We start from the raw sequence: 57,671 nt of genomic DNA on the forward strand, positions 1-57,671 counted from the left end.
CCGGCCCCCAGGTGTCCAGGTCGGCGTCCGAGGGCAGATGCGACATGATGCTGGTGCGCCATTCCTGCATCGCGCGGGCGCGCTCGCGCAGCATCGCCGGGCTGGCCGGACCCGTCGCCCGCTACCGGCCCAGCACGCGGTACCTGGCCTCGGAGCGGTCCCGCAGCGGCTCCCACCACCAACGGTTGTCCCGGTACCAGTCGATGGCGGCCGCCAGGCCCGCCCGCAGATCCGAGTAGACCGGCCGCCAGCCCAGCTCGTCGCGCAGCTTCGACGAGTCGTTGGCGTAGCGCAGGTCGTGGCCGGGCCGGTCGGGCACCTGGTCGTAGCCGCCACTGTCACCCATCAGCTCCAGCACCAGCTCGACGATCTCCCGGTTGCTGCGCTCGTCGTGGGAGCCGATCAGGTACGTCTCACCGAGCCGGCCACCGGACAGGATCAGGTGCACCGCCGCGTTGTGGTCGTCGACGTGGGTCCACTCCCGCACGTTCTTCCCGGCGCCGTAGAGCTTCGGCCGGTCCCCGGACAGGAGAGCGGTGACCTGACGCGGGATGAACTTCTCGACATGCTGGTACGGGCCGTAGTTGTTCGCGCAGTTGGACAGGGTCGCCGCCACCCCGAAGGACCGCACCCAGGCCCGTACCAGCAGGTCCGAGCTGGCCTTGCTGGCCGCGTACGGGCTGGACGGCTGGTACGGCGTCTCCTCGGTGAACCGGTCCGGCGAGTCCAGCGGAAGGTCGCCGAACACCTCGTCGGTGGAGATGTGGTGCAGCCGCCGGTCGTGCCGCCGTACCGCCTCCAGCAGCGTGTACGTGCCGAGGATGTTCGTCCGCACGAAGGGCTCCGCGTCGTGCAGCGAATTGTCCACGTGCGACTCGGCGGCGAAGTGCACGACCACGTCGCAGTCGGCGACCAGCCGGTCGACCACGTCCGCGTCGCAGATGTCGCCCTTGACGAACTGGATCTGTCCGGCGACCGACCGCAGGTTGTCCTGATTGCCGGCGTACGTGAGCGCGTCGAGTACGCACACCTCGTGGGCGGGGTGGTTCCGGAGCGTGTAATGCACGAAGTTCGCGCCGATGAATCCGGCGCCGCCGGTGACGAGAATGCGGGTCATGGTGTCGAATCGTAGGCCGGTTGTCCGCCACCGGTATTCGAGGAATTGCGGAACCGTCGACAACCGGCCGTACGAAAAGAAAGCCCGAGCCGGTCGGCGTTTTTCGGCCGGGCGGGGGCGCCGGCCCCGGCGCCCCCGCTGCAGGTCACGGCTCGCCCGCACGCGACGTCAGGTCCTCGTGCAGGGCCGCGCCGATCCGGCGGGCCATCGCCAGGCTGGCCCAGGCCGTGACCGAGACCAGCGCGGCGTCGTCGATCCCGCCGGCGCGGCAGTCGGCGACGTCGGTGTCGGTGACCCGGTACGGGGCGAGCGCGGTCAGCAGCGCCAGCCGGGCCACGGGCCGTTCGGCCGGTGCCAGCTCGGCCACGGCGGCGTCGAACCACCGGCCGCCACCGGGCTCCGGGGGCGGCGGGTCGGCCAGGCAGGCGAGGACCCGCTGCCGGACGTGTTCGGGCAGGGCGGCCTCCCCGGCGCGGTGGATCGTGTGGCCGGCCCGGGCGAAGGCGGCGGCGATGTGCGGTCGCCCGACCGCCCAGGCCAGGTCCGGCTCCGGCGGTGCGGGCGGCAACAGGTCCAGGGAACGGCCGGGCGGGCGCCCGGCGCGGGCCAGCGCGCCCATGATGCGGGCGGCCGTGCGCCGGACCCCGGCGCGGACCCCGGCCGGCGTCGGCGGCAGCGGCGTGTCCTGGAGGAAGACGCTCACCATCCGGTTGAGGTAGTGGAAGGCCACCGCCACGCCGATCAGCTCCGGCCCGTGCACGGCGGGGAACGGCGCGGGCACCCGGCGCGCCCCCGGGCCGGCCCCGCCGTGCCGGGCCCATTCGGCCAGGTTCCGCATTCCGGGGTCGCCGATCCCGCCGGCTCCGGCGCGCAGCCACCCGGCGGTGTCGCCCAGCAGCCCGGCCGCCGTCGCGCCGTGCACCTCCACGCAGTACGGGCACCGGTTGCTCTCGGAGACGGCGGCGGCGACCACCTCCTTGGCGTCGCGGCCGACCAGCCCCTCGGCGAGCAGCGTCTCGCGCAGCATCAGCCAGCAGGCCCGCAGCACGTCGGGGGCGGGGGAGTGCAGCAGCACCGGGGGCGCCATGACCCCGAAGTCCTCGGCCATCTGTTGGTAGACCCGGCCGACGGACCCGTCGGCGGCCCACGGGGGGACCGGCGTCACGTGTCGGACGTGGGTCAGCATGGTGCGGCTCGTCACCCGAGCCAGTCGCCTGCCCATCGGTTTCCTTCCTGGTCGGGCAGACCGGAGGGGCCGGGGCGCGGGCTGCGCCCCGGCCCGCCAGGGTCCTAGCTGGGCACGACCTGGGGTACCGCCCGGTCCGTTCCCTCGGGCAGCGCACCGTGGTAGCGGACCGGCACACCGCGCTCCTGGGCGGCCCGGACGATGCCGGGCACGGCCCGCTCGGCGAGCGCGGCGATGGTGAGGGCGGGGTTGACGGTGAGTGCCCCTGGCACCGCCGAGCCGTCGGTGACGAAGATGCCGGGGTGCTGCCGCAGCTCGTGCCGGTCGTCGAGGGCCGACGTCGCCGGGTCGTCGCCGATCCGGCAGGAGGAGAGCGGGTGCACCGTGTACGCGCCGACCACCTCGTTGGTCCACGGCATCACCCGGGCCAGCCCGTCGCGCTCCAGGATGTCCCGGGCGTCCGCGTCGGCGGCGGCCCAACCGCGCAGCGTGTTGGCGGTGGGCCGGTAGCTCAGCGGACCCCGGCCGAGCATCTGCTGGGAGATGCGGTCCGCGTTGCCGGTCGCCGGCGGCGGCCCGAAGACCCCCTCGTTGTCGTCCTCCGACATCGTGAAGAGCGTCAGCCACGACTGCCAGCGGCGCAGCATGTCCTTCTTGGCCAGGCCGAACCAGCTCGGGCCCACCGCGTCGGGCACCTGGGCGAGGATCGTGCCCAGCCCCAGCGGGAAGAAGAGCTGCTCCAGCGAGTACCGCTCGTACTCGGGCAGGCTGCCGTCGAGCCGGTCCCAGGTCGCCACCGTCGGCCCGCGGCCGATCTGGTTGGCGTCGTAGCCCCTGCCGTTCGGCCGGCTGAGGCCGAGCACCTCCCGGACCCGGTCGTCGTCGAAGACGGCCGTGTTGAGCCGCTCCCCGTTGCCGGAGAAGTACCGGCCGACGGCGGTGGGCATCGTGCCCAGGGTGGGCTCCGAGCGCTGCAGGATCACCGGGGTCGCGCCGGCCCCGGCCGCGACGATCACGATCTTGGCGTCGATCGTCCCGCTGTCGTGCAGGATCCGGTAGTCCTCCGCGTCGACGATGCGGTAGTGCACCCGGTAGCCGCCGTCCTCGGTGCGGGAGAGGTGCTGCACCTCGTGCAGCGGCCGGATCTCGGCGCCGTGCGCCAGGGCCCCCGGCAGGTAGTTGAGCAGCAGGGAACGCTTCGCGTCGAAGCGGCACCCGGCCATCATCCAGTTGCAGTTGGTGCACTTGTCGACGTCCACGGCCGACGGCACCGGATTGGCCGTGCGCCCGGCGTGCTCGCAGGCCGCCGCGAACAGGCCGCCGGCGTACGGCACCTTCTCCCAGCTCTGCGACGTGATCGGGAGCGCCTCGCTGACCCGGTCGTACCAGGGGTCGAGGGTGTCGCGGGTGATGGCCGCCGGCCACATCCGCCGCCCGATGCTGCCCTGCCGCTCGAAGACGAACCGGGGCGCGCGCGGCATGGTGGCGAAGTAGACGACGCTGCCGCCGCCGACGCAGTTTCCGCCCAGCACGCTCATCCCGTCGCCGACGGTGAAGTCGAAGATCCGGGTGTACGACGAGCCGAGCTTGAAGTCGTGGTCGAACTCGTCGCTGGACAGCCAGGGGCCGCGTTCCAGGACCACGACGCGCGCCCCACCCGCGGCGAGGTGGTACGCGGGGATCGCGCCGCCGAAGCCGCTGCCGATCACCACGACGTCGGTGCTAGCGCTACTGGTCATGCCGGGCTCCCTGTGGGGGTGGTGTGTGGGTGCAGTCGCGACAACGGGCGTCCGTACGAGTAGTCGGGGAAGCGCCACAGCCCGTCGTCGTCGGGTCGGGTGATGCCGATCGCCAGCAGCCCGGGGTGCCCGGCGGCGAGCGCGTCACGGGTGTTCATGTGGGCGGCGCTGTCGTAGGCCATGTTGCTGAACAGGGCCAGCCCCACCCACATCTCCTTCTCGGGGCCCTCCATGGCGAGCAACTGGCTCAGCAGGGCGGTGCGGTGGTCGAACGCGAGCGCGACGAACGGTGGCACCGTCGGGTCGGGGGTCAGCCCGTTCGCCTCGGCGTACCCGGTCGCGTGCGCGTTGAGGGCCTCACTGAGCGTGCCCAGCAACAGCGCGAACCCACCGGCCGGGTCCTCCATCAGGGCCAGTGCCCCGGATTCGACGGCGCCGCCGTCGGTCGACACGCCGGCGATCGCCCGGTCGTCGGCCGACCGCTTGACGCCCGGGATGATGGTGTCGGCGAACGCTTCCAGCGTCAGCACACGGACCTGCTGCGCCTCGGGTGTTTCCGGTTGCACGGCGGCTACCTCCTTCTGGGGGCGGGCACGCCGGCGCCGGCCCCGGTGAGCGTCTTTCGGGCAGCCTTGACCGCCGCCGGGATGCGGCGACGGGAGCAAGGTGTGAAAATGGTGGTCGGGCGGGACCGATTTCGCGCGGCGGATGCTGCGCCAAGTCCCGCATCATCGTGTCGATGGATGCAGGTGGAACGCATCTTCTGTTTTGCTGAGGCGGCCTTTCCGGCCGGCGCGTCGATTGTCGGGAAATTGCGCACGGCGGAACGCGCACGATTTCTTGTGCGGCTACGGGTACGCGTCGACGGCGGGCGGCCGTGACGGTGGCGGCCCGCGCTCCCGGGGCGGGGATCAGACCGTTTCCGGCGCCTGCCGCGGCGTGACGTCGGCCGGCGACGCGGCGCGGCCGGCCTGCCGGCGGCTCAGCCGCCCGGTCCGGTGCAGCCACCGCACGGTGTCCGTCAACGTCTCGTCCAGCGGCCGCCCCGCCGACCCGAGCAGTTCCTCGGTGGGTGTGCCGTCCATCGGGCGCGCGGTGGCGCACAGGTAGATGGCGCCGTGCTCCGCGGGCAGGTGCACGGGCACCAGCCGCTGCACGGCGCTGACCAGGTGGCCCATCGGCAGCAGCGCCGGTGCCGGCAGCCGGAGGGTGGGCAGGGCCCGCCCGGTGACCCGGCGCAGCGCGTCGACGAACTCCCGGGTCGTGACGAAGCGGCCGAGGGCCGGGAAACGGCGGGGACCGTGCCCCGGTTCGAGCACCGCCGCGTGCAGCCGGGCCACGTCCCGCACGTCGCCGACCGGGAAGCCGCCGGTCGGCCACATGGGCATCAGCCCGCGCAGCACGTTGCGTACCCGGGTGGTCTGGTCGCCCAGGTGCGGATCGTCCGGGCCGAGCGAGGCCAGCGGGTAGGTGATGACCACCGGCGCCCCGTCGTCCTGGTGCCGGCGGGCGACGTGCTCGGCGGCGGCCTTGCCGTCCAGGTACGTCTCCCGGGGCGTGCCGACCGGTGAGTGGACGGTCAGCGGCGACCGGGCGGCCGGCAGCAGCGCGCCGAACGTGGAGACGTGCACGATCGGGTCGAGACCCGCCGCCCGCGCCGCCCCTAGCATCACCTCGGTGCCGCGCAGGTTGACCGCCCGCATCCGCGCCCGGTCCCGCGCGTCGAAGCTGTAGACGCCGGCGGCGTGCAGCGCGGCGGCGCAGCCGTCGGCGGCCCGGGCCGCGTCGGCGGGCTCGGTGACGTCGCCGGTGACCAGCTCGACGCGCCCGGTGTCGGCCCCCAGGGCGGTCAACACCCGTCGGGCACGGGCCGGATCGCGGACGAGCATCCGGACCCGGTGGCCGGCGGCCAGGATCGCCGCCGTCGAGTGGGAGCCGATGAATCCGGTGCCACCGGTTACCAGGACCAGCATCGCGACTCCCACGGAACGGAGGGACTGGGTCGTCGCCCATCATCGGCGCGCGCCGTCGGGCCCTCCTTCTCCCAGGGTGCTCAACCGGTGTCGATCGCGTTGCCTGCGCCCCCGGTTTCCCAATACTGACAGTGCCGCCGCCGTTACCGACCGGCGGGGCGGCGCAGAGCAGGAGGCAGATCATGATCGCTCGCCGGGTGGCCTCTTCGGTGGTCCAACGCCAGGTCAACTATGTCTCGCCGGTGCCGCCAGGCGCCGCGCGGGGCCTGGTGGACACCGTGTACAACCAGGTCGCGCAGGAGATGCAACTGGTGGTGCCGCCGGCCCAGCTGCACTCGCCGTCGCCGGAGGTGCTGGCCGCGTACTGGATGGTCATGCGCGAGCCGCTGCTGCCGACGGAGAACGTGGACCGGGCGACGAAGGAGGCGGTGGCCGCCGCCGTGTCGGTGGCGAACATCTGCCCGTACTGCGTGGACATGCACAGCGTCGGGCTCTACGAGCTCTCCACGGAGCACGACGCGGAGGCGATCGTGGCCGACCGGCTCGCCGACATCGACGACCGGCGGATCCGCGTGGCGGCGGAGTGGGGACGCACGGCGCACCAGCCCGGAACCGCGCGACCCGTGCTGCCGTTTCCGGAGCGGGACCGCCCGGAACTGGTCGGCGTGGCGGTCGGCTTCCACTACATCGCCCGCGTGGTCAACGTGTTCCTGTCCAACTTCCTGCTCCCGCCGGGGCTGTCGCCGCGCGCCCGGCGGCGCCTGAAGCGGGGCATCGGCTGGGTGCTGCAGGGGACGCTGCGCGACGCCCGGGAGCCCGGCCGCTCGGTGGACCTGCTGCCGCCGGCGCCGCTGCCGGCGGAGGCCGCCTGGGCGGCCGGCAGCCCGCACGTGGCCGGGGCGATGGCCCGGGCGTACGCGGCGTTCGAGGCGGCCGGCGGGCGGGCGGTCCCGCCGGCGGTCCGGGAGCTGGTCGGGGAGCGGCTCGAGGACTGGCGCGGGGAGGAGACCGGCCTCAGTCGACAGTGGTGCGAACGGCTCATCGCGCGGCTGCCCGAGGCGGAGCGGGCCGCCGGCCGGCTCGCGCTGCTGACCGTCTTCGCGTCCTACCAGGTCGACGAGGAGGTGGTGACCGAGTTCCGCCGCCACCAGCCGGGCGACGCCGCACTGGTCGACGCGGTCGCCTGGGCCAGCTTCGCGGCGGCGCGCCGGGTCGGCACCTGGTACGCCCCCACCGGCCCGAGCGGGCAGAACTGACGTATTCCCGACTCGGAGTGCGCAACATCGAAGACGTTTCGGCGTGTCCGGCTCGACACGCTGAGTGCGGGTGTGGTCGTCCACCGCGCCCGGAACCCCTTCCAAGGAGGCAACGTGACCAGCCACCAGGCGACCCTGCCCGGAGCGTCCGGGCGTTGGGCGACACTGAACGGCGCGTACCACCGCGCCGCCCTGAACGGCTTCATGGTGATCGTGCTGGCGCACTGGGCCGAGCACCTGGTGCAGGCGTTCCAGATCTGGGGCCTGGGCTGGGCGCGGCCGGAGGCCCGCGGGGTACTCGGCATGCCGTTCCCCTGGCTCGTCAGCTCGGAGTGGCTGCACTACGGCTACGCGATCGTGATGCTGGTCGGGCTGTGGATCCTGCGTACCGGTTTCGTCGGGCGCAGCCGGAGCTGGTGGACCGTCGCCCTGGCGATCCAGTTCTGGCACCACATCGAGCACCTGCTGCTGCTGTTGCAGGCGCAGACGGGGCGGTTTCTGTTCGACAGCCCCGTGCCCACCAGCCTGCTCCAGGTCGTGATCCCCCGGGTCGAGCTGCACCTGTTCTACAACACGGTCGTCTTCGTGCCGATGGTGATCGCGATGTACCTGCACCTGCGGCCGAGCCGGGCGGAGTCGCAGCTGATGTCGTGCAGCTGCCGGCAGTCCGAGGCCGCCCCGCAGCCGTCATGACCACCGTGGACGCCGACCGCCCGCCCGAGCCGCCGTCGGCGTCGCCAGAGTCGCCGGCGTCAGCCGGCGCGGTGCGGCGGGCACTGATCGCCGTGGCGGGCGGCGTCGTGCTGGCCGTCCTGGTGCTGCTGGCCTTCGGCACCCCGGCCGCGAACCGGGAGCTGGCGCTGACCCCCGGCGACGGGTCGGTGGTCGGCGCCGCGCCGCGTGAGGTGACGCTCACGCTCGGCGGTGCCGAGACGGCCGGGGACCTGCGGCTGGCCGTCACCGGGCCGGGCGGCGAGGTCGTCTCGACCCGGAAACCGATGCTGCGTGACGGCCGGATGGTCGTGCCGGTGCGCGACGCCGGGCCGGGCGCCTACCGCGTCGCCTACCACGCCCGGCTGCCCGACGGCCGGCAGGTCTCCGGAACGGCGGGCTTCACCGTGACGCTCGGGGGCCCGCCGGCCCAGGCCGCCGCCGTGCCGGTCAAGGACACGGCCGACGGGGGCGGCCACGACCACGTCCAGCTCGACGGCATCAACGGCGTGCTGCTCCTGCTGGACCTGGGCCTCGTCGCGGTGGCCCTGTTGCTGATGTTCCTGCGTACCCAGCGGCGGTAGAAGCCCTCCCGTCGCGTCCCTGGCGAACTGCCGCACGGCGGCGGATCAGCGCACAGCAGAAGAGGCGGCCCCGGCCGGCGCGAGGTGACGATGAGGTCACCCGCCGGCCGGGGCCGGCGTCGTACCCGACAGGGGGATCTGCCATGCCGACGGTTCTGGGTTCCATGCGTCGACTCCTGATGGCGCCGAAACTCGCCGACGTGACCTTCGCCCGCCGTGGCTTTCCGGGCCCCGCCACGGAGGTCACCCGCCACCTGGAGGCGGTCCCGCAGTCGGTGGTCTGCGGGTTCGAGTGGGGCATCGAGACCCGCGACCATTGGGAGCTGGAGCGCCGGCTCGCGCTCGTCGACCGGGAACTGCTCGGTTTCGCCTACGAGGGCGCCACGATGGCCTGCACCATTCTCGACGCGATGGGGCCGCGGCGCGGCACCCGCACCCGGGACCTGCTGCGCGGCCCGGGTGCCCCGCACCTCTTCCTCGCCTACATCGGCATCGGGTTCGCCATGGCCCGCCTGCCGCGCCCCCTCTGGCGGCACGTGGTTCCGGACCTGACGGGCTCGCCGTACCACCCGACGATGACCTGGCTCGCCGTGGACGGCTACGGCTTCGACCGCGCCTACTTCGACCTCGACCGGTGGGTGACCCGGCAGGAGCGCCTGGCGCCGTACCCGTGGCAGGGTCACGCGGACTACTTCCTCCGGGCCGCGGACCAGGGCCTGGGCCGGGCACTGTGGTTCATCCACGGCGCCCGTACCGTCGACGTGGCCGCCGCCGTCGGGGCCTTCGCCACCGAGCGGCACGGCGATCTGTGGAGCGGGGTCGGGCTCGCCGCCACCTTCGCCGGCGGCGCCGACGCCGACGCGCTGGTCGCGCTGCGCCGGGCCGCCGGCCCGTACGCGCCGGACCTGGCCCAGGGCGCGGCCTTCGCCGCGAAGGCCCGCAGCCACGCCGGGTACGTCCCGGCGCACAGCGAGGCCGCGATGGGCGCGCTGGGCGGGCGGTCCGTGGCCGCCGCCGCGGCCCTCGCCGACGACGTGGCGGTCCGCGCCGAACCGGCCGGAGCGTTCCCCGCGTACGAGAGCTGGCGGCGCAACGTCCGCGCGCACTTCGAGCCGGCCGACCTCGGCCAGCCCCGCTGACGCAGATCCCGCCGACCGCGCGCGGGCGGATGTTCTGCGCCGTCGAATTCCCATCGGACGACGTGGACGTTTCGAATGTCTGTCCTGAATGCGCAAGGTTGAAGAAAGCGATCGTCTTCTCCCTTGTCATCATCGAAATGGGATGTCCGTCCCGGTAATCCTGGAACACCTACCCTTTGGGGGGCGTGCGATGCAGAGCCTACGTGATCTGCGGCGCAGAATCCTGACGCCAAATATCTCCGAGACCAAACTGGATGTACGCGGTTTCCACGTGAAGGACGCCGAATCCAAGAAAATGCTCGAAACCGTCGGTGCCTCATTCCTCGCGGGCTACGGATACGCGGCCGAGGCGGCGACGGTCGAGGCGGCCGAGGACCGTCTGGAGACGGTGCCGACGCGTTTCCGTGGCTTCGCGTACGAGGGCGCCGGGATGGCCTTCGCCGTCCGGGACGCGCTGCGGCCGGGCCGCCCCCGGCACGTGGCGGCCATGCTGGCCGGCCGGGGCGACGCGCACATCTACATGGTGTACGTCGGCGTGGGCTGGGCGATGGCCCGGGTGCCCCGGATGCGCTGGGGTCAGCTGCACGCCCCGGACCCGCTGCTGCGCTGGCTCGTGCTCGACGGCTACGGCTTCCACCAGGCGTACTTCCACACCGACCGGTACGTGCACGGGCAGTACCAGCACCCGCGGTTCCCCTGGCCGGCGGAAGGGCCGCGCGACTACGTCGACCGGGTCATCGACCAGGGCATCGGGCGGGCCACCTGGTTCGTCGGCGGCACCGACGTGGACCGGGTCACGGAGATCTTCGCCCGGTTCCCGAAGCACCGGCGGGCCGACCTGTACGCCGGTGCCGGCCTCGCGGCCACGTACGCCGGCGGCACCAGCGAGGCGGAACTGCAACGGTTCCGCGACCGGGCCGGCGACTACCGCCTCGACCTCGCCCAGGGCAGCGCCTTCGCGGCCGGGGCCCGGGTGCGCGCGGGCCTGATCGTCCCGCACAACGAGGTGGCGACCCAGGTGTTCTGCGGCATGACCACCCGCGAGGCCGCGAAGGTCACCGACGTGGCGCTGCCCGACGACCTGGAGGGCCCGACGCCCGCCTACGAGCGGTGGCGGCAGGCCATCGCCGCCGAGTTCGAGAGGCAGAGCTGATCGTGACGCCCCACCCACCGGCCGGTGCCACACCCCGGCGGTCCACCCCCGTACGTGCCGAAGGAGAGACCTCGTGACCAGGATCGCTGTCGTGGGGATGGCGTGCCGCTACCCGGACGCCACGTCGCCCCGAGAACTGTGGGAGAACGCCCTCGCCGGGCGCCGGGCCTTCCGCCGGCTACCCGAGGTGCGGATGAGCCTGGACGACTACTGGGACCCGGATCCGGCCACCCCCGACCGGTTCTACGCCCGCAACGCCGCCGTGATCGAGGGGTACGAGTTCGACCGGATCGCCTACAAGATCGCCGGCAGCACCTACCGCTCCACCGACCTCACCCACTGGCTCGCCCTCGACATGGCGGCCATGGCGCTGGCCGACGCCGGCTTCCCGATGGCGGAGGGCCTGCCCCGCGAGCGGACCGGCGTGGTGGTCGGCAACACGCTGACCGGCGAGTTCTCCCGGGCCAACCAGCTGCGGCTGCGCTGGCCGTACGTGCGCCGCATGGTCGCCGCCGCGCTCAAGGAACAGGACTGGGACGACGACCAGCTCACCACGTTCCTCGACGACTTCGAGGCGACGTTCAAGGGCCCGTTCCCGGAGGTCGACGAGGACACCCTCGCGGGCGGCCTGTCGAACACCATCGCCGGGCGCATCTGCAACCACTTCGACTTCAAGGGCGGCGGCTACACGGTCGACGGCGCCTGCTCCTCGTCCCTGCTCTCCGTGGCCACCGCCTGCAAGACCCTCTCCGACGGCGAGGTCGACGTGGCGATCGCCGGCGGGGTGGACCTGTCCATCGACCCCTTCGAGATCATCGGCTTCGCCAAGACCGGCGCGCTGGCCCGGGGCGAGATGCGGGTCTACGACCGCGGCTCGAACGGGTTCTGGCCGGGCGAGGGCTGCGGCATGGTGGTGCTGATGCGCGAGGCGGAGGCCCGCCAGGCGGGACACCGCATCTACGCCACCATCGCCGGCTGGGGCATCTCCTCCGACGGCAAGGGCGGCATCACCCGGCCGGAGGTCGCCGGCTACCAGCTCGCCCTGCGCCGCGCGTACGACCGGGCCGGGTTCGGCATCGAGACCGTCGGGCTCTTCGAGGGACACGGCACCGGTACGGCGGTGGGTGACGCCACCGAGCTCCAGGCGCTGTCCCTGGCCCGGCGCACCGCCGACGAGAGCGCCGCCCAGGCCGCGATCAGCTCGATCAAGGGCATGATCGGGCACACCAAGGCGGCGGCCGGCATCGCCGGTCTGATCAAGGCGGCGATGGCGGTCCACCACGAGGTGCTGCCGCCCACCATCGGCTGCGTCGACCCGCACGAGATCCTCACCGCCGAGCAGTCCGCGCTGCGGGCCCTGCGCAAGGCCGAGGCGTGGCCCCGCGACGTGCCGGTGCGCGCCGGCATCACGGCGATGGGCTTCGGCGGCATCAACACGCACATCGTGCTGGAGAACGAGCAGCCCCGCCGGACGGCCCGACTGGACAGCCGGTTCCGCAACCTCGCCGCGTCCATGCAGGACGCGGAACTCCTCCTCGTCGACGGCGGCAGCCCGCAGGAACTGCGCGAGCGGCTGCAGCGCCTGGTCGAGTTCGCGCCGACCGTGTCGTACGCCCAGCTCGGCGACCTCGCCGCCACCCTGCACCGGGAGTTGCGCGACCTGCCCTACCGGGCGGGTGTGGTGATCTCCTCGCCGGAGGACGCCGAACGGCAGCTGCGCCGGATCTGCGACGCCCTCGACGCCGGCGAGGTGCGCCTGTTCTCCTCCGACGGCCACTGCTTCCTGGGCCACGTGAGCGGTCCGGGCCGCATCGGCTTCCTCTTCCCCGGGCAGGGCTCCGGCCGGGGCACCTCCGGCGGCGCGCTGCGCCGGCGCCTCGCCGACGTGGAGGAGGTGTACCAGCGGGCGGCGCTGCCGCGCACCGGCGACATGGTCGCCACCGCCGTGGCCCAGCCGCGCATCGTCACCGGCTCGCTGGCAGGCCTGCGGGCACTGTCGCTGCTCAACCTCGACGCGACCGTCGCGGTCGGGCACAGCCTCGGTGAGATCGCCGCCCTGCACTGGGCCGGTGCGCTCGACGAGGAGGCGCTGCTGCGGGTCGCCGGCGTGCGCGGCCGGACGATGGGGGAGCACAGCGCCTCCGGCACGATGGCCAACATCGGCGCCCCGCCCGAGCGGGTCGCCGGGCTGATCTCCGGCAGCTCCGTGGTGATCGCCGCGTACAACGGGCCGGAGCAGACCGTGATCGCCGGCTCGGAGGCCGCCGTGGAGGACGCCTGCGAGCGGGCCCGCTCCGCCGGCCTGCGGACCACCCGGCTGTCGGTGTCCCACGCCTTCCACTCCCCGCTGGTCGAGCCGGCCGCGGACGCCTTCCTCGAGGCGCTGGCCGGGGAGCGGTTCGGGCCGGTGTCCCGGCGGATCATCTCCACCGTCACCGGCGAGCCGCTCGCCCGGGACACCGACGTCCCGGCCCTGCTGCGCCGCCAGATCACCGATCCGGTGCTGTTCAGCCAGGCCGTCGCCCTGGCCGCCAAGGAGGTCGACCTGTTCGTCGAGGTCGGCCCGGGGCAGGTGCTCGCCGACCTGGCGTCGGCCGGCACCGACCTGCCGGCGGTGGCACTCAACACCGACGACGAGTCGCTGGCGGGCCTGCTGCGGGTCGCCGCCGCTGCGTACGTCGTCGGGGCCGGCGGCGTGGAGGGCACCCTCTTCCACGACCGGCTGGTCCGCCCGCTCGAGGTCGGTCAGAACTTCCGCTTCTTCGCCAGCCCCTGCGAGTCCGCCCCGGTCGTGAGCCTGCCCCCGGGCACCGGCGTCCGGGCGGCCGGTCCGCCCCGGGCGGACGGCGCCGCGCCGGCACCGGAGCAGGCGGCCGGCGAGTCCAGCCTGCAACTGCTGCGCCGGCTGGCCGCCGAGCGGGCCGAGCTGCCGCTGGAGATGGTGCACGACGGCAGCCAACTCCTCGACGACCTGCACCTCAGCTCGATCACCGTCGGTCAGCTGGTCAACCAGGCGGCGCAGCGGCTCGGCGTGCCGCCGGCGCAGACGCCGACCAACTTCGCGACGGCCACCGTCGGGCAGCTCGCCGAGGCACTGGAGCAGCTCGCGCAGACCGGCCGGGACAGCGACGCGGCCGGCCCGGCGCTCGTGCACGGCGTCGCCGACTGGTGCCGGGCCTGGGCGGTCGACCTCGACGAGGTGCCGATCCCGGCCGCCGCGCGCGCCGACGCCGACGCCCCGTGGGAGCTGTTCGCTCCCGCCGGTCACCCGCTGGCCGAGCCGCTCCGCGCGGCCCTGCAGACCGCCGGCGTCGGCGCGGGGGTGCTGGTGTGCCTGCCGGAGCCGTGCGCGGAGGCCGACCTCGAACTGGCCCTGCGCGGCGCACAGGCGGCGACCGCCGCCGCCCCCGGCACCCGGTTCGTGCTCGTCCAGCAGGGGCCCGGCGCGGCCGGGCTGGCCAAGACGCTGCGGCTGGAGGCGCCGCACCTGCGGACCACAATCGTGCACACCCCGCCGGTGCCGGAGGCCGTGGCCCGGGTGACCGCGGAGGTAGCGGCCACCGACGGGTTCGCCGAGGTCCGGTACGACGAAACCGGGCGGCGGCAGGTGCCCACCCTGCGGGGGCTGCCGGTGCGGCCGACCGAGACCCGGCAGCCGCTGGACGCCGAAGACCTGCTGCTGGTCACCGGAGGTGGCAAGGGAATCACCGCGGAGTGCGCCCTGGCGATGGCCGTGGACAGCGGTGCCAGCCTCGCCATCCTCGGCCGGTCGGACCCGGCCCAGGACGACGAGTTGGCCGCGAACCTCAAGCGGATGGCGGCCGCCGGCGTGCGGGTGCGCTACGCCCGGGCCGACGTGTCCGACGCGACGCAGGTGCGGCGGGCCGTCGACGGGCTCGTCACCGAGCTGGGACCGGTCACCGCGGTGCTGCACGGCGCGGGCCGCAACGAGCCGGCGGGCCTGACGGGTCTGACCATGGACGCCTTCCGCCGCACCTTCGCGCCGAAGGTCGACGGACTGCGTGCCGTGCTCGACGCGGTCGACCCCGACCAGCTGCGCCTGCTGGTGACGTTCGGCAGCATCATCGGGCGGGCCGGGCTGCGCGGCGAGGCACACTACGCGACGGCGAACGACTGGCTGGCCGAGCTGACCGTCGACTTCGGCCGCCGCCACCCGCACTGCCGCAGCCTCTGCCTCGAATGGTCGGTGTGGTCCGGCGTCGGCATGGGCGAGCGGCTCTCCGTGGTCGAGGCGCTGACCCGGGACGGCATCACGCCGGTCACCCCCGACCAGGGGGTGGCCATGCTCCGGCGCCTGCTCGCCGACCCGCACGCCCCGTCGGTGGTGGTGGTCAGCGGCCGTACCGAGGGCATCGACACCATCCGGACGGACCTCCCCGAGCTGCCGCTGCTGCGGTTCGTGGACCGCCCGCTGGTCCGCTACCACGGGGTCGAGCTGGTCACCGAGTCGGATCTCAAGCCGGCCACCGACCTCTACCTGGACCACCACCGGCTGGACGGCAACCTGCTGTTCCCGGCGGTGTTCGGAATGGAGGCGATGGCCCAGGTCGCCGCCGCCGTGACCGGCCGGACGCAGACGCCGGTGGTCGAGCGGGCGGAGTTCCTGCGCCCCATCGTGGTGCCGCCGGACGGCAGCACCACCATCCGGGTCGCCACCCTCGTGGTTGACGACGACGTCGTGGACGCGGTCATCTACAGCGCGGAGACGGACTTCAGCGCCGCCCACTTCCGGGCCCGGCTGCACTTCACCGGCGAACCGGCGCCGTCGGGGCCGCCCGAGCAGGTACCCGCCGGCCTGCCGGCCGTGCCGCTGGACCCGGCCGCCGACCTGTACGGCGAGATCCTGTTCCAGGGTGGACGCTTCCAGCGGTTGCGCCGCTACCACCGCTCGGCCGCCCGGCACGTCGACGTCGACGTCGTCACGGCACCGGAGACGAGGTGGTTCACCGACTTCCTGCCGGCCACCCTGCTCCTCGGAGACCCCGGCGTGCGGGACGCCCTCATGCACGGCAACCAGGTCTGCGTCCCCGACGCGACGCTGCTGCCGGCCGGGATCGAGCGGCTCCACCCGGCGGGCAGCCGCCTGACCGAGGCGGAGGAGCTGCGCTACTGCGCCGAGGAGCGCAGCCGGGACGGTGACACCTACGTCTACGACATCGCCCTGCGCTCCGGCGACGGCACCGTCGTGGAGCGGTGGGAGGGCCTGCGGCTGCGGGCGGTACGCAAGAACGACGGTCGTGGCCCGTGGGTGGCGCCGCTGCTCGGCTCGTACCTGGAGCGGGCCGTCGGCGACCTGGTCGGCGGCGGCGTGGCGGTCGCGGTCGAGCCGGCCCCGGCGGACCAGGGCGGGCAGGACGCATCGTCCGCGCAGGGCACGGCGGAGGAGATCCGCCGGCGGCGGGCCCGGACCGCCGTCGCCGCCGGTCGGGCCGCGGGCGGCCCGGTCGACGTCTCGTACCGGCCCGACGGCCGCCCCGAGCTGGCCGACGGCCGCTCCCTGTCCGCCGCGCACGCCGAGAACCTGACGCTGTGCGTGGTGGGGACCGGCCCGCTCGCCTGCGACGTGGAGACGGTACGCGGCCGCGAGGAGTCGGTCTGGAACGGGCTGCTCGGCGCGCACGCCGACCTCGCCCGGCTCTGCGCCGCCGACGGCGCGGAGTCCCTGGACGCGGCGGCGACGCGGGTGTGGGCGGCCACCGAGTGCCTGCGCAAGGCGGGGCTCTCGCACCGGGCGCCGCTGGTCGCGGTGCCCTCGGACCGGGCCGGCTGGCTGGTGTTCGCCTCCGGCGACCTGCGGATCGCGACGTTCGTGACGAGCGTGCGGGACCTGCCCCACCCGATGGTGTTCGCGATCCTCACGGAAGGACGTGCCTAGGCCATGGACAAGTACTTCGAGTACCTGCACACGGTCGGCTTCGAGGAGACCAACCTCGTCGGCAACGTGTACTACGTCAACTACCTGCGTTGGCAGGGGCGCTGCCGGGAGATGTTCCTCAAGGAACGGGCGCCGGACGTGCTGGCGGACGTGCGGGATGACCTGAAGCTGTTCACCCTCCGCGTCGACTGCGAGTTCTTCGCCGAGATCACCGCGTTCGACGAGTTGTCCATCCGGATGCGCCTGGAGGAACTGGCGCAGACCCAGGTGGAGTTCAGCTTCGACTACGTCAAGCTCGACCGGGACGGCGGCGAGACGCTGGTGGCCCGGGGTCGGCAGCGGATCGCCTGCATGCGCGGCCCGAACACCCGCACCGTGCCGGCGAGGGTGCCGGAGGCACTGGTGACGGCGCTCGCGCCGTACACCTCGGCGCGGCGCTCCTGAAGGCGCGAGGAGGAGACGTCGTGGACGTACAGCGAACACTCACCGTCGGGACGCCCGACGTGACGGCACTGCGGCGGGCGTTCGGCGCCTTCGCGACCGGCGTCACGGTGGTGACGGTCGGCGGTGCGACCCCGCACGGGATGACCGCCAACGCCTTCACCTCCGTGTCGCTGGACCCGCCGCTGCTGCTGGTGTGCGTCGACCGGAACGCGGTGATGCACGCCTGCCTCTCCGAGACCCGGGAGTTCGCGGTCTCGGTGCTGACCGAGGACCAGGAGAAGGTGGCCCGCTACTTCGCCGACGGGCGGCGACCGCTCGGCAGCGAGCAGTTCGACCAGGTGGACTGGCGGCCGGGCCGGGCGACGAAGGCACCCCTGATCGACGGTGCCCTCGCCCACTTCGAGTGCGAGGTGTGGCGCTCCTACGAGGGCGGCGACCACACCATCTTCCTCGGCCGGTTGCTCTCCCTGGAGCGCCGGGCGGACGGGGAGGCCCTGGTCTTCCTCTCCGGGCGGTTCCGTCAGGTCGAGCGGGAGCGGGGTGAGGTGGCATGACGACGACCGAGGAGCGGGGCCCGCGTACGCCGCAGGGCCCCCCGCGCTCCCACGCCCTGAGCATGCTGGTCCTGATGGGCCGGGACCGGCTGCGGATGATGACCCTGGCGGCGGACCGGTACGGCGACGCCGCCCGGCTGCCGGTCGGGCACAAGAAGCTCTACTTCTTCAACCACCCCGACCACGCCAAGCACGTCCTGGCCGACAACAGCGCCAACTACCAGAAGGGCATCGGCCTGGTGCACGCCCGCCGGGCGCTCGGCGACGGGCTGCTCACCAGCGAGGGCGAGCTGTGGCGCAAGCAGCGCAAGGTCATCCAGCCGGCGTTCCAGAACCGGCGGCTCGCCCAGTACGCGGGCGTGGTCGGCGAGGAGGCCGCCCTGCTGGTGGAGCGGCTGTCGGCCCGGATCGGCGGCCCTGCCGTGGACGTGCTGGAGGAGATGACGACGCTGACCCTCGGGGTGCTCGGGCGGACCCTGCTCGACGCCGAGCTGAACGGCTTCCACGGGGTCGGCGGGTCCTTCGCGGCCGTACAGGACCAGGCGATGTTCGAGCTGGAGACGCTGAGCGCGGTGCCACACTGGATCCCGCTGCCCCGGCAGCGCCGGTTCCGGCGTGCCCGCCGGCACCTCCAGCACGTCGTCGACGAGCTGGTCGCCGGCCGGGGCCGGGACGTGGAGGGGCGGGACGACGTCCTCTCCCGTCTGATCCTCTCGACCCGGCAGGAGAGCGACCCGCGGGTGGCCCGGGAACGACTGCGCGACGAACTGGTCACGCTGCTGCTGGCCGGGCACGAGACGACGGCGAGCACGCTGGGCTGGAGCCTGCACCTGCTGGACCAGCACCCCGAGATCAGGGAGCGGGTCCGGGACGAGGCCGTGACGGTGCTCGGCGACCGGCTGCCCGCGTACGAGGACCTGCACCAGCTGCGGTACACCGCGATGGTGGTGGAGGAGGCCATCCGGCTCTACCCACCGGTCTGGCTGCTGCCCCGCAAGGCGCAGGCCGCCGACGAGATCGGCGGGTACCACGTGCCGGCGGGGGCGGACATCCTCATCTCCCCGTACACCCTGCACCGCCATCCGCGGTTCTGGGACGCGCCCGAACGCTTCGACCCGGATCGCTTCGACCCGCAACGGAGCTCGGAACGCCCCCGGTACGCGTACATCCCCTTCGGCGCCGGCCCGCGGTTCTGCGTGGGCAACAACCTGGGGATGATGGAGGCCACCCTCGTCCTGGCCATGCTGCTCAGGGACGTGCGCCTGGTCGGGGTGCCCGGCCGGCCGGTGGTGCCCGAGCCGATGCTGTCGCTCCGGGTGCGTGGTGGCCTGCCGATGACGGTCCACAAGGTCAACTGATCAGCACCACCGGTCCCGCGGGCGCCACGGCGCCCGCGGGACCACCCCTGTCCCCCTGTTTCCCTGTCCCCCGTCCGCCACCCCCGCGCTCTGCCGCGCCGAGCGTGCGCGCCGAGCGTGCGCGTCGATCTTGCACTTATTGCCCCCGCGAAAGGTGCAAAGGTGGCGAACCGAGGGCCAGAAGTGCAAGATCGACGGGCCCGCCGGGGCCCGCCGGGGCGAGGCGCGAAGGGGGGTGGGGCGGGCGAGGCGCGCAGGGGAGGACGTGTGGAGGCCTTGGGTGAGGGAGCGGGCGCGCGTCGGGCCGCCGGCGCCCTGTGTGGCGCCGGCGGCCCGACGTGGGGAAGCTGCCCGAGGGGTGCGCGGCGCGCACCCCTCGGGGGAGGGCTAGGCCGCGTACACCTTGGCCTGTTCCTGTCGTTCGTACGCCGCCTTCCGGCTGTCGAGCAGCGCCAGGAGCACCGGCGGGTCGATCTTGGACACCTGCTTGAGGTGGGCGTCGGCGGTCAGGGTCAGTTGCCCGCGTACGGTCAGTGGCCCCACCGCGGCCACCATCACCCTGTCCTGCTGGAGCCGGAGCACGTCGCCGGAGACCGAGTGGCACAGCAGGTGCCAGGTGCCGTCGGGCACGTTCGCGAAGCGGTAGGCGCCCGGGGACTCCAGGATGGCGCACCGCGCGGGCGGGCCCTCGGGGATGCGGTGCGGGAACAGGCCCATGAAGATGAGCCCGGGCACCGGCCCGTGCAGGGGAGCGGTGATCCGTCCGGTAATGGTGCCCTGCGTTATGCCCGTCGGGCGCTGGGTGGGAATGCGTGGAGCGAAGCCGCCCATCCGTCGGTACGTGGTGGGTGGCAGGCCGACGCTCTTGGTGAAGCGGGTGCTGAACGTCCCGACGCTGTTGTATCCCACCCGGAGGCTGATGTCGGTGACGTTGAGCCTCGTCGTCGTGAGCAGCCGTTTGGCCTCCTGAAGGCGGATCGCGGACAGGAATCGGCCTGGCGAGATGCCGGTGACCCGCTGGAAGATGCGCGTGAAGTGAAACTTGCTGAACATGGCTGCCCGAGCCATGTCGTCCACCGTCAACTGCTCCGATAAATTGCTCCGCATGGTGTCGATTGCGCGTTCCACTGCCTGCTCTGCCGTGTCGTGCATTTGTCTCCCCCGGATTGCGGACAATCCCATTGTGTGGATGTGGCGAATTCGGCCGAGTCATTCTTGGGGCGTCGACTGCCACCATTCCCCGCTAACCGCAGTCGATGCTAGCCGAGGTCAGCTGTTCGGTCAACACGTTCTGCGTTCGGAGCGTAGCGCGGAGTGACGAACGCGGGCTTATCAATTCTTGCCCAGAATTGGCACGTGCCACTGTACGATCGGGGCTAAGATCGCTAAGATTGCACATCGTATTGTGGAACTCGCCAGTATCCGTGCTAGCGATTATCAATCCTTAGCATAATTTTTCGGACATCCGTCGTGTGCTCCGATCTGTGATGATCAAGTGGCCGGGCGTCCCGGCCCGCCTCGGCGTCTGCCGCCTCACGGCTTCCATCGATCAATGGCTATTGATCGATTCCTATGGCAAGATTGCCCAAACGTTCGCCAGGGCGGAGGACGCCGTGCGTATCTCGGAGCTCAGTCGGCAGAGTGGCGTGTCGGTCCCGACGATCAAGTTCTATCTGCGTGAGGGATTGCTTCCCGCTGGCCTGCCCACCGGCCGTAACCAGGCCGACTACAACGATCGGCACCTGCGGCGGATCCGTCTGATCCGGACCCTGACCGGGATAGGAGGCCTGGACCTGTCCTCTGTACGGGAGATCCTGGCCGCCATCGACGACGACGATGTCACATTGCGGGACGCGTACAAGGTTCTGGACCGCACCCTCTATCTGGACGGCTCGACCACGACGCTCGGCCCGGCCGCAGTGGACTCCGCGCGCTCGGAGGTGACCGAGCTCGTCGAGGCGCTCGACTGGTCCCACGATGCCAGTACGCCCGCCGGCGAGGTGCTGGCCCACGTCCTGGCGGGACTGCGCAGCCTCGGCTGCGAGGCCGAGGTGACCTTCTTCGTCTCCTACGCCCGCGCCGCCGAGCAACTCGTCGTGACGGAGTTCGACCTGGCCGCCGACGAGGGCGGGACGGAGAAGGGCCCGGCGCTCGTGCGCAGCGTCCTGTTCGGGGTCGCGCTGTCCGCCCTGCGCCGCATGGCGCACGAGCGCCACGTGGCGCGGCGATTCCCACTCAGCGCGGTTGAGTGAAGGTGTTCCAACGGCTGACGTTGCCGGATCCCGGCGGTCGCTCGCGCATGCGGCGGAGCCGGCCACTGAGCAACTTTTGAGAAGAATTCGGGCCGGGGTCCCGCGACTATAAGTGAGCCGGCGGCGACTTTCGCATCCGGTTCACCAGGCATCGTGAAGGGACCGCACGTCATGCCTCGATCGGCTGATAAATGGCAGCGCCGACCGCGTAAGTCGTAGCACCGCGCCTGGTGGATGTCCCGATCCTGCGGCAAACAACTGCTGACGGATGACGGTGAGAAAATTGCCGTCGGGACGATTGCTGCCTTTTTCAGCCGCCGACACCGCCCGTCGCCAGCCCCGGCCGCACGGCTCATTAGCCGCTGCGCGGCACGGTGGTGGCCGAATCTGGAGGGGAACCCTTGCCATCCCAACCCGTCGGCGCGATCCGCCGAATCATTCCCGCCGTCTTCGTGCTGGTCCTCGTGGCCGCGTTCTTCGTCGTCGCCCGGCTGCCCAACGCGTCGGCCGAGGAGCGTCGGACGCTGGCGTCGCGGTTCGGCTTCACCGAGCTGCCGATCGCGCTGCCGCCCGGCCTGCCGGAGCGCACGGTGCGGCCGGTCAACTCCGAGTACGAGCACATCCGGGCGTGGGTGTCGTCCGTCGGCGCCGCCGTGTCGGCGAACGACCTCGACGGCGACATGATCGCCAACGATCTCTGTCTGGTCGACACCCGCAGCGACAGCGTGATCGTCACACCGTCGCCCGACGGACCGGCCCGGTACGCGCCCTTCGTACTGGACCCGGCGCCGCTGCCCACCCACAAGTCGATGGCGCCGATGGGCTGCGTGCCCGGCGACTTCAACGTCGACGGGCTGACCGACCTGCTGGTCTACTACTGGGGTCGGACGCCGGTGATGTTCCTGCACCGCGCGTCCGCGCAGGCACCGCTGGCCAAGGCGACCTTCCTGCCCACCGAGTTGATCGGCAAGCCGTCCGCCTCCTCCAGCGGCGAGTACCAGGGCAAGTTCTGGAACACCAACGCGGTCGCGGTGGCGGACTTCGACGGCGACGGCCGTCCGGACATCGGCGTCTTCAACTACTTCCCGGACAGCCAGGTGCTCGATCCGGCCGGCCACCCGAACGTCGAGATGAACCACTCGCTGTCCCGCGCGCAGAACGCCGGTGGTGCGCACGTGCTGCGCTGGACCGCCGCCACCAGCGGCGACAACCCGAGCGTGACGTACGTCGAGCAGGTCGCGATCGCGCCGGAGTTCTCGACCGGCTGGACCCTCGGCGCCGGCTCCGCCGACATCGACGGCGACCTGCTGCCGGAGCTGTACCTCGCCAACGACTTCGGGCGGGACCGCTTCTTCCACAACGTCTCCCGCCCGGGTGAGATCAAGTTCAAGGTGGCGGAGGGGCGCCGGGGTCACCGTACGCCGAAGTCCATGGTGGTCGGCCACGACTCGTTCAAGGGCATGTCCATCGAGTTCGGCGACCTCGGCGGCACCGGCAAGTTCGACATGTTCGTCAGCAACATCACCAGCTCCTGGGGGCTGGAGGAGAGCAACTTCGTCTGGCGCAACAACTCGTCGAGCCTGGCCGACGCCCGCAACCGCCTGAGCCAGGGCAAGGCGGTGTTCGACAACAAGGCCGCCGAGCTCAACATGGCGTGGGTCGGCTGGGGCTGGGACGCCAAGATGGCGGACTTCGACAACAGCGGCGAGATGTCGGTGGTCCAGACCGCCGGGTTCGTGAAGGGCAAGATCAACCGCTGGTCGTGGCTGCAGGAGCTGGCCATGAGCAACGACCTGATGCTCCGCAACCCGGCCATGTGGCCCAAGGCGGAACCGGGTGACGACATCGCCGGCGCCGAGCCGTTCGCCTTCTGGGTCCGGGAGGACAACGGCCGCTACGCCAACATCGCCGCCGAACTCGGGATGACCGACAGCACCCCGAGCCGGGGCGTGGCCGTGGCGGACACCAACGGCGACGGCGGCCAGGACTTCGCGGTGGCCCGCCAGTGGGCCGCTCCGTCCTACTACCGCAACGACAAGCCCGGCACCGGCAACTTCCTCGGCCTGCGCCTGTGCCGGCCCGGGGAGGACGGCCGCGGCACGCCCGCGTACGGCGCCCAGGTGCGGGTGAAGACCGCGGACGGCCGCACCCGCATCGCCCAGCTCGACGGCGGCAGCGGGCACTCGGGCAAGCGCAGCTTCGACGTCTTCTTCGGCCTCGGCGACGCCGGCGACAAGCCGGTCTCGGCGGAGATCGCCTGGCGCGACCTCAACGGCGGCGTGCACAAGCAGACCCTCGACCTCGCCGCGGGCTGGCACACGATCATGCTCACGGACAAAGCTCAGGAGATGAACGCACAATGACCGACGTCCGAGACAACACGCGTGGCGCCGTCGGCGTACGGGAGGCGACGGACAGCACGGTCGCCGGCGCCGCACCCGCCGTCACCTTCGACCGGCACGCGCCGGCCGCGACCGACAAGCCGGGTACGCCACGGGTCGACCGGCGGGATCCCCGCTACCTGGCCCTGCGCAACTTCGCCATCTCCATGAGCATCTTCAACATCCTCGGCTACACGGTGCTCGGTTTCGAGCAGCCCTGGACCTGGCCGCTGCTCGCCCTCGCCGTCGGCTACGTCACCGAGATCGTGGTCGAGGTGGTCACCGCGCGGGCGAACCGGCGCCGGCCCGCGTTCGCCGGCAACGGCGCCTGGGGCATGTACACGTTCCTGCTGCCCACCCACATCACCGCGCTCGCCGCGAACATGCTGCTCTACGCCAACGACAACTTCTGGCCCATCGCGTTCGCGGTGGTCGTCGCCATCGGCCAGAAGGCGATCTTCCAGGCGCCGATCAAGGGCCGCATGCGGCACTTCATGAACCCGTCCAACTTCGGGATCACGGTGACCCTGGTCGCCTTCTCCTGGGTCAACATCGCGCCGCCGTACCACTTCACGGAGGAGGTCCCGGACATGGTCCGGATCCTCGTCCCGCTGGTCATCCTGACAGCCGGCACGGTGCTCAACGGGGTGCTGACCAAGAAGATCCCGCTCGTCGTCGGCTGGGTCGGCGGCTTCGTGATCCAGGCGTTGGTGCGGCACTTCATCTGGGACGTCGCGCTCTGGGCGGCCCTGCTGCCGATCACCGGTGTCGCGTTCGTGCTCTTCACCAACTACATGATCACCGACCCCGGCACGACCCCGACCTCGGGCCGGGCCCAGTTCATGTTCGGCGGCAGCGTCGCCGCCGTGTACGGCGTGCTGATCACCTTCAACGTCGTCTACACGCTCTTCTTCGCCGTGACGATCGTCTGCCTCGCCCGGGGCCTGCTCTGGTGGGGCATCTGGCTGCGGGACCGCTCCCGGCAGGCGAACGCGCCGGCGGCGCGGCACGCCGTCACCTGACCCCACCCCTCCAATCCGTCGCCGGCGGCCCCGCCTCGGGGTCGCCGGCGACGGCCGTGTCCGGCACCGGTGGGTCGTCGACCCGGGCGGCAAGGGCGGGAGCATCACTGACGGGGCCGACGAAAGTGAGCACGTTTGAAGACGTCCGCCTCCGTCGCGACCGGCACGCTGAGGGGCGCTGGCGGATTCGGGGCGCGGGACAGCCGTCGGCGCGGACCGAGACGAAGCGAGGCGATGCGTGTACCCCACCCCGGAAGCCCCTGCGCGACGCGTACCGGAGCAGTCCGCCCCACTCCCGGCGGCACGCCCCAGACGGACGGCGCTGATCAGCGCGGCGGCGGGCGTCCTGCTCGCCGTGCTCTGGTCGTTCGAGTTCGTCGACTCGGTCATCGGCGACACGGTCGCCGACGCCCTCCTCGGCCATGACGCGAAGGGCACCGCGATCAGCGGTACGGCGGCGGGGCTGCTGTTCGCCTTCGTGTCCGGCTTCGCCGGGACCTTCACCGCCTGCAACATCGCGATGGCGGCCTCGGTCGGCCCGATGAGCCAGGCCGGCGCGACGGGTCACCGCCACGGCGTACGCTCGCTGCTGCGACCCGTGGCCTGGCTGACGGCCGGCATGCTGGCGGTGGCGGTCACCTACGGCGCCCTCGGCGTGCTCCTCGGCGAACGCCTGCCGCAACTGTCCACCGACACCGTCGGCGGGATGCCGGTCCGCCTGGTCCAGTCCTCGGTGGTCTTCGGCCTGATCGGGCTCGCACTGACGTACCTCGGGCTGGCGGCCCTCGGGCTGCTGCCGGACGTCTTCGCCGGCCGCCCGGTCGCCCGGGTGGTCGTGATGGGCGCCCTGGTCGGGGGCTTCCTGGTCGGCCGGCCCTATCCGCTGTTCAACAAACTGTTCCACTGGGCGGTGGACACCGGCAATCCGGCGTACGGCGCGCTCGCCTTCGCCCTCCAGTCGTTGGGCAACATCGTCATCGTCGCGGCGCTCTTCGCGATCCTCATCCTGGTGAGCCGGGGACGGTTCCTCGACTGGATGGCGTCGCCGCGCCGGGCCGCGACGGTGACCGGCGCGTTGCTGGTCGCGCTGGGCGTCTTCACCGTCGTCTACTGGGACCTGCGCGTACCGGCGATCTTCGGGGTCGGGTGGTTCCCGACGATGCCCTACAACTGACCGTCGCGGTGGCGGGCCCGGCCACGCGCCCGGGCCCGCCACCGGGTCAGCCCTTCGTGACCACCTCGTCCGTGGCCAGGTGCGAGGTGCGCTCCCGGATCAGCGTGCGCAGCCGCTCCGCATCGGTGGCGAGGCTCTGGGCGTCGTACCCGTCGATGGTCGAGACCACCCCGGCCAGGTCGTCCAGCGCCGTGAGCGCCGTCCCGTCGGCGTAGATCTCGCGGTACAGCTCGCGGTATGCCTCCTCGTAGCCGGCCCTGAAGGCGGCGCTGGCGAGGAAGCGTTCCTTGAGCCGGTGGCCGCCCCCGGGCCCGCCGCCGGCCCGCTCCCCGTCACCCTGCCCGGGCATGCGGTCCTGCGCCCGCGCACCCTGCGGTGCCTGGCCGCCCTGCGGTGCCTGGCCGCCGGGTGGCCGGAACTGGCCGCCCGGGAAGCCGCCGCCCATCCGGCCCGCGTCGTGCGGCCCCTGGTCGGCGCTGCCGCTGAAGGTCAGGTTGTAGTCCCAGCCGACGACCGTGAACTTCTTCGTCGCCAGGTCGTACCACAGGTAGTAGTTGCGCCCGGGGCCCGCCATGTCGTCGAAGTTGAGCAGCAGGTTCTGCGCCGCGACGTAGCGCGCGAAGGACTCGACGTCGACGTGGTCGGCGAGGTGCGTGTCGAACTCGGCGTCGCTGCTGTCGGCGACCCAGCGCACCAAGTCGATGACGGGCTGCAGATCCTGGTCGCCCTTGCCGGTGACCTGGCTGAAGTCGTCCTGGTACTCCGTGGGGTCGTCGCCCTGGTAGGTGAAGCTCCCGGTGGCCAGGGACTTGTAGAGCACGCCGTCGCCGTCGAGGCCGTCGGCGAAGGTGCCGTCCGGGTGCTCCACCACGAGCCGGGCGGTTGCCGGCCGGTCGTTGACGACGAACCGCGAGTACGCGTAGCCCTGGGACGCCTCCCCGGCCCCGGCGAGCACACGCAGGGAAACGGCCTCGTTGAGCACCGTCGACCCGCCGCCCATGCCGCCGACGCGCAGGGCGATCTCCCGGTGCCCCTGGTAGCGGCGGCCCTCGACGAACTCGTCGAACCGGATGAGCCAGGGCAGCGTCTCGGGCTCCTCGGTCTTGAGGACGGTCCGCCCGCCGCCGGGCCCGAAGCCGCCCCCGGGCCGGGCGCCCCCGCCGGGCTGGGTGGCAGCGTCGGGTTGGGCGGCACCTGCGGACCGGGCGTCGGCGCCGGGTTGGGCGGCACCGGCCGGTGGGGCGCCACCCTGCCGCTGCCCGCCGGGCCGTCCGCCGGCCCTGCCGATGGTCTCCCCGGCGCGGGTCAGCCCGGCCAGCGTCGAGTTGCCCTTGAGCCGGACCCCCACGCTCGGGATCGTGGTGCCGTCGATCGTCAGGTCGGCCTCCAGGTACTCCTTCTCGCCCTCCTTGGCGAAGGTGTCGACCATCCGTTCGTAGTCCGCGTCGCGGAACGTCAGGGCGATGCTGTGCGCGACCGTGGGGTCAAACAGTTCCCGGGTGCCGGCGAGGTCCTGGGTCACCTCGTCGGCGGACCGGCTGCCGCTGGTGACGTACGGCTGCACGCGTACCGTGCTGAACCCCACCAGCAGGACGGCGAGGAACGCGAGGCAGCCCGCCAGCAGTCGCCAGTAGTGCCGGACGCGGACCGGGATCCGGCGCAGGAGGCGGCGTCCGGGGCCGGCGGAGCGTGCCGACATCACAGGTCCGTCTGGTCGTAGCCGGTCAGTACCGTCACCCGCTGGCCGGACGTGCGGGCGCTGAGCGCCGAGATGAGCTGGCCCGGCTCGTGGCCCTTGCGCAGCCGCACGGTGTACATCATCTCCGTGAGCGCGCCGCCGCGGATCGTCTCCATGCTGACCAGCTCGAACTCGCTGGTGTGCTGGATCAGCACGTCCTGGATCGACGCGGTGTGGTCGGCGTCCGGCGGCACCTGCACCTTGACCACCTGCCGCTGCACCGAGGAGGCGAACCAGTCGAACCGGTACATCACCAGGATGACCATGCCGATCGCGACGGCGGCGACGACGGCGAGGGTGTAGAAACGGGTGCCGCAGGCCATGCCGACGCCCATCACGAGGAAGATGAAGCCGACGTCGCGGGTCTCCTTGATGGCGTTGCGGAACCGCACCACGGACAACGCGCCGACCAGCGCGAAGGCCCGGGCGATGTTCGACCCGACCACCAGCATGATCAGCGAGATGAGCATGCCGAGGACGACAAGCGTCTGCACGTAGGACTGGCTGTAGGACACGTTGCGGTGGGTGAACCGGTAGACCCAGCCGATCGCCGCGCTGAGCAGGAAGGACAGCGACAGGGCGATCGCGATGTCCGCGACGCTGAACGTGCCGGACAGGTCCTGGAAGGTGAAGTCCATGGTGGTCTCATGCCTCGCTGGTGACGGTGGTGTGGGACAGGCCGGCGGCGGGGTCGCCGTCGACGACGTGGAAGACGGATCGGGGGGCGCGGCCGAAGGCCTCGACGCTCTGGCAGTACTTCGACATCCGGACGACCGACATGCTCGACCGTGCGGCCAGATCGGTGAGCCAGTACGGCACCCGCTCGTTGGCCTTGATCTCGACCACCGACAGCCGCGCCGGCACGATCAGCCGGTTCTGGGCGTCGGCACCCAGGTGGAAGTCCCGGTCGCGGCCCCGGACGCGGTGGTCGATGGTGACCCGCAGGCCCGCGTCGGCGTCCCGGCCGACGAACGCCTCCCGCTGGTAACCGGTCATCGCGACCGGCCGCAGGTCCAGCCCGGAGACCAGTTCGAGGACCTCCTCGACGAAGGCGCGCTGGGACTCGTCGTGGTCGACCGGCACGCGGCGGTCGCACAGCTCGCGGGCGAGCCGGTACGGCAGGGCGATCCGGCGCTTCTGGGTGACCCGGTTGACCCGCTGCTTGATCTCGACGTACACGGTGGTGTCGTCGGTGATGGTGGAACGGTCGCCGTAGTGCCGGATCCGCAGCTTGCGACGGAACCGGAGGCCCTCGATCTTCTCCCAGTAGAAGCGCAGCTGGGAGGTGTCGTAGTAGACGCTCCACACGCCGTAGCCGGCGACGCCACCGTGGCTGTCGAGGACCATCCGGCGGGCGAACTCGTCGCGCAGGGTCCGCGCGGTGCCGCTGTCGACGAGGTACTTGATCTCGTACCGGTTGAAGGCGTGCAGTGTGCTCGGCGCCCGCAGGGCGTGCCCGGCCCGGTCGGTGTCGCCGGTCGTGGCCGGCGGGTCCGGGCGGCTGCCCGGACCCGGCGCCTCGTCGACGCCGGAGGGTGCGGGCCGGGCACGGAACGGAAGGCGCATGACGTCACCGATCTCGGAGGTGGACGGGGTCAGGCGCCAGCCAAACCCGCCAACCTGTGAGCGGCGTGTGGATGCCTTGTGAATCCCGGGTGAACGCCGGGTGGCCGGTGCCGGGACGACGGCGCCCGCCGGTCCGGGTGGGACCGGCGGGCGCCGTCGGGTCGGTTACCGGGCGCCGTCGGGCACCGGCCCCGGGCGGGCCGCGGGGCTGTCGACGGACCGGTCCCGGCGTGCCGTCACCGCCATCCAGCCGGTCGTGATGAGCAGCAGGGCGGCGATGTAGGTGGTCATCACGGCCAGGCCGTGGGCGGGCAGCCTGGTGCCGGCGACGTCCAGCCCGATCAGCAGGTCGGAGACCAGGAACAGCGCCCCGCCCACGGCGACCCGCCGGGAGATCCCGGCCGCCGCGGCGGCCATCAGGCTGAGCGCGAGGCTGTAGCCGAGCACCGGCAGCCGCAGCGGGCCGAGGGAGGGCCAGAGCACGGCGTTGGCCGCCGCCCAGCAGGCGAGGTACCCGACGAGCGCGGCCACCGGCGGCCGCCGGTGGCGCAGGAAGGCGGTCAGGAGGGCCGCCTGGGTGCCGAGGAAACAGCCCATACCGACCAGGAACGCCGTGTCGCCGGACACCAGCAGCGCGATGTCGCCGCCGGTCGCGAAGACCAGCGCGACGGCGACGGGGTCGACGCGCCGGCGTGCCCGCAGCAGGTACGCCAGCAGCACCGGCGCGAGCAGGGGCTTGGCCAGCCACTGGAGGAGGGTCGAGTCGGCGGCGACGCCGACCAGCTCGACGGCGGCCACCACGCCGAACGGCCAGAGGCGCCTCATCGGGCCACCGCCGGGAGCGGCTGCGGGGCGGGCTGCCAGCCGGGTCGGCCGAGCACGTGGCCGAGCCGGTGCCGCCAGGACGAGGCGGCCCGGGCGTCGGCCCAGATCGCCCGGTACTCGTGGGTCACCACCCGCAGCGGGTGGTAGGTGCCGATGTTCTTGGTGAGGCCGTACCGGACGGTGGCGCGCTCGGGCTCGAACGTGCCGAACAGTCGGTCCCACACGATCAGGATGCCGCCGTAGTTGCGGTCGAGGTACTCGGCGTTCGCGCCGTGGTGGACCCGGTGGTGCGACGGCGTGTTGAAGATCCATTCGATCGGTCGGGGCAGCCGGTCGACCCGCTCGGTGTGCAGGAAGAACTGGTAGAGCAGGCTGACCGACTGCTGGAGGAAGATCATCCACGGGGGGATGCCGAGCAGCGCCAGTCCCAGCCAGAACGGGATGGACGTCATCGGGGTCCAGCTCTGCCGCAGGGCCGTCGAGAGGTTGAAGAAGACGCTGGAGTGGTGCACCACGTGCCCGGCCCAGAGCAGCCGCACCTCGTGGTGGCACCGGTGGAACCAGTAGTAGGCGAGGTCGTCGGCGAAGAACAGCAGCACCCACGTCCAGACGCTGGTGGGGGAGAGCTGGATCGGTGCGACGGTGTACGCGGCGGCGTAGAGGCCGACCGTCAGCAGCTTCCACGGCACGCCGATGACCTGGCTGCCGGCACCTATGGTCAGGCTCGTGGCGGTGTCGCGCAGGTCGTACCCGCGTTCGTCGTCGGCGGGGGCGAACCGGTAGGAGAGCGCCTCGACGGCGATCAGCAGCAGGAACGCCGGTACGGCGTAGAGCACGGCGGGGATCATGCCCGGGCTTCCCTTCTCGGTGCTGCGGTGGGGGTGGTGAGGGGGGCGGTGAGCAGGGCACGCGCTTCGTGGGCGGCGTCGGCGGCCCGGCCGGTGACGATGGCGTCGGCGAGCCGGCGGTGGCCCGCGACGTCGAGCAGTTCCGCGGCGCGGCGCTCCGGTGGCACCTCGCCGACGGCGAGCGCGCCGGCCACCAGGCTGTTGAAGGCCAGCAGGTAGGCGGTGTTGCCGGAGCCGGCGACGATGTGCCGCCAGAGCACGATCGTGGCCTCGCCCATCCCGGCCAGGTCCGGCGCCAGGCCCGCGTACGCCTCCACGGCCCGCAGGATCGCGGCCCGGACCGCCGGATCGCCGCGCTCGGCGCAGAGCCGGGCCGCGTCGACACCGATGCAGGCCCGCATCTCCAACATGTCGCGGACCAGGGTCCCCACCGGGAGCGCGTCGTGGCCGCGGGTGAGGGACAGGGCGAGGTCGAGCCCGGCGTGCACCCGCCAGTCCAACACCCGGGTGGCGTCGCCCTGGCTGACCCGGACGAGGCCGAGCTGCTGCAACCGGCGCAGGGCCTCCCGGACGGCGTGCCGGTTGACCCCGAAGACGGCGGCCAGCTCCCGCTCGCCGGGCAGCGCCTCGTCCGGGCGGTAGTCGCCGCTGACGATGGCGTCGCGGATCTGGCCGAAGACGTGGTCGGAGACCGAGGCGCGGGGGACGGGAGCGAATGCCATGCCGAGGAGTGTGGCGCGGCCCACATCAACCCGTCAACTGGTTGGACCAGTTCCGCTCCGAAGCTCCGCCTGCCGGCGGCCGACCGACCGGCGGGCCGGCCAGCCGTCGGCCGGGTCCGGGCGACGGACCCGGGATCAGTCGTCGATCGTGACGCTGGTGATCCAGGACGGGGGCGGCGAGCCGTCCGCGCCGATCAGCCCCGCGATCACCCGGGCGGACCCCGGCGGCGTGGCCGGCCAGGGGGTCAGGCCGTCGGTCAGCACCACCACGATGTGCGGTCGATCCGCCAACGCGGCCTCGATCCCGACCCGCATGTCGGTGCCGCCACCGCCCGCCAGCCGCACCTCGCCCACGGTGTGCACCCGGCGTACGACGTGCACGGCCGCGTCGCAGGCGAGCACGGCGACCCGGTTGCCGCCGACGCCGACGGCCCGGAGCACCCCGGCGACCTCGGTGAGCGCCGCGGTGAGCTGCGCGTCACCCATCGAGCCCGACGTGTCCACCACGATCGCCACCCTCGGCACGGGCCGGCGCAGGCTGGGCAGCACCACGCCGCGCGTCGCCGCTGAGCGTCGAGACGGCCGCCGGTAGGTGTAGTCGATCGCGCCGCTGGCCCACGCGGCGGCCTCCCGCACCGCGCCGGTCAGCGCCCGCCGCCAGTCCACCCGGGGCTCGAGCACCTGGGCGGCCCACCGTTCCCAACCGGCCGCGATGCTGCCGCGGCCGCGGCCGCGCACGTGGGCGCGTACCGCGTGGGCCGTCTCCCGGCGGAGCGCTCCCGCCTCCACCGCGCTGACCCCACCCGCGCCACCGCTCTCCCACGGCCGGTCGACGCCGTGCGCCCCGGAACCGCAGTCGTGCGCGCGTTGCCCCCGCACGTGCGGGGGCAACAGCGGCAGGTACGCCTCGAACAGCAGGCCCGCCGGCAGCCCGAAGGTCACCGGCTCGATCCGGTCGGCCGGCAGCGGCAGCCGATCCGCCAGCAGATCGTCGTTGATCTCGCAGTCCTGCGCCACGTTGACCCGGTACTGGTCGCTGCGCTGCCCCGGCGGGAGGCGGTCGGCGCGGGCGTGGTGGTCCCGGAGCAGGTGGGCGACCTCGTGGATCCACACCGCCGCGAGCTGCGGCACCGGCAGCCGGTCCACGAAGGACGGTGAGACGTGGCAGCGCCACCGCCGGTCCACGCCCATCGTGGGCACCTCCCGGGACTCCACCACGGTCAGGCTGTACAGCGCGGTGGCCAGGTAGGGCCGGTCCTGCGCCGCCCGGAACCGGGCCGCGAGCAGCTTCGTCCGGTCCAGCCGGGGACCGTCGGAGGTCATCCGCTCAAGCGCCCCGAGAGCCCCAGCACCTCGGCGAAGGCGTGGATGGCCGGCGGCACCGGCCAGGAGGTGTCGCGCAGCGCCGCGAGGTCCATCGCGGCACGCGCTGCGACGTCCGGCACGCCCGCCTCCACGGCCTTGCCCAGCACCACCCAACCGGCCTCCCAGCGTGACCGGTCGACCTTCGCCTGCACCGCGGAGATCACCGCGGTGAGGAACGCCAACTGCCGGTCGCCCCGCTCCGGGAGCCGGAACGCCCCCGGGTCGGCGAGCACCCGCTCCGGGTCGGGCAGGTCCAGGTTCTCCAGGTAGGTCACGAACTCCAACCCCGCGCCGTCGCCCACCGCGCCGATCACCGCCAGGGCCAGCGCCTCCGCGCCGCTCCCCGCCGCGTAATGGACGGTGAGCAGTCGCAGCACCATCTCCCAGGTGCGCGGCGACGGCCAGGCGCCGCCGCGTGCCTCGGCGTCGGCCGGCAGATGGTGGGTCAGCCCCGGCCGGGCGGTGAGGAAACCCGCGATCGCGCCGCGGGCCCGGGCCAGCGCCGTCGCGGTGCGCCCGGCCCGTACCTCCGGCACGGTCACCGCCGGCCACGTCCCGGCCAGGCCCCGCGCGACGGTGCGCGCGTCGTGCGTCCAGTGCAGGTGCACGAACCGGTTCGCCAACGGCGGGGCCAGGTGCCAGCCGTCCGCCGCGCTGGTCGGCGGGTTCGCCGCCGCCACGATCCGCACCGACGGCGGCAGCGACAGGCTGCCGACCCGGCGCTCCAGCACCACCCGCAGCAGCGCCGCCTGCACCGCCGGCGGCGCGGAGGAGAGCTCGTCGAAGAAGAGCAACCCCGAGCCGGTACGCGCCAGCCGGACCGCCCAGTCCGGCGGGGCCATCGGCACCCCGTCGGTGGCGGGGGAGTCCCCGACGATCGGCAGCCCCGCGAAGTCCGACGGCTCGTGCACGCTGGCGATGACCGTCTCCAGCGGCAGACCCAGCCCGTCGGCGAGTTGCTGGAGGGTGGCGGACTTGCCGATGCCGGGCTCGCCCCACAGCAGCACCGGCAGGTTCGCCGAGACCGCCAGGGCCAGCGCCTCGACCTTCGGGTCGGCGGCGGGCTCGGTCCGCCACGCGCGGGTGGCGGCGACGAGGTCGTCGGCGGCGGCCAACGCCCGTATGGCCGCCGTCATGCGTCGCCCCATCCCGCCAGCACGTCCCGGATCCGGAACACCACTTGCACGTCCTCGCCGTCGTCGTCGTACATGCTCGCCTTCCCCGCCGCCAGTTCGCGAGGGCTGCGGTGGTCCTCGTCGGGGGCGTCCGGATCGGCGCCGGCGACCAGCAGCGCGCGGACCAGCTCCGGGGTGCCGCCGTCGCCGACGGCCACGTGCAGCGCGGTGCGGCCCCGCCGGTCCCCGGCCCCGATCGGCACGCCGGCGTCGAGCAGCCGCCGGACCAGCGAGACGTCCTCCACCGCGCGTAGCTGGTGCAGCAGCGTGCCGCCCCGGCCGTCGCCCATCCTCGGATCGAGCCCCGCGTCCAGCAGCGCGGCCAACGTCGTCGCGCCGCCGTGCTGGATCCGCAGCAGCACGTCGCGCCGCAGCTCGCGCAGGGGCCGGGGCAGCCGGTTGGTCCCGCCGCGCCACGCCTGCACGGCGGCGAAGCAGCCCGCCGACTGCCCGCCGAGGGCGCGCAGCAGCTCCTCCCCGGCGACCTCCTCGGCGGTGTGCGAGACCGGATCGAGCCGGCCGTCACCGTGGACGAGGGTGTGCCAGCCACCCCCGCACCGCACCGGCACCTCCACCCGCAGACCGGCGACCTCCGGCCGCGCCGTCCCGGCCCGCGCCGTCTCCGGCTGTTCGGCCTGCGTGGGCTTCGGGTCTGCCGTTCCCGGCCGTGCCGTCCCGGCCCGTGTTGCACGCAGCCGGACCGGTGCCGGTGCGTGCCATCGCCGCGACGACTCCCTCCACCGGTTCCAGTCGGGACACGGCGGCGAACCGGTGTCCGGCGTGGGCGGTGCTGACGGGAACAGGGCCCGCCGCACCAGGGGGTGCAGGTCCGCGGCGCGGAGCAGGCCGTGCCGCAGCAGGTCCAGGTCGGTGGGGCGCTCGTGGACCACGCCGGCGAAGCGCGGGCGGGTGAAGTGCTCGTGCTCGTATCCCACGAACGTGGCGGCCACGGTGCCGGCGCCCACCCGCCGCACCTCCGCCACCGGCCGCCCCCGGGACCAGATCATCACCCGGTCGACACCGTAGCGGTCCTCCAGCCGGGCCAGCTCGGCGTCCAGCCCGAGCGGCACCAGGCAGCCTCGGGCGGCGCTCGCGACCTCGTGGTTGAGGTAGTAGGTCGCCGGGACCCCCGGGTCGAGACCGACGCCGGCGACGGCCCACGCCTCGACCGTCTCGCCGCCGGCGACGAGCCGGTCGAACGCCTCGGCCCGGCTCGCGGGATCACCCGGGTCGGCCACCGTCGCGTACGCCTCGAACGGCAGGACCGCGCCGTCGGCCGCGAAGCCGGGCAGCCGGGCCGGCGAGCCGCCGTACGCGTTGGCGAGACCGTCGACGTGCGCGGCGCTCCAGTACACCGGCGGCAGGTCCTGTCGGGGGGCGCCCTCGGTCAGGGCGGGGCGGACGGTCAGCCGTAGCCGCTGCGACCCGTCGACCGTCTTCGGCGTGTCCACCGCCAGCGCGACGTCGCGCTCGTCGAACCGGCCGGCCACGGTGGACAACACGAAACGCTCGTGGGTGGCGACGCCGGTGCGACCGCCGAGCACCCGCGGCAGGTGCCAGCGCAGCAGGTCGGGGGCGAGGGCGTCGAGGTCCGCCTCGACCTGGCCGGCGCGGGCCCGGCCGTGCTCCCGGGCCACCTCACCCAGGTCGAACGCCACGTCGATGCGCCCGGCCGCGCAGGCGGCCCGCCAGTCACCGGCCTCCCGGGCCGCGCCGCACGCCTCGATCATCGCGGCCGGCACGGCGTACCGCCGGACGCGCTGCCAGGTGCGGATCTCGTCGAGGAGGGGACGGTTCACCGGTAGACGCTCGCGATCGCCCGGATGTCCTCGTGCGGCGCGGTGACCGGCCGTTCGGCGAGCAGCGCCGAGGCCCGGCGACGTTGCCGGCGCGGCACGCCTCCGTTGATGCCCAGGTACTCCAGCGTCGGATGACCCTCGACCGCCGCGACGAGCCGCTTCGCGCCCCGCCCACCGACCTCCGTACGCCGCAGGTCCAGCCGGCGCAGCCGGGCGGCGGGCAGCGCGTCGGCCAGCGCCGCGGCGCCCACGTCGCCGACCAGGTTGCCGCGCGCGCCCAGGGCCCGCTCCGAGGGCGGCCGGGCCAGGTCCAGCGCCCGCCAGGCGCCCAGGTGCCCGGCCAGCGCCGCCACCCCGACCGGGGTGATCCCGTTGCCGCCCAGGCCGAGCGTCACCTCCACCCCGTCGAGTAGCTCGGCGAGGGTGGCGACGCCGACGTCCCCGAGGTGGTTTGCCGCCAGGTAGAGCTCCCGGACCCCGGCGGCGTGGACCAGCGCGCCGAGCACCGGCACCGCGTCCGGGCCGAAGCCGTTGCCGCCGAGGAAAAGCCGTTGCACCGGCCGCTCCCGGTCGGCCAGCGCCTCGGCGAGAGCGGCCAGCCCGCGTACGCTCATCCCGACGTTGACCAGGTCCAGCGTGCGGATGGTGGTGTTCACCGCGAGCGCGGCGGCGAGGCGTCGGACGCCCTCGTCGCCGACCGGGTTGCGCTTGAGCCACAGCGCCCGCACCGTCTGGTCGCCGGCCAGCCGCGCGGCGAGCGCGTCGACCCCGGCCGGGTCGATCCGGTTGCAGCCCAGGTAGAGCGTTTCGAGATGGTGCCCCGGGCGCAGCGCCTCGGCGACCGCCCGGGCGCCGTCCGCGCCGAGGCCGTTGGTGCCCAGCAGCAGGTGCCGCACCAGCGGTGAGTCGACGGCGGCGGCCACGATCCGGGCGGTCTGCACCGGGCCGACACCCTGCTTGCACAGGTCGAGTCGCCCGTCGGGCTGCACGGTGCCGCGCGGAAACTCCTCGGGCGCGACCACCGTGTCCGGCACGGCGAGACGCAGTAGCAGCGGGTCGAAGTCGCCCGGGTCGGCGAGCCCGGCGTCGGGGTCGGTGATGGCCGGGCACCGCACCGGCGTGGGATCGGTCACCAGGGCACGCTCCGGTAGTCCTTGAGGAACTGGCCGTTCACCGGCGCGCCGCGGACGCCCCGGACGACCGGGTCGTAGACCCGCGCCGCGCCGTCGACCACGTCGAGCGGCGGCCGGAATCCGAGGTCACGCTGTGCGGTCTTGGCGGGGTGCGGCCGCTCGTCGGTGACCCAGCCGGTGTCCACACTGTTCATGTGGATGCCGCTGGTCAGGTAGTCGGGCGCGACCGTGCGGACCAGCATGTTCAGTGACGCCTTGGCCATGTTGGTGTGCGGGTGCCGGGTGGTCTTGCCGGAGCGGCTGTAGCTGCCCTCCATCGCCGAGACCTGCACGACGTGCCGCTGCGGGCGGGCGCTTGCCTGCATCAGCGGGCGCAGCCGGGAGGTGAGCAGGAAGGGCGCGAACGCGTTGACCACGTGCACCTGCAACCACTCGTGCGGGCTCACGTCGGCGTCGCTGAGCACCCACGAGTTGACCTCACGCAGGTCGAGTGGCTGGCCCGTCTCGTCGACCTGCCCGGCCGGGAAGAACGCGTCCAGCCTGGCGGGCAGCCGCCGCACCGTGGCGGCGGGCGCGGCGCCGATCGCGATCCGCGCCGCCGGCCCCTCCAGCGCCGCCGACTCGCCCGCCCGGACCTCCCGGTGGTACGCCTCCGGCCGGTAGAGCGTCTGCGCCGCGTTGTTGACCAGGATGTCCAGCCCGGCGAAGCGTCGGCCGACCAGCGCGACAAATTCGATCGTGCCGGCCAGGTCGAGCAGGTCCAGCCCGTGCACGTAGAGCCGGTCGGCCCAGTCGTCCGCGTCCGGTACGGCGGCGAAGCGGCGGGCGGCGTCCCGGGGGAACCGGGTCGTCACGATCACGTCGGCGCCGTCGCGGAGCAGCTTCAGCGCGGTGTGGAAGCCGATCTTCACCCGGCCGCCGGTCACCACGGCGGTCCGGCCGGTCAGGTCACAGCGGGCGTGCCGCCGCTCGCGGTTCTCCGTCGCGCACGGCGGGCACATCAGGTGGTAGTCGACGTCCACCTGCCGGTAGGGCTGCTTGCACACGTAACAGTGCCGCTCCCGGCGCAGCGACCCGGGCCCGGCCGCGCCGGTCGGCCCGAGGGCGTCCCGCTCCACGGCGCCCTGCTCCACGGCGGCCCGTTCCGCGGCGCCCTGCTCCACGGCGGCCCGTTCCGCGGCGCCCTGCTCCACGGCGGCCCGTTCCGCGGCGATCCGGTCCACGGCGGCCCGTTCCGCGGCGATCCGGTCCGCTCCCGGCCGGTCGGCGACGGGCGGTGCGGGATCGGGGATCTCGGTCCGGAAGCGGGTGGCGTCGGCCAGCAGCGCACGGTCCGCCGCCCGGGTCGCCGCGTCGCGGCGGGCCTTGGCGCGCCTCTTCACCCCCCGGTGGGCGGCGGTGACCGCCCGTTCCAGCTCCTGCCGGGTCGCCTCGTCCAGGTCGGCGTCGTCGAGTCGGGCCAGGACGGCCAGGCAGGCCGCCAGCTCGGCGCGGTCGACGGACACGGTGCTCCTTCGCGGCGGGGGTGGTGGCGAGACCGGCCGGATTCGAACCGGCGTCCTCCAGCTTGCTGTCAAGGCGCGTCGACCTCTGCGCTACGGCCTCGCCGCGCGGGAGCATACCGAAGGCCACCGACAGCGCGTCGACTACCGTCGCGTCAGCTGCCGAGTGGCGGCGAGCAGCGCGGCGGGGGTGCGGCCCTGCGCGTCCACGGCGTCCGGGTCGGCGCCGACCGCGAGCAGGGCCGCCATCACCTCGGTGTCCATCGCCGCCGCGGCGGCGTGCAGCGGGGTGCGGCCGTTGCGGTCCCGGTCGTCGACGTGGAGACCGGCCCAGACGAGCGCCGGCAGCATCCTCGGCTGGTCCAGGTGGGACAGCCAGTGCAGCAGCGTGCCGCCGGCGCCGTCCCGTAGCCCGGGATCGAGGCCCCCGGCGAGCAGGGCGAGCAGGCCGTCGGTGTCGCCGTGCAACGCGCGGGCGAAGACGTCCTGCCGGACCTTGCGGATCTCCTTCGGCACCGGGCTCGCTCCCGTACGCCAGGCGCGCACCGCCGCCGCGCAGCCCGAGAGCGGCCCGCCCAACCCGGCGAGCAGGAACTCCCGGCGCAGTTCCTCGTCGCTGTGACACGGGGTGTCGAGGCGACCGGCGGCGATCCGGACGGTGTGCCAGTCCAGCCCGCACCGGATCCGGATCGGCGGCTTCGGCTGCGGTTCCGGGGCGCGCCACCGCTGTGCCCGCTCTGGAAACAGGGCCTCGTGCACCAGCGGATGCAACTCGTCCGGAGTCAGGTCGCCCCAGCGCAGCAGCGCCACGTCGGCCGGCGCGGGCACCCCGAAGGCGCACGGTCCGGCGATCGGCTCGTGCCACGACGCCGCGCGGACGGTCAGCCGTCCTCCGGCGGTGACCTCGACGGCAAGCGCGCGGTCCATGCTGAACTGCGTCGTCGCCGCGTAGCGGCGGGCGAGTCGTCGGGTTTCGTCGGCGAGTACGGGCAGTGCCGGAGCATGGGCGGTGAGCAGGTGCTCGAACCGGGGGCCGTGCAGTAGGACCTCGTCCGGGCCGACGGCGACCCCGGCCGCGTCGTACGCCGCCACCGGCCGCCGGGCAGCCAGCAGCGCGGCCACGCTCTCCAGCTCGGCGGCGCGGTCGTCGGCGTCATCCGGCACGGCCGCGCCGCCCTGCGGGTGCGGGCGGCCATCGGGCGAGTGCCAGGGGAGCCGGCGGGCCGACGCGCCGTACGCCCGGCGCCGGTCGGCCACCGCGTCCGCGTCCCAGCACCAGCCCGGCAGGTCGTGCCACCGGATCGGCAGTCGCCGGCTGTCGGTGACCCGCAGGGCGATCCGCTGCGGCGCGCGGTCGGTGAGGGGCAGCGTCACCACCAGCAGCGGGGTGCCCGGGCCGGGTCTGCCCGCGTCCGTCGGGAACGCGCCGCGCAGCCGGGTGAGCACGACGGACGCCCCTGGCAGCAGGGCCAGGGAGTCGGTACGGGGCAGGAAACGGCGCAGCAGGTCGGGGGCCAGGCCGTGCAGTTCGCCCTCGATCCGGGCGGCTTCGCCGCCGCCGTACCGGGAGGCCACGTCCCGCAGGTCGATGTGCGTGTCGACGAGTGCCGCCGCGCACGCGCCCTGCCAGTCGTCGGCCCGGCGACGGGCCGTGGCGACGGCGACCATGCCTGGCGGCGAGGCGTACCTCAGGAACCGTAGCTGCCTGTCCCGCTCGTGTCGGCGCTCCATCGCGGCGTCCCCGTTCCCCGTCGGGAGCGGGCCGGCCGGATTCGAACCGGCGTCCTCCCGATTAGCAGTCGGGCGCGACGACCGCTGCGCTACGGCCCGCTCGCGGGCGAGTGTAGGGGTGCGGGCCGGCCGGATTCGAACCGGCGTCCTCCCGGTTTTGGAGACCGGGCGCGACGACCGCTGCGCTACGGCCCGCACGTGGGCGGTGGTGACGTCGCCCGGGTGGCGGGCGGGCCGGATTCGAACCGGCGTCCTTCTCCGTGAGAGGGAGACGCGACGACCTCTGCGCTACCGCTCGCCGGCAGGGATTGTAGGACGCCCGCCGTCGCGCTCTCAGCCGGCGGCCACCACCTGGTTCGGTGCCTGCTGCGCCGGCACCTCTGCCGGGGCCCGCTCACCGTCGTCGGTGGCGACCGCCCCCGCGTCGTCGGTCCGGCCCGGAGCCGTGCCGTCGGCAGTGGACTCCACCGGCACCGGCACCGGCACCGGTCGTTCGATCCGCGGCCGGGCCGCGACCTGCGGGTACTCGGCCGTCTCCGCGCCGCCCGTGGCGGCCGCCATGACCGCCGCCGCGGCCAGGTCCGCCACGCGCTTCGCCTCCCGCTTCACCCGGGCACGGACCTCCTTGGCGTGCTGCTCGGCGGAGTCGGCGGCCCGCCGTGCCTCGTCCAGCCGGTGCAGTTCTTCGGCCAGCTCCTGCCGCGTCTCGGCGAGCCGCTGCTGCATCTCGGCGAGTTGCTCCTCGATGCTCCCGCTCTCCTGCCGCGCCTGGGCGAGCTGCTGCTGCGCGGTGTCCAGTTCGGACTGCATCCGGGCCAGCGCCTCCCGCCGGTCCCGGATGCCCTGCTGCGCGGCGGCGAGCTGCTGCTGGTGCGTCGCGGCCTGCTCGTCCGCGTGCTGACGCACCCGGGCCGCGTACTGCTGGGCCTCGGCGATCAGCGTCGCGATCTCCTGCTCCGCCGCCGTACGCTGGCCGCCGAGTTCCCGCTCGGCGGAGGCGAGCTGCTCGGCGATCTCCTGCTCGGCGGCGGTGCGCCGCTCGTTGATCTCCCGTTCCACTCCGGCCTGCCACTGGCCCAGCTCCTGCTGGGTCTTCGCGCGCGCCGCCTGCACCTCCTGCTGGATCTGGCTGCGGGCCGAGGCGAGGAACGCCTCGGACTCGGTGCGGGCCTGCTCGACCTGCTGGGCGGTCTGCTCGTCGATCCGCGCCGCCTCCTGCAACGCGTGGTCGTGCGCCGCCTCGCCGGCCGCGCGCAGCCGCTCCGCCGACTCACGGATCCGGGTGAGCTCGGCCTGGGCGTTGGCGCGACGCTCCTCGTACTCCTTCTCGTGCTCCGCCCGGCGGGCCTCCGTCGTCTCCTCCAGTTCGCGCAGCGTCGCCGCCGCCTGCTCCCTGGCCTCGGTGAGCGCCCGCTGCGCCTCGGCCTCCAACTCGGCGGCCTGCTGCCCGGCGGCGTCGGTGATGGCCCCGGCCTGCTTCTCCGCCAGGGCCAGGATCTGGTCGACCATCGGGCCGAGGTCGCGGAAGGACGCCCGGTCCCGCTGGGCCGGCTGGTCGCGCAGCTCGGTCACCTCCGACCGCAGCCGGTGGACCTCGACGCCCACCTCGCGGAGCTGGGCCGAGGTGCGGTTCCGCTCGGCGGCCAGCGTGGACCGGTCACGCTCGACCTGCTCGACGTACCGGTCCACCTGCCGCTTGTCGTAGCCGCGCAGCGTGAGGTCGAAGCTCGGCCGCGAGGCCGATTCCGCGCCTGCCGCGAACGGGTCGTCGCCGTGGGACATGCATCCTCCTCCGTACGATCGCGAGCGCCACCGTACCGTCGTGCCCCCACGCGCCCGCGAAAAGGGGTGACCCCACGCGGCGGCCCCGCGGACCGCCGCCGTCCACGGTGTACGTCGTGCCGCCCGGAAGGTCGCGGCGTCCTCGCCGACGTCCTCCCACCAGACGTTGATCAGTGTGCAGTTGCACTCGCAGTGCACGCCGTCGCCGGCCGGGGCACCGATGATCACGTTGCGCAGGGTGGCCCCGGGGGCGAGCACGAACATCGGGTCCTGGCTCTCGCCCTGGCCGCCGTCACCGATGCCGTAGTACCGCTTGAGCCCGCCGTCCAGGCTGACCGGGACGTCGACGGTGGCGTCGACCTTGTAGCTGCCGGTCGGGGTCGGTCAGCTCGGCGGCGGCGTGCTGGGCGGTGGCGTGCTGGGCGGCGGCGTGCTCGGCGTCGCGGTGGTCCAGGGCGGGGTGGGCGGTCGGGTAATTCCCCCGGAGGGGTTGACCGCCACGTCGTCGAACCTGCCGCTGGCGTACGAGGTGATCAGGCCGATCCGGCCGGCGGAGGCCAGGCTGCTGGTGCCGGAACCGACCTGGGTGCCGTTGACGAAGCCCCGGATGGTGCTGCCGGCGGCCTCGATGCGCAGCGCGTACCAGCTACCGGCGGCGACCCCCAGGAAGGCCGAGCCGAGCGAGGTGATCTGGCTGCCGTTGACGGCCTGCAACTCGGCCCGGCCGGAGCCGAGCAGGGCCAGCCGGTACATCTTCGTGCTGCTGGTCGAGCGGGCGGCCAGGCCGACCAGGCTGTTCGACGAGCCGAACGACAGCGGCTTGACCCGGGCCTGGACCTGGTAGTCGGTCCAGCTCGTCTGGCCGGCGAACTGCCGGGCCAGCTTGCTGCTGGCGCGGGCCTGCTGGAACACGCCCGAGCCGTCGGTGACCACCGACCAGGTGCCGCCGGACTCCGACCAGCCGCCGGCCTCGCCGTCGTTGAAGTCGTCGGAGAACATGGTGGCGGCGGTGGCCGACGAGCCCAGGCCGGCGGCCAGCACGGCGGCGGTCGCCCCGGCGGTGAATGCCACCGCCAGGGCCCGTCGGGGAGTGCGTCTGAGATGCACGGTTCTTCTCCTTGGAGGGGTGGGTGTGGGGGACGCGGTCCGGTGGCCCGATGGAAGGACCGGGACGGTACGCGGTGCGACCGGCCCCGTGCCCGTCGGCCGGGAGCGCCGGAGACCCGGACTCCGGCATGGCTCGATGGGGAGGTCAGATGCGCTGGAAAGCAGTTCCCTGCGTCGCTTCACGTTATGTTTCGACGAAGAGCGCGGTCAATGTCCGGCGACGTGCAGGTCTGGTGCAGCCGTGATCGTTTCCCTGAACTCCTGGTGCGCGTCCGGCCGGCGCCCTGGTGGGGCGCCGGCCGGAGCGTGGTGTCCTCGCCATGGAGCCTCCCTGGCGGTGACCGAATCATCGATGAACGTCGACCAGTGAGGGTGTGGTGCGCCGTGGACCGCCGGGCCGATGCCCGGCGCCGAACCGCGCCCGGCGGGCCGCGGAGGGACGGTCAGTAGGGGAGTCTGCCGGTGCCGGCGCCGGCCGTGACGACGGATTTCACGGTGGCCGGCTCGGTCAGGGTGTACGGGTAGAACGTGCGCGGCTCCTGGACGGTGCCACCCGCGTCGCCGGGCTCGCTGCTGCCGGCGAGCACGTTGTCCCGGGCGATCATCCGGCCGCGGTCCCCGGCGTAGCTGATCGACCAGGGCACCTCGACGTCCTCGAAGTAGTTGCCCTCGACCACGCAGCCGGAGTCGAGCTGGCAGACCACCCCGACGTCGGTGTTGTAGACGAAGTAGTTGTTGAACACGTGCACGGGGTCGCCGTAGCGGACCCGGGGGTTGCGCTGCGGCGTGCGGTCGAACCAGTTGTGGTGGTACGTGACCCGCAGGTTGCCGGCGTCCTGGGCGGCGTTGTCGTCGTCGTGCCCGAGCAGCATGTTCTTCGTGTGGTGGTGGGTGTGGTTCCAGGACACGGTGACGTAGCTGGACCCGCGCTTGACGTCGATCAGGCCGTCGTAGCCGTACGCCAGGTCGTTGTGGTCGATCCACACGTGGTGCGAGAACATCTGCACGTTGATCGCGTCGTCGACGGTGTTGCGGAAGTTCAGGTTCCGCACGATCACGTTGTGCACGGCGTTCGCCGGCGGGCTGGTCGCGTCGCTCACCGGCAGGCCGATGTTCAGCCCACCGCCGGTGATGCCGGAGTTGGCGCCGACGCCGACGATCGTCTTGTCCGAGGTGACGTCGTGCATCGGGCCGGGCAGCGCGATCATCCCGTCCACCCGCACGTTCAGCGGGCCGGCCGTGCCGATCGCGGCGAGGAACTCGGCGGCCGTGTCCACCGTGACGGTCGGGCCGCCGGCCCCGCCGGTGGTGCCGTTCTGGCCGAGCGCGTTGACCGAGGCGAACCCGACCGGCGGGGCGCCCGGGTCGATCGGCGGCCCGGTCGGCGGCAGGGTGGGCCCGCCGGTCGGCGTGCCGGTGGGCGGGGCGCCGGTGGCCGTGGAGACCTCGACGTCGTCGAAGGTGGCGCTGGCGTACGAGGTGGCCAGGCCGACCCGGCCGGCGGCGAACGCCCCGTCGGTGGCCTGCACGAGCAGCGTGCCGTCGACGTAGCCGCGCAGCGAGCTGCCGACCACCTCCAGCCGCAGCGTCGCCCAACTGCCCACGGTGACCCCGGCCGGGGCGGAACCGAGCGGCACCGGGTCGCCGCCGGAGCGGCGGATCAGCTGCACGCCGCCGCTCGCGGTCACCACCAGCGCGTAGTAACTGCTGGTGCTCTGCGCCCGGGCGACGACCCCGACGTGCCGGTTCGCGCCGCCGAAGCCGGTCGGCCGGACGCGGGCCTGCACCCCGTAGTCGGTCCAGGTGCCCGCGCCGGCCAGGGCCCGGGCGTCGCTGCTGGTGCCGGACTGCCGGTAGGCGTACGACCCGTCGGTCACCACCGACCAGCTCCCGCCCGAGCGGGACCACCCGTCGGCCGTGCCGTCGGAGAACGAGTCGGTGAACAGGGTGTCGGCGTGCGCCGACGAGGTGGTCACGAGCACCGTGCCGGCGGCCAGGGCGGCGGCGGTGAGCGCCGCGCCGAGCAGTCTCGGCGTGAAACGGGTTGTCCGGTTCATGGTGGACCTCCTGGTGGTGGGTGGGCACCGGTGGGCCGCCGTGCTGAGCGCCGGGCGCGGCGACCCACCGGCCGTCTGTCCGCCGCGTGGGACGACGCGGCGGACGGCGTCCTAGAGGAGCAGCCGGTCCGCGCCGGCCAGCGCCCCGACGACCGCCGGCACCGCGGGCGCCGGCAGCACCGGACCGCGGCGCAGGGTCGGCGTCCAGCCGGCGTCCGGGGCCAGGTCCGGTTCGTGCGCCTCGTTGTACGCGGCCACCAGGTCCACCGGCCGGGGCCGGTCTCCGGCGGAGCGGACCCAGTTGCCCCGGGTGGTGACGGCGGTGCCGCCCCAGTCGTACAGCAGGGTGTCGGTCGCGACGTCGGCGCCGAGAGTGAAGAAGTTGTTCTCGGCGACCACGGCGGACTGCACCCCGACGCCGATCGCGTAGGCGAAGCCGTCGCCGGCCAGCCGGTAGTGGTTGTTCCACACGTCGACCTGGCCGAACCGCACCCGGGGCAGCCGCTGGAGCACCCCGTCGAAGAGGTTGTGGTGCAGGCTCACCTTCAGCCGCCCGACGTCCGGGCCGACGGTGTTGGACGAGCCGATGAGCATGACCTTGTCCCGCCCCACGAACCGGTTGTACGACACGGTCACCAGGCTCGCGGTGTGCGTGACGTCCACCGATCCGTCGTGCACCTGGTACGGCCGGCCGAAGTACACCGGCTGGGCACTGTCCGGGTTGTCGCCGTCGGTGAAGGTGTTGTGGTCGATCCAGACGTGCTCGCTGCGGCGTACCGAGACCTGGTCGTACTGGGAGTTCCAGTTGCCGGCGTCGCCGTCGGTGGGGGACCAGGCGGGGAAGCAGTCCCGGGCGTCGTCGAAGGTCAGGTTCCGCACGATCGTGTTGTGCGCGCCGTCGAGCATCAGCGTCAGGCCGGTCAGCCGGGCGCCACGCAGGCCGACGATCGTGGTGTTCGGGCCGACGTTGATCTGGGTCTGCCGGGTCTGGTTGGTCACGGAGCGCACCCGCGCCGCCTCCAGCGGCCCGCTCGGCGCGACCCGTCCCCAGACCGCCGGGTCGTACGCCGCGAGGTAGGCCGCGAGCGAGTATTCCGGGTCGGCGAGGTCGGCGCAGTCGAGCAGCGCCCCGTCGGGCCCCTCGAACCCGTCGACGTCGCCCCTGACGTAGATGATCTTCGGGGTGGCGTTGCCCCGGTTGGTGGCGTTGTCGCCGCCTAGGGCCGCGACCAGCTCGGCCCGGCTGGAGACCACGTGCACCTGCTCCGCCGTCGCCGCCGCGCCGCCGGTGGTGCCGGCCCCCTCAGCCGCCCAGCCGTCCCCGGCCGGCAGCGCCTGCCGGCCGAGGTGCCGGGCGGCCCAGGAGAGCCCGGCGCCGGTCGCGCCGTCCGGGGGTGGGGCGGCCCCGCCGTCCGGGGCCGGGGCCGCCGTCACGCTCCCGGGTGTCGCCGCGAGCGTGACGGCGATCATCGCCGCGCCCACTGCCTTCTTCCACATTTATCGGACCACCTGTTCGTCGCCGGTTGGATATCAGGCAACGGTAGGTTTCAGCGTTTATACGCGTCAATGACGAATGTGTGCAGAAGTGTTGCAATTGATCCGATCGGCCGGTATCGTCCCGACCTTGCTCGGTCGGGTTGGCGTACCTATATCCGATATGGGCCCGTGCTAGGCGGGCGGTTCAGTTGCAGTGGGTTGCGGTCCCTCCTGTCCGGTCAGGTCGGTGCGGTGCGGCGTCACCGCCCACGGCACCCCCAGCTCCGACAACAGCGCCCCCTCGTCGGCCGCCCGGCGCAGCAGCCGGTTCACCCCGCGTACGGTGATCACCCGCTCCGGACCGTCGCCGACGGCGGTGACGAGGTCGCCGCCGAGCAGCGTCGGCTCCGGCGCGGTCGTGACCGCCTCCAGCACCGCGGTGAACGGGGCCGTCCGGGCCAGGGGCGAGATCAGCGCGACCGCCGGGTCGGCCCGGTGGTCGAGCAGGTTCTCCAGCAGGCCGCGCCGGCCCGGCACCTCGCGCGGCCCCGCGTCGCCGGGCAGCAGCAGCCGGTCGGTCGGGTACTCCAGCACCGCCCGGCCGGCGGTGCCGGTCACCACCACCTCCCCGGCGACGAAGTCCTCGCCGGCCAGGGTCACCGCCGCGACGATCGGCGGCCCCGAGCGGGACGACACCCGCAGCGTCGCCGTGTCGTCCACCTCGATCGGCCGGACCCGGTAGCGCTCCACCTCGGTCCGCACCGGTTCCACCGGCCCGCCACCGGCCGCCTCGGCCACCGCCAGGCACTGCATGACCGCGTGCGCCAGCGGGTTGGCCAGTGCGCCATCCAGCACCGGACGGCCGTGCAGCGTTCGCCGGCCGGCCCACGGCGCGCGTGCGTAGTAGGCGTCGGAACGCTGCCAGGCCGCCACCGTCGCGATGCCGGTGACGGTGCCCAGCCGGCCGGCCCGGACCGCGTCGGTCAGCTCCGTCAGCGCCGCCGACCCGAGCGCCTGGAAACCCACCTGGCACGCCCGGCCCGTCGCCGCCACGGCGGCGGCCAACTCCCGGTGCTCGGCCGTGGACAACACCGGCGGCTTCTCCAGCAGCAGGTCCGCGCCCGCAGCGAGCACGTCCAGGGCGATCGGCAGGTGGGTGTGCGGCGGGGTGCAGACCACCACCACGTCCGGCCGGGCCGTCCGTAGCATCTCCCGGTGGTCGGCGCAGACCGTCGTGCCGTCCGGCACCGGCGCCGCCGGCTCGTCCTCCACCGGGCGTACGTCGACCAGGGCGACCAGCCGCAGCCGCCCGGCGTCGTGCAGCGGGGCGATGACCCGCCGGTGCCAGCGCCCGTGCCCGTTCGCCCCGATCACGGCGACCCGGGGCACCGCCCCGGCCGGCGCCGACGCACCCGGCGTGGGGGCGGCCGTCACCGGGCACCCGCCAGCGTCGCGGCGACCCCGTGCCGTTCGAGGGCGGTCAGCCACCCGGTCACGTCGGCGCGTACCTCGTCGTCCTCGGCCACCTCGGCGGGAAAGACCTCGCGCAGCGTGAACACCGCCTCGACGGCCCCGGCCGGGGTCCGCGGTACGGCGGCGAGCGCCGCACGGATCTCCTCGGCGAGCGGGTCGGCCAGCGGCAGCGGACGCCCGTCGTCGGCGTGCCCGAGGGCGAAGCGCAGCCAGGCGGCCACCACCAGCGTGGCCCAGTGCGCCGAGCGCCCCGCGGCCCGTAGGTCGGCGATGGTGTGCAGGACCCGCTGCGGCAGCTTCTGCGAGCCGTCCATGGCCACCTGGAGGGTGCGGTGGTGGATCGCCGGGTTCGCGAACCGGGTCAGCACCTCCTCACCGTAGGCGACGACGGAGACCCCGTCGGGCGGCGTGAAACTGGCCGCCACGTCCTCGGCGACCAGCTGCCGCAGCACCGTGCCCAGGTGCGGCACGGCCAGGGCGTCGGCGACGGTCTCCTGGCCGGCGAGCGCGCCCAGGTAGGCGGCGGCCGAGTGCACCCCGTTGAGGGTTCGCAGCTTCAGCCGCTCCCAGGGCCCGGCGTCGGCGGTGAGCACCGCGCCGGCCCGCTCCCACGCCGGCCGGCCACCCGGGAAGTCGTCCTCGACCACCCACTGCCGGTACGGCTCGGCGACCACCGCCGCCAGGTCGGCCACCCCGAGGGCCCGCTCGGCGTCGGCGAGGGTCTGCGCCGTGCTGGCCGGCACGATCCGGTCCACCATGGTGCCGGGGAAGGTGACGTGCTCCCGCACCCACCCGGCCAGCGGCTCCGGCACCCCCGCGTACGCCACCGACTGCTCGACCAGACCGCGCAGCCGGTGGCCGTTGGCGGGCAGGTTGTCGCAGCTCACCAGGGCCAGCGGCGGGCCCTGCGCGGCGGCGCGGGCGAGCAGCCCGCGCAGCAGCAGGCCCGGGACGGTGACCGGCGCCCGGTCCGTACGCAGGTCGGCGGCGACCTCCGGGTCCGGTCGCAGCCGACCGGTCACCGGGTCGAGCTGGTACGCCTTCTCCGTGACGGTGAGGGTGACCACCCGGATCGCCGGGTCGGCCAGCAGCGCCACCACGGCGGCGGGGTCGCCGGCGGCGTGCCGGGTCCCCGCCAGCGCGCCGACCACCCGGGTGTGGCAGCCCTCGGCGCTGGTGGTGGTGACGCTGAACAGGTTGTCCTGCGCGGTCAGCGTCGTCACCACGTCGGGGTTGCGCGGCGCGACACCGACGATGCCCCAGTCACCCCCGGCCCGCGCCATCGCCTCCTCGGTGTAGACCGCCTGGTGGGCGCGGTGGAACGCGCCCAGCCCGAGGTGGACGATCCCGGCCGGCACGCTGCCCGGGCGGATCAGCGGACGGCTGTCGGTCGGCAGCCGACGCAGCGTCCCGAGACCGAGCCGGGCGGCGCCCACGGTCACCGCCACACCGGGCCGTCCGGGAAGCGGAACTCGGCGATCGACTCCGGCTTCATGGTGGAGCTGTAGCCGGGCGCCTCCGGCAGCAGGTAGCGGCCCTCGCGGGTGCGCACCGGGTCGACGAAGTGCTCGTGCAGGTGGTCGACGTACTCCACCATCCGGCCGTCGAGGCTGGTGCCGACCCGCAGGTAGTCGAAGACCGCCAGGTGCTGGACGTACTCGCACAGGCCCACGCCGCCCGAGTGCGGGCAGATCGGCACGCCGAACTTCGCCGCCATCAGGATCTCGGCGAGGACCTCGTTGACGCCGCCGACGCGGCAGGCGTCGATCTGCATCACGCCGATCGCCTCGGCCTGGAGCAGCTGCTTGAAGATGACCCGGTTGGCGGCCACCTCACCGGTGGCGACCCGGCACCGGCCGTCGGTCAGGCCGGTGACCGCCCGCGCGATCCGGGCGTGCCCGAGGATGTCGTCGGCGTGCGTCGGCTCCTCGATCCAGTACGGGTCCACCTCCACCAGGGCGGTCATGTTGGTGATCGCCTCGTCGACGTCCCAGACCTGGTTGGCGTCCATCATCAGCAGCGCGTCCGGCCCGATCTCCTCCCGGATGATCCGCGCCCGCCGCAGGTCGTCGGCCGGCAGCCCGCCGACCTTCATCTTCATCGCCCGCCACCCCTGCGCGTACGCCTGCCGGGTCAGCGCCCGGACCTTGTCGTCGGGGTAGCCCAGCCAGCCCACGGAGGTGGTGTACGACGGGAACCCGTCGCGCTCCAGCTCGGCGCGGCGCTCGTCCAGGCCGACCAGGCCCTTGTCGAGGATGGCCGCCGCCTCGTCCGGGGTGAGGGCGTCGGTGATGTGGTGGAAGTCGATGCTGGCCACCAGCTCCTCGGTGGGCAGCTCGGCGAGCAGCTGCCACAACGGCTTGCCGGCCAGCTTGGCCCGCAGGTCCCAGACCGCGTTGACCAGCGCGCCGGTGGCCATGTGGATGACCCCCTTCTCCGGGCCCAGCCAGCGCAACTGCACGTCGGCGCTGAGCGAGCGCCAGAACGCCACCGGGTCGGCGAAGATCTCCTCGACGGTCCGGCCCCGCACGTGGTGGGCGAGGGCCTCGATCGCCGCGCAGGTCAGCTCGTTGCCCCGCCCGTTGGTGAAGGTGAACCCGGCCCCGGTGACGCCGGCGTCGGTGCGCAGCTCGACGTAGCTGGCCGAGTAGTCACCCCGGTTGATCGCGTCCGAGCCGTCGCCCGCGGCGGCGGTCGGGAACCGCACGTCGTGCACGTCGACTGCGGTGACGGTGACACTCACAGGACATTCTCTCCGATCTTGAAGACCTTCTTGGGCAGCCGGTACGCCAGGTCGACGATGGTCTCGGCGGCCTCGTCCTCGCCGAGCCGGTGCTCGGTGACCAGCCGGGCCAGGTAGGCGGCGTCGACCCGGCGGGCCACGTCGTGGCGTACCGGGATGGAGCAGAACGCGCGGGTGTCGTCGACGAACCCGGCGGTGTTGTAGAAGCCCGCGGACTCGGTGACGGACTCGCGGAACCGGCGCAGCACCTCCGGCGAGTCCAGGAACCACCAGGGCGCCCCGAGGTAGAGCGCGGCGTACCCGCCGGCCAGGGGGGCGAGTTCCCGGGAGAAGGTGTACTCGTCGAGGGTGTAGAGCACCACCCGCAGCCGCGGGTCGTTGCCGTACGCGTCCAGCAGCGGGGTCAGCGCGTGCAGGTACTCGGTGGCCTGCGGCAGGTCGCCGCCGACGTCCCGGCCGTGCCGCGCGTACAGCCAGCGGTTGTGGTTGCGCACCGAGCCGGGGTGCAGCTGCATGACGAGGCCGTCGTCCAGCGACATCCGGGCGAACTCCAGCAGCATGTGTGCCCGGAACGTCTCCGCGTCGGCCGCGTCGGCGAGCCCCCGCAGCCCCTTGTCGTAGAGCCGGGCGGCCTCGTCCGCGCCCAGCGCCAGGGTGCGCGCGGTGGGGTGGCCGTGGTCGGAGCAGGTGGCGCCGGCCGCGATGAAGGCGGCCCGGCGCTGGCGCAGCGCCGCCAGGTAGCCGGCGTACGTGCCGGTGTCCTCGCCGGTGATCTCACCGAGCCGCGCGACGTTGCCGGCCCAGTTGTCGAACTCCATGTCGGCCACGTTGTCCGGCCGGAACGTGGTGATCACCCGGCCGCCCGGCCCGCCCCAGCCGTCGGCGGCGAGCTTGGCGTGCTGCCCGAGGTCGTCCAGGGGCGACTCGGTGGTGGCGAGCACCTCGATGCCGAACCGCTCGAACAGCGCCCGGGGCCGGAACTCGGGCTCGACGAGCCGGGCCGCGAGCTCGTCGTAGACGGCGTCGGCGGTGGCGGGGGAGAGCGGGGTGTGCACCCCGAACACCTCCCGGAAGGTCTGCTCCAGCCAGAGCCGGGAGGGGGTGCCCCGGAACAGGTGCCAGTGCGCCGCGAACCGCCGCCAGATGGTGCGCCCGTCGGGCTCCGTGGGGCTGCCGTCGACGGTGGGTACGCCCAGGTCGGCCGGGGGGACGCCCTGGCTCAGCAGCATCCTGGTGAGGTAGTGGTCGGGCACGATGAGCAGCCGCGCCGGGTCGGGGAACGGGCGGTCCTCGGCCAGGATCGCCGGGTCGACGTGCCCGTGCGGGGAGATGATCGGCTGGGGCGCGGCCAGCGCGTACAGCCGGCGGGCCACCGCGCGTTGCGCGGGGTCGGCGGGGAAGAGCAGATCGGTCGTGGGCACGGATGGGGCTCCTCGGAAGGTGTTCGCGGCTCAGGGGAGGTCGAGCAGGTCGGCAACCCGGACCGGGGCGCCGGTGGTGAAGGACCGGTTCGCGGCCAGCCCGGTGAGCAGGGCGAGGGCGCCGTCGCGGGCGGTCGCCGCCCGCCCCATCGGGTCCGTCTCGCCACCGATCAGGACCCGGACCATCCGCGCGTCGGCGCCGCCGTGCCCGGACCGGGTGTGCCCGGACACGGGTACGACCTGCGGCGGCGCCCAGAACGGCCGCAGGGTCAGCGTGGCGGACCCGGCCTCGACGGCCGCCTCGTCGCCGTGCAGCGCCGCGCCCTTGAGCGCGCCGGCCGAGGCGGGGTTGACGTGGTCGCTCTCCACGACCTCCAGCTCCAGCCGGCCCTTGCTGCCGTTGACCATCACCCGGTAGCCCTCGTAGGGGGCGTACGCGGTGAGGTGGTAGGTCATGGTCGCGCCGTTGGAGTAGCGGGCCAGCACCGACATGTCGTCCTCGATGCTCACGCCCGGGGCGAACACGTTGCGGTCGCGCTGGTAGCCGTCCTCGGCCTCGGCGTCGAGGTAGAGCTCGCGCAGTTTCGGGTGCGCGTCGAGCCGCAGCGCGAACGGGTCGTCGTCGGCGGCGGGGGAGCCGTGCGCCCGCTCGTAGTCGCGGGCGTAGCCGTGCCGGCTGCCGGCCTCGCCGTAGAAGAACAGCCGGCCGGCGGCGTACACCTCGACCGGGGTGGCGTCCAGCCACCAGTTGACCAGGTCGAAGTGGTGACCGGCCTTGTGCACCATCAGCCCGCCGGAGTGCGCCTTGTCCCGGTGCCAGCGGCGGAAGTAGTCCGCGCCGTGCCGCACGTCGAGCAGCCACTCGAAGTGCACCGACCCGATCTCGCCGATCGCTCCGTCGGCCAGCAGCTCCCGCAGCTTCTCGTGCAACGGGTTGTAGCGGTAGTTGAAGGCCACCCGCACCTGCCGGCCGGTGTCGGCGACCGCGTCGAGGATCTGCCGGCAGCCGGCCGCGTCCACGGTCATCGGCTTCTCGGTGATCACGTCGCAGCCGGCCCGCAGCGCCGCGTCGATGTGCGCGGCGTGGGTGTCGTCCACGCTGGTCACCACCAGCACGTCGACGCGCTCCTTGGCGAGCATCGCGGTCAGGTCCTCGGCCCGGTACGTGGGCACCGGCGGGTGACCGAGCTCGCCGAGCCACCGGTTGTGCGCGTCCATGCGGGCCTGGTTGACGTCGGCGAACGCGACGAGTTCCGCGGTGTCGGCGTGGTCGCGCACCAGCGCCCGTACGAACATCTCGGCCCGGGACCCGGTGCCCACCAGGGCGTGACGGACCCGCTCACCGGTTCTGGACGACATGGCGACTGCCTCCCGTAATCCTGCAAAGGTTTGCAGCGAAATAACCATGAGCCGAGCGGCGGCGTCAACGATCGGTAGCAAACCGGCGGCATAGATCCGATTTGATGGGGATTTGGGCACATGGCAGGTGCGTGGCCGCAACACATCTGTAACCGTCGGCCGTTGACACCGGCACAACCGTTTGCATTAATTGGCGGCACCTGACGTGACCCCAACCACACTGGACGAAGGGCCCCACCGTGCCAGCCACCATCCGAGACGTCGCCCGGGCCTCCGGCGTGCACATCTCCACGGTCTCCCGCACGTTCTCGGCCCCGCACCTGGTCAACCCCGAGACCCGAGGCCGGGTGCTGGCCTGCGCCGAGGAGCTCGGCTACCGGCCCAACCGCGCCGCCCGCGCCCTGATCACCGGCCGCACGCACAACGTGGGGCTGATCATCGCGGACATCGCCAACCCGTTCTTCCCGCCGCTGATCAAGGCGGCGGAGAGCCAGGCCCGGCAGCGTGACTACCACGTGTTCGTGGCCGACACCAACGAGGACCCGATCGCCGAGGAGGAGTTGGTCCACGCCCTGGCCAAGCAGGTGGACGGGGTGCTGCTGTGCAGCCCGCGGATGAGCAACAGCATGATCGAGCAGCTCAGCCGCGAGGTGCCGCTGGTGGTGATAAACCGCCAGGTCGCCGGGCTGCCGTGCGTCACCATGGACGTCGGCCAGGGGGCCCGCTCGGCCATCGAGCACCTGCTCGGGCTCGGCCACCGCCGGATCGCGCTGCTCAGCGGGCCGCGCGGCTCGTGGACCAGCCGGGAGATCCGGCGGGCGGCCGGCGCCGCGGCGCGGGCCGGCGGCGCCGAGTTCACGGTGCTCGGGCCCAACCAGCCCACCGAGACCGGCGGCGTCGCCCTCGCCGAGCAGGTCCGGCGCAGCGAGGTCACCGCGGTCCTCGCCTACAACGACCTGATGGCGATCGGCCTGATCGAAGGGCTCGACGCCGCCGGGTTGCGCGTCCCGCAGGACGTGAGCGTCGTCGGCATCGACGACATCGCCCTCAGCCGGCTCACCCGGCCCAAGTTGACGACGGTGGCCACGCCCAACGCGGCCGCCGGCCGGACGGCCGTCGACATGCTCCTGCAACACGACACCGTCGCCGCCCGTGGATCACGTGGCGGTCGGGGTGTCACGAGCGACGACCGTCGTACCACCGCACAGGTAATGCTCCAGACCGAACTGGTCATCCGCGACTCGACCGCAGCCGCGCCGGCTGACGGTCGGAACCGCCCCGACGCCGAATTGGTCATCCCGGGCCCGCATCGCCTTGCGGGCCCGGGTCGCCCGACCGCGGCCACCGGTGGCGTCGTCGCCTCCTAACGCCAAGGAGTGAGCGCACATGCACCCCGCAACGCCCCCCACCACTGGCACGCACGCCGTGCCCGCCTACCGTACTCCCGTCCGCAGGCGGCGGCTGATCCGCGGCATGCTCGCCGCGGTCGTCGCCCTGCCCCTCGTCCTCGGTGCCGCCGGCTGTGGCGACGACGAGGCCAGCACCGACCCCAACGCACCGGTCAAGCTCTCGATCTTCTGGTGGGGCGGTGAGGCCCGGGCCAAGCTGACCGAGGAGGCCCTCGCCCTCTACACCAAGAAGAACCCCAACGTCACCTTCGAGAAGACCTGGCAGGCCAACCAGGGCTACTTCGACAAGCTGGCCACCCTCACCGCCGGCGGCAACCCGCCGGACCTGTTCCAGATCGACGACAACTATCTCGCCGAGTACGCCTCCCGCAGCACCACCCTCGACCTGACGCCCTACAAGGACTCCGGCGACCTCGACGTGTCGAAGTTCCCCAAGAGCCTCTGGCAGTACGGCGTGGTCGACGGCAAGCTCGCCGGCCTGGCCTCGGGGGAGAACACCCAGGGCCTGGTCTACAACAAGACGCTGCTGACGAAGAACGGGCTGCCCGAGCCGACCACCGGGATGACCTGGGACGCGTACATCGCCTGGGCCGAGCAGGTCACGAAGAAGACCAAGGTGCCCGGCACCCAGGACCCGAGCGCCGACTACAAGGCGTTCTGGGTGTGGCTGCGCCAGCAGGGCAAGGACCTCTACAAGGGCCAGGAACTCGGCTTCACCGCCGAGGACGTGACGAAGTGGTTCGACCTGTGGAAGGGCGCCCGGGACCGGGGTGCCACCCCGACCCCCGACGTCATCCACGAGGGCAACGCCACCGACATCACCAAGCAGCTCGTGGTCACCGGGAAGGCCGGCGCGAGCTGGGTCTGGGTGAACCAGATGCCGGAGCTGAAGAAGAACACCAAGGACGAGCTGGGTGTCATCGCCTACCCGGGTGACCCGAGCGCCCAGTGGGCCCGCGCCTCCATGTACTGGTCGGTCTTCAAGGGCAGCAAGCACAAGGACGTCGCGGTCGACGTGATCAACTTCCTGAACAACGACCCCGAGGCCGTCAAGATCCTGGGTACCGACCGGGGCCTGCCGTCCAACCTGGACCTGCGCCGGGTGGTCAGCGACGACGTCACCGACCCGGCGATGAAGCAGTCGATCCAGGTCGAGTCCGACCTGGCCGAGAAGTTCGGCGAGGCGCCGCAGGTCCCGCTCAAGGGGCACAGCAAGGTCCGCGCCGAGCTGATCAAGGCCGCCGAGAACGCCCAGTACGGCCGGGCCAGCTCCGCCGAGGCGGCGGAGCAGTTCATCGCCGCCTGCAAGTCCGCCATCGCCTGACCTGACGCCACACGGAGAGGAATCGGTTCGTGGCTCTGACCACGGCGCCCGACCCGACCCGACGTACCGGATCCGTCCCGACCCCCGCCGGCAGGCGCGGGGTCGGGCGGGCCCGGCACGGGGACGGTCTGGCCGGCTACGTCTTCCTGTCGCCCTGGCTGCTCGGCCTGATGGCCGTCACGGCGATACCCATGCTCCTGTCGCTCTACCTGAGCTTCACGAACTACGACATCCTCACCCCCTTCTCGGAGGTGGAGTGGGTCGGATTCGCCAACTACGAGCGCATGTTCACCGCCGACCCGTCGTACTGGCACTCCGTGCGGGTGACGCTCACCTTCGCCCTGATCGCCGTGCCGCTGAAGCTGGCGGCCGCGCTCGGGGTGGCCCTGCTGCTCAACCGCGCCTGGCGCGGCGTCGGGCTGTTCCGCGGCCTGTTCTACCTGCCGTCGCTGCTCGGCGGCAGCGTCGCGCTGGCCATCGTCTGGGTGAACATGTTCAACCGCGAGGGCGCGTTCAACTCGCTGCTGAGCGTCTTCGGCATCGAGGGCAAGCCGTGGGTCAACGACCCCGACTGGGCGCTGGAGACCCTGATGGTGCTCGCCATCTGGCAGTTCGGCGCGCCCATGGTGATCTTCCTGGCCGGCCTCAAGCAGGTGCCCACCGAGCTCTACGAGGCGGCCTCCGTCGACGGCGCCGGCAAGTGGCGGCAGTTCGTCGCGGTCACCCTGCCGATGCTCTCGCCGGTGATCTTCTTCAACCTGGTGCTGGAGACCATCAACGGCTTCCAGGGCTTCACCGCCGCGTTCGTGCTCAGCAACGGCACCGGCGGCCCGGTCGACTCCACCCTGATGTACACGCTGAACCTCTACATCACGGGCTTCACCAACCTGGAGATGGGCTACGCATCGGCGATGGCCTGGGTCTTCCTGCTCGCCATCGCGCTCATCACAGTGATCTTCTTCAGCACCGGACGGTTCTGGGTGCACTACTCGGACGGGGAGGACCGGTGACGGCGACGGCAACCCCGACGGCAACCCCGGCGACGCCCGCCCCGCGCGGCCCGCGCCGCGCGAGAGGCGGCGGCGGGCAGGCCGTGCGCCTGCTCATCCTGATCGCGATCGTCGCGGTCGTGCTCTACCCGCTCTTCTGGATGATCGGTACGTCTTTGAAGAGCCAG

General features: G+C 73.2%; 45 protein-coding genes, 4 tRNA genes and 1 pseudogene (1 of these 50 running past the window's edge). 18 read left to right on the top strand and 32 right to left on the bottom strand.

Annotated features, from left to right (window positions below; genetic code table 11):
- Nucleotides 1-121: 121 nt before the first annotated feature.
- From rfbB to ABZ809_RS29245, 4 genes are all read right to left on the bottom strand, one after another.
- Nucleotides 122-1,117: a dTDP-glucose 4,6-dehydratase gene (gene rfbB, locus ABZ809_RS29230; RefSeq protein WP_357565837.1), complete on the bottom strand. Its 996-nt coding sequence runs from the start codon at nt 1,115-1,117 to the stop codon at nt 122-124.
- Between the two features lie 145 nt (nt 1,118-1,262).
- Nucleotides 1,263-2,339 carry a hypothetical protein gene (locus tag ABZ809_RS29235; RefSeq protein ID WP_357565838.1) on the bottom strand — a complete coding sequence of 359 codons (1,077 nt, stop codon included), beginning with the start codon at nt 2,337-2,339 and terminating at the stop codon, nt 1,263-1,265.
- Nucleotides 2,340-2,407: 68 nt separating this feature from the next.
- Complete coding sequence (locus ABZ809_RS29240; protein ID WP_357565839.1) at nt 2,408-4,042, bottom strand: GMC family oxidoreductase; 1,635 nt, start codon at nt 4,040-4,042, stop codon at nt 2,408-2,410.
- Nucleotides 4,039-4,608, bottom strand: coding sequence for a DUF5987 family protein (locus ABZ809_RS29245; RefSeq protein WP_357565840.1), 570 nt, complete (start codon nt 4,606-4,608; stop codon nt 4,039-4,041). Before ABZ809_RS29245 ends, ABZ809_RS29240 begins: the two co-directional genes overlap by 4 nt.
- A 183-nt stretch (nt 4,609-4,791) precedes the next feature.
- Here ABZ809_RS29245 and ABZ809_RS29250 point away from each other — a divergent pair, with 183 nt between their 5' ends.
- A complete protein-coding gene (locus ABZ809_RS29250; RefSeq protein ID WP_357565841.1) occupies nt 4,792-4,923 on the top strand; it encodes a hypothetical protein in 132 nt (43 codons plus the stop codon).
- Nucleotides 4,924-4,953: 30 nt separating this feature from the next.
- On the opposite strand, the gene ABZ809_RS29255 is transcribed toward ABZ809_RS29250, so the two are convergent.
- Entirely contained in the window at nt 4,954-6,015 is a 1,062-nt protein-coding gene (locus ABZ809_RS29255) for an SDR family NAD(P)-dependent oxidoreductase (protein ID WP_357565842.1), read from the bottom strand.
- Between the two features lie 182 nt (nt 6,016-6,197).
- Here ABZ809_RS29255 and ABZ809_RS29260 point away from each other — a divergent pair, with 182 nt between their 5' ends.
- The 9 genes from ABZ809_RS29260 to ABZ809_RS29300 all read left to right on the top strand — a co-directional run bounded on the left by ABZ809_RS29260 (nt 6,198) and on the right by ABZ809_RS29300 (nt 19,110).
- Nucleotides 6,198-7,271, top strand: a complete 1,074-nt coding sequence (locus tag ABZ809_RS29260) for a carboxymuconolactone decarboxylase family protein (protein ID WP_357565843.1) — start codon at nt 6,198-6,200, stop codon at nt 7,269-7,271.
- A 204-nt stretch (nt 7,272-7,475) separates the two neighbouring features.
- Nucleotides 7,476-7,964, top strand: coding sequence for a hypothetical protein (locus tag ABZ809_RS29265; RefSeq protein WP_357565879.1), 489 nt, complete (start codon nt 7,476-7,478; stop codon nt 7,962-7,964).
- Complete coding sequence (locus tag ABZ809_RS29270; protein ID WP_357565844.1) at nt 7,961-8,566, top strand: copper resistance protein CopC; 606 nt, start codon at nt 7,961-7,963, stop codon at nt 8,564-8,566. Before ABZ809_RS29265 ends, ABZ809_RS29270 begins: the two co-directional genes overlap by 4 nt.
- Before the next feature lie 143 nt (nt 8,567-8,709).
- Entirely contained in the window at nt 8,710-9,705 is a 996-nt protein-coding gene (locus ABZ809_RS29275; RefSeq protein WP_357565845.1) for a DUF1702 family protein, read from the top strand.
- A gap of 190 nt (nt 9,706-9,895) precedes the next feature.
- The gene (locus tag ABZ809_RS29280) at nt 9,896-10,858 is read left to right on the top strand and encodes a DUF1702 family protein (RefSeq protein WP_357565846.1); all 963 of its coding nucleotides are present in this window, start codon (nt 9,896-9,898) and stop codon (nt 10,856-10,858) included.
- 73 nt (nt 10,859-10,931) lie between these two features.
- On the top strand, nt 10,932-16,754 hold the full coding sequence (locus ABZ809_RS29285; protein WP_357565847.1) for a type I polyketide synthase: 5,823 nt from the start codon (nt 10,932-10,934) through the stop codon (nt 16,752-16,754).
- Between the two features lie 3 nt (nt 16,755-16,757).
- On the top strand, nt 16,758-17,198 hold the full coding sequence (locus tag ABZ809_RS29290; RefSeq protein WP_357565848.1) for an acyl-CoA thioesterase: 441 nt from the start codon (nt 16,758-16,760) through the stop codon (nt 17,196-17,198).
- Nucleotides 17,199-17,257: 59 nt separating this feature from the next.
- Nucleotides 17,258-17,752: a flavin reductase family protein gene (locus ABZ809_RS29295; RefSeq protein ID WP_357565880.1), complete on the top strand. Its 495-nt coding sequence runs from the start codon at nt 17,258-17,260 to the stop codon at nt 17,750-17,752.
- Nucleotides 17,749-19,110 carry a cytochrome P450 gene (locus ABZ809_RS29300; RefSeq protein WP_357565849.1) on the top strand — a complete coding sequence of 454 codons (1,362 nt, stop codon included), beginning with the start codon at nt 17,749-17,751 and terminating at the stop codon, nt 19,108-19,110. The genes ABZ809_RS29295 and ABZ809_RS29300 overlap by 4 nt, the downstream gene beginning before the upstream one ends.
- Before the next feature lie 387 nt (nt 19,111-19,497).
- On the opposite strand, the gene ABZ809_RS29305 is transcribed toward ABZ809_RS29300, so the two are convergent.
- Entirely contained in the window at nt 19,498-20,262 is a 765-nt protein-coding gene (locus tag ABZ809_RS29305) for an AraC family transcriptional regulator (RefSeq protein WP_357565850.1), read from the bottom strand.
- Between the two features lie 335 nt (nt 20,263-20,597).
- On the opposite strand from ABZ809_RS29305, the gene ABZ809_RS29310 reads away from it, so the two are divergent.
- The 4 genes from ABZ809_RS29310 to ABZ809_RS29325 all read left to right on the top strand — a co-directional run bounded on the left by ABZ809_RS29310 (nt 20,598) and on the right by ABZ809_RS29325 (nt 25,939).
- Nucleotides 20,598-21,362, top strand: a complete 765-nt coding sequence (locus ABZ809_RS29310; RefSeq protein ID WP_357565881.1) for a MerR family transcriptional regulator — start codon at nt 20,598-20,600, stop codon at nt 21,360-21,362.
- A gap of 452 nt (nt 21,363-21,814) precedes the next feature.
- Entirely contained in the window at nt 21,815-23,725 is a 1,911-nt protein-coding gene (locus tag ABZ809_RS29315; protein WP_357565882.1) for a CRTAC1 family protein, read from the top strand.
- Entirely contained in the window at nt 23,722-24,765 is a 1,044-nt protein-coding gene (locus ABZ809_RS29320) for an enediyne biosynthesis protein (RefSeq protein ID WP_357565851.1), read from the top strand. The genes ABZ809_RS29315 and ABZ809_RS29320 overlap by 4 nt, the downstream gene beginning before the upstream one ends.
- Before the next feature lie 238 nt (nt 24,766-25,003).
- Nucleotides 25,004-25,939, top strand: coding sequence for a hypothetical protein (locus ABZ809_RS29325; protein WP_357565852.1), 936 nt, complete (start codon nt 25,004-25,006; stop codon nt 25,937-25,939).
- 46 nt (nt 25,940-25,985) lie between these two features.
- On the opposite strand, the gene ABZ809_RS29330 is transcribed toward ABZ809_RS29325, so the two are convergent.
- The 26 genes and pseudogenes from ABZ809_RS29330 to ABZ809_RS29455 form a co-directional block, all read right to left on the bottom strand.
- Nucleotides 25,986-27,638: a CotH kinase family protein gene (locus tag ABZ809_RS29330; RefSeq protein WP_357565853.1), complete on the bottom strand. Its 1,653-nt coding sequence runs from the start codon at nt 27,636-27,638 to the stop codon at nt 25,986-25,988.
- On the bottom strand, nt 27,638-28,315 hold the full coding sequence (locus ABZ809_RS29335) for a DUF4956 domain-containing protein (protein ID WP_357565854.1): 678 nt from the start codon (nt 28,313-28,315) through the stop codon (nt 27,638-27,640). The genes ABZ809_RS29330 and ABZ809_RS29335 overlap by 1 nt, the downstream gene beginning before the upstream one ends.
- 7 nt (nt 28,316-28,322) lie before the next feature.
- Nucleotides 28,323-29,243 carry a polyphosphate polymerase domain-containing protein gene (locus tag ABZ809_RS29340; RefSeq protein ID WP_357565855.1) on the bottom strand — a complete coding sequence of 307 codons (921 nt, stop codon included), beginning with the start codon at nt 29,241-29,243 and terminating at the stop codon, nt 28,323-28,325.
- Between the two features lie 165 nt (nt 29,244-29,408).
- Nucleotides 29,409-30,068, bottom strand: coding sequence for a lysoplasmalogenase (locus ABZ809_RS29345; RefSeq protein WP_357565856.1), 660 nt, complete (start codon nt 30,066-30,068; stop codon nt 29,409-29,411).
- The gene (locus ABZ809_RS29350; RefSeq protein WP_357565857.1) at nt 30,065-30,916 is read right to left on the bottom strand and encodes a sterol desaturase family protein; all 852 of its coding nucleotides are present in this window, start codon (nt 30,914-30,916) and stop codon (nt 30,065-30,067) included. Before ABZ809_RS29350 ends, ABZ809_RS29345 begins: the two co-directional genes overlap by 4 nt.
- Entirely contained in the window at nt 30,913-31,638 is a 726-nt protein-coding gene (locus ABZ809_RS29355; protein WP_357565858.1) for a GntR family transcriptional regulator, read from the bottom strand. Before ABZ809_RS29355 ends, ABZ809_RS29350 begins: the two co-directional genes overlap by 4 nt.
- Before the next feature lie 135 nt (nt 31,639-31,773).
- On the bottom strand, nt 31,774-32,961 hold the full coding sequence (locus tag ABZ809_RS29360; protein WP_357565859.1) for a VWA-like domain-containing protein: 1,188 nt from the start codon (nt 32,959-32,961) through the stop codon (nt 31,774-31,776).
- Nucleotides 32,958-34,139: a MoxR family ATPase gene (locus tag ABZ809_RS29365; RefSeq protein WP_357565860.1), complete on the bottom strand. Its 1,182-nt coding sequence runs from the start codon at nt 34,137-34,139 to the stop codon at nt 32,958-32,960. The genes ABZ809_RS29360 and ABZ809_RS29365 overlap by 4 nt, the downstream gene beginning before the upstream one ends.
- On the bottom strand, nt 34,136-35,977 hold the full coding sequence (locus ABZ809_RS29370; protein ID WP_357565861.1) for an ankyrin repeat domain-containing protein: 1,842 nt from the start codon (nt 35,975-35,977) through the stop codon (nt 34,136-34,138). The genes ABZ809_RS29365 and ABZ809_RS29370 overlap by 4 nt, the downstream gene beginning before the upstream one ends.
- Nucleotides 35,974-37,110 carry a gala protein gene (locus tag ABZ809_RS29375; protein WP_357565862.1) on the bottom strand — a complete coding sequence of 379 codons (1,137 nt, stop codon included), beginning with the start codon at nt 37,108-37,110 and terminating at the stop codon, nt 35,974-35,976. Before ABZ809_RS29375 ends, ABZ809_RS29370 begins: the two co-directional genes overlap by 4 nt.
- Entirely contained in the window at nt 37,107-38,615 is a 1,509-nt protein-coding gene (locus ABZ809_RS29380; RefSeq protein WP_357565863.1) for an SDR family NAD(P)-dependent oxidoreductase, read from the bottom strand. The genes ABZ809_RS29375 and ABZ809_RS29380 overlap by 4 nt, the downstream gene beginning before the upstream one ends.
- Nucleotides 38,616-38,639: 24 nt before the next feature.
- Nucleotides 38,640-38,715 (bottom strand) — tRNA-OTHER (locus ABZ809_RS29385).
- Between the two features lie 41 nt (nt 38,716-38,756).
- Nucleotides 38,757-40,343, bottom strand: coding sequence for an ankyrin repeat domain-containing protein (locus tag ABZ809_RS29390; protein ID WP_357565864.1), 1,587 nt, complete (start codon nt 40,341-40,343; stop codon nt 38,757-38,759).
- 26 nt (nt 40,344-40,369) lie between these two features.
- A tRNA-Ser gene (locus ABZ809_RS29395) sits at nt 40,370-40,442 on the bottom strand.
- A gap of 21 nt (nt 40,443-40,463) precedes the next feature.
- Nucleotides 40,464-40,538: transfer RNA gene (locus ABZ809_RS29400), tRNA-Trp, on the bottom strand.
- 29 nt (nt 40,539-40,567) lie between these two features.
- Nucleotides 40,568-40,642 (bottom strand) — tRNA-Glu (locus ABZ809_RS29405).
- A gap of 34 nt (nt 40,643-40,676) precedes the next feature.
- On the bottom strand, nt 40,677-42,125 hold the full coding sequence (locus ABZ809_RS29410; RefSeq protein WP_357565865.1) for a hypothetical protein: 1,449 nt from the start codon (nt 42,123-42,125) through the stop codon (nt 40,677-40,679).
- A gap of 135 nt (nt 42,126-42,260) precedes the next feature.
- Nucleotides 42,261-42,455: pseudogene (locus ABZ809_RS29415) on the bottom strand (pectate lyase); the annotation flags it as partial.
- Between the two features lie 54 nt (nt 42,456-42,509).
- Nucleotides 42,510-43,232 carry a family 16 glycoside hydrolase gene (locus ABZ809_RS29420; RefSeq protein WP_357565866.1) on the bottom strand — a complete coding sequence of 241 codons (723 nt, stop codon included), beginning with the start codon at nt 43,230-43,232 and terminating at the stop codon, nt 42,510-42,512.
- Between the two features lie 443 nt (nt 43,233-43,675).
- On the bottom strand, nt 43,676-45,289 hold the full coding sequence (locus tag ABZ809_RS29425) for a pectate lyase (RefSeq protein ID WP_357565867.1): 1,614 nt from the start codon (nt 45,287-45,289) through the stop codon (nt 43,676-43,678).
- 111 nt (nt 45,290-45,400) lie between these two features.
- A complete protein-coding gene (locus tag ABZ809_RS29430) occupies nt 45,401-46,786 on the bottom strand; it encodes a polysaccharide lyase family 1 protein (protein ID WP_357565868.1) in 1,386 nt (461 codons plus the stop codon).
- A 171-nt stretch (nt 46,787-46,957) separates the two neighbouring features.
- Entirely contained in the window at nt 46,958-48,199 is a 1,242-nt protein-coding gene (locus ABZ809_RS29435) for a Gfo/Idh/MocA family oxidoreductase (protein WP_357565869.1), read from the bottom strand.
- On the bottom strand, nt 48,196-49,686 hold the full coding sequence (locus tag ABZ809_RS29440; RefSeq protein ID WP_357565870.1) for a mannitol dehydrogenase family protein: 1,491 nt from the start codon (nt 49,684-49,686) through the stop codon (nt 48,196-48,198). Before ABZ809_RS29440 ends, ABZ809_RS29435 begins: the two co-directional genes overlap by 4 nt.
- Nucleotides 49,677-50,981 carry an enolase C-terminal domain-like protein gene (locus ABZ809_RS29445; RefSeq protein ID WP_357565871.1) on the bottom strand — a complete coding sequence of 435 codons (1,305 nt, stop codon included), beginning with the start codon at nt 50,979-50,981 and terminating at the stop codon, nt 49,677-49,679. The genes ABZ809_RS29440 and ABZ809_RS29445 overlap by 10 nt, the downstream gene beginning before the upstream one ends.
- The gene (gene uxaC / locus ABZ809_RS29450; RefSeq protein WP_357565872.1) at nt 50,978-52,402 is read right to left on the bottom strand and encodes a glucuronate isomerase; all 1,425 of its coding nucleotides are present in this window, start codon (nt 52,400-52,402) and stop codon (nt 50,978-50,980) included. Before uxaC ends, ABZ809_RS29445 begins: the two co-directional genes overlap by 4 nt.
- Nucleotides 52,403-52,432: 30 nt before the next feature.
- Nucleotides 52,433-53,761 carry a Gfo/Idh/MocA family oxidoreductase gene (locus tag ABZ809_RS29455; RefSeq protein ID WP_357565873.1) on the bottom strand — a complete coding sequence of 443 codons (1,329 nt, stop codon included), beginning with the start codon at nt 53,759-53,761 and terminating at the stop codon, nt 52,433-52,435.
- Nucleotides 53,762-54,000: 239 nt separating this feature from the next.
- Between ABZ809_RS29455 and ABZ809_RS29460 the strand changes: the two genes are divergently transcribed.
- The 4 genes from ABZ809_RS29460 to ABZ809_RS29475 all read left to right on the top strand — a co-directional run.
- Nucleotides 54,001-55,128, top strand: coding sequence for a LacI family DNA-binding transcriptional regulator (locus tag ABZ809_RS29460; protein ID WP_357565874.1), 1,128 nt, complete (start codon nt 54,001-54,003; stop codon nt 55,126-55,128).
- A 19-nt stretch (nt 55,129-55,147) separates the two neighbouring features.
- Nucleotides 55,148-56,494, top strand: a complete 1,347-nt coding sequence (locus ABZ809_RS29465) for an extracellular solute-binding protein (RefSeq protein ID WP_357565875.1) — start codon at nt 55,148-55,150, stop codon at nt 56,492-56,494.
- Nucleotides 56,495-56,523: 29 nt separating this feature from the next.
- A complete protein-coding gene (locus ABZ809_RS29470; protein WP_357565876.1) occupies nt 56,524-57,504 on the top strand; it encodes a sugar ABC transporter permease in 981 nt (326 codons plus the stop codon).
- Between the two features lie 140 nt (nt 57,505-57,644).
- Nucleotides 57,645-57,671: the 5' portion of a carbohydrate ABC transporter permease gene (locus ABZ809_RS29475; RefSeq protein ID WP_132238380.1), read on the top strand. 735 nt of this gene lie beyond the right edge of the window; 27 of the gene's 762 nt are visible here — the first part of the coding sequence; its start codon is at nt 57,645-57,647; the stop codon falls past the right edge of the window.

Source organism: Micromonospora sp. NPDC047074, from assembly GCF_040643815.1.
GTDB lineage: Bacteria > Actinomycetota > Actinomycetes > Mycobacteriales > Micromonosporaceae > Micromonospora.

Bases quoted from the DNA above. Each gene is read 5' to 3' on its own strand.
- rfbB (WP_357565837.1), bottom strand. From the start codon at position 1,117: ATGACCCGCATTCTCGTCACCGGCGGCGCCGGATTCATCGGCGCGAAC.
- ABZ809_RS29235 (WP_357565838.1), bottom strand. From the start codon at position 2,339: ATGGGCAGGCGACTGGCTCGGGTGACGAGCCGCACCATGCTGACCCAC.
- ABZ809_RS29240 (WP_357565839.1), bottom strand. From the start codon at position 4,042: ATGACCAGTAGCGCTAGCACCGACGTCGTGGTGATCGGCAGCGGCTTC.
- ABZ809_RS29255 (WP_357565842.1), bottom strand. From the start codon at position 6,015: ATGCTGGTCCTGGTAACCGGTGGCACCGGATTCATCGGCTCCCACTCG.
- ABZ809_RS29260 (WP_357565843.1), top strand. From the start codon at position 6,198: ATGATCGCTCGCCGGGTGGCCTCTTCGGTGGTCCAACGCCAGGTCAAC.
- ABZ809_RS29265 (WP_357565879.1), top strand. From the start codon at position 7,476: ATGGTGATCGTGCTGGCGCACTGGGCCGAGCACCTGGTGCAGGCGTTC.
- ABZ809_RS29270 (WP_357565844.1), top strand. From the start codon at position 7,961: ATGACCACCGTGGACGCCGACCGCCCGCCCGAGCCGCCGTCGGCGTCG.
- ABZ809_RS29275 (WP_357565845.1), top strand. From the start codon at position 8,710: ATGCCGACGGTTCTGGGTTCCATGCGTCGACTCCTGATGGCGCCGAAA.
- ABZ809_RS29280 (WP_357565846.1), top strand. From the start codon at position 9,896: ATGCAGAGCCTACGTGATCTGCGGCGCAGAATCCTGACGCCAAATATC.
- ABZ809_RS29290 (WP_357565848.1), top strand. From the start codon at position 16,758: ATGGACAAGTACTTCGAGTACCTGCACACGGTCGGCTTCGAGGAGACC.
- ABZ809_RS29300 (WP_357565849.1), top strand. From the start codon at position 17,749: ATGACGACGACCGAGGAGCGGGGCCCGCGTACGCCGCAGGGCCCCCCG.
- ABZ809_RS29305 (WP_357565850.1), bottom strand. From the start codon at position 20,262: ATGCACGACACGGCAGAGCAGGCAGTGGAACGCGCAATCGACACCATG.
- ABZ809_RS29310 (WP_357565881.1), top strand. From the start codon at position 20,598: ATGATCAAGTGGCCGGGCGTCCCGGCCCGCCTCGGCGTCTGCCGCCTC.
- ABZ809_RS29320 (WP_357565851.1), top strand. From the start codon at position 23,722: ATGACCGACGTCCGAGACAACACGCGTGGCGCCGTCGGCGTACGGGAG.
- ABZ809_RS29330 (WP_357565853.1), bottom strand. From the start codon at position 27,638: ATGTCGGCACGCTCCGCCGGCCCCGGACGCCGCCTCCTGCGCCGGATC.
- ABZ809_RS29335 (WP_357565854.1), bottom strand. From the start codon at position 28,315: ATGGACTTCACCTTCCAGGACCTGTCCGGCACGTTCAGCGTCGCGGAC.
- ABZ809_RS29340 (WP_357565855.1), bottom strand. From the start codon at position 29,243: ATGCGCCTTCCGTTCCGTGCCCGGCCCGCACCCTCCGGCGTCGACGAG.
- ABZ809_RS29345 (WP_357565856.1), bottom strand. From the start codon at position 30,068: ATGAGGCGCCTCTGGCCGTTCGGCGTGGTGGCCGCCGTCGAGCTGGTC.
- ABZ809_RS29350 (WP_357565857.1), bottom strand. From the start codon at position 30,916: ATGATCCCCGCCGTGCTCTACGCCGTACCGGCGTTCCTGCTGCTGATC.
- ABZ809_RS29355 (WP_357565858.1), bottom strand. From the start codon at position 31,638: ATGGCATTCGCTCCCGTCCCCCGCGCCTCGGTCTCCGACCACGTCTTC.
- ABZ809_RS29360 (WP_357565859.1), bottom strand. From the start codon at position 32,961: ATGACCTCCGACGGTCCCCGGCTGGACCGGACGAAGCTGCTCGCGGCC.
- ABZ809_RS29365 (WP_357565860.1), bottom strand. From the start codon at position 34,139: ATGACGGCGGCCATACGGGCGTTGGCCGCCGCCGACGACCTCGTCGCC.
- ABZ809_RS29390 (WP_357565864.1), bottom strand. From the start codon at position 40,343: ATGGAGCGCCGACACGAGCGGGACAGGCAGCTACGGTTCCTGAGGTAC.
- ABZ809_RS29410 (WP_357565865.1), bottom strand. From the start codon at position 42,125: ATGTCCCACGGCGACGACCCGTTCGCGGCAGGCGCGGAATCGGCCTCG.
- ABZ809_RS29425 (WP_357565867.1), bottom strand. From the start codon at position 45,289: ATGAACCGGACAACCCGTTTCACGCCGAGACTGCTCGGCGCGGCGCTC.
- ABZ809_RS29430 (WP_357565868.1), bottom strand. From the start codon at position 46,786: ATGTGGAAGAAGGCAGTGGGCGCGGCGATGATCGCCGTCACGCTCGCG.
- ABZ809_RS29455 (WP_357565873.1), bottom strand. From the start codon at position 53,761: ATGTCGTCCAGAACCGGTGAGCGGGTCCGTCACGCCCTGGTGGGCACC.
- ABZ809_RS29465 (WP_357565875.1), top strand. From the start codon at position 55,148: ATGCACCCCGCAACGCCCCCCACCACTGGCACGCACGCCGTGCCCGCC.